46 protein-coding genes (1 of these 46 running past the window's edge) are annotated in these 57,671 nt (G+C 66.9%); 26 read left to right on the top strand and 20 right to left on the bottom strand.

The features are described from left to right. The first annotated feature begins 546 nt into the window (after positions 1–546). The 6 genes from AC27VL_RS13475 to AC27VL_RS13500 all read left to right on the top strand — a co-directional run bounded on the left by AC27VL_RS13475 (position 547) and on the right by AC27VL_RS13500 (position 10,458). On the top strand, positions 547–3,021 hold the full coding sequence (locus tag AC27VL_RS13475) for a GH92 family glycosyl hydrolase (protein WP_488766893.1): 2,475 nt from the start codon (positions 547–549) through the stop codon (positions 3,019–3,021). Between the two features lie 96 nt (positions 3,022–3,117). Then, complete coding sequence (locus AC27VL_RS13480) at positions 3,118–4,167, top strand: LacI family DNA-binding transcriptional regulator (RefSeq protein ID WP_488766895.1); 1,050 nt, start codon at positions 3,118–3,120, stop codon at positions 4,165–4,167. A 70-nt stretch (positions 4,168–4,237) separates the two neighbouring features. Next, positions 4,238–5,551, top strand: a complete 1,314-nt coding sequence (fucP, locus tag AC27VL_RS13485; protein ID WP_100552416.1) for an L-fucose:H+ symporter permease — start codon at positions 4,238–4,240, stop codon at positions 5,549–5,551. Between the two features lie 7 nt (positions 5,552–5,558). Continuing rightward, positions 5,559–6,554: a carbohydrate kinase family protein gene (locus tag AC27VL_RS13490; protein ID WP_346559590.1), complete on the top strand. Its 996-nt coding sequence runs from the start codon at positions 5,559–5,561 to the stop codon at positions 6,552–6,554. Then, positions 6,551–7,777, top strand: coding sequence for an AGE family epimerase/isomerase (locus tag AC27VL_RS13495; protein ID WP_488766898.1), 1,227 nt, complete (start codon positions 6,551–6,553; stop codon positions 7,775–7,777). The genes AC27VL_RS13490 and AC27VL_RS13495 overlap by 4 nt, the downstream gene beginning before the upstream one ends. Positions 7,778–7,836: 59 nt before the next feature. Further along, positions 7,837–10,458: a beta-mannosidase gene (locus tag AC27VL_RS13500; protein ID WP_488766900.1), complete on the top strand. Its 2,622-nt coding sequence runs from the start codon at positions 7,837–7,839 to the stop codon at positions 10,456–10,458. Positions 10,459–10,538: 80 nt separating this feature from the next. Here the strand turns inward: AC27VL_RS13500 and mtnC are convergent, their stop codons facing one another. From mtnC to AC27VL_RS13525, 5 genes are all read right to left on the bottom strand, one after another. Continuing rightward, positions 10,539–11,234: an acireductone synthase gene (mtnC, locus tag AC27VL_RS13505; protein WP_488766902.1), complete on the bottom strand. Its 696-nt coding sequence runs from the start codon at positions 11,232–11,234 to the stop codon at positions 10,539–10,541. 3 nt (positions 11,235–11,237) lie between these two features. After that, positions 11,238–11,795, bottom strand: coding sequence for a 1,2-dihydroxy-3-keto-5-methylthiopentene dioxygenase (locus AC27VL_RS13510; protein ID WP_025874787.1), 558 nt, complete (start codon positions 11,793–11,795; stop codon positions 11,238–11,240). Between the two features lie 91 nt (positions 11,796–11,886). After that, positions 11,887–12,528 carry a methylthioribulose 1-phosphate dehydratase gene (locus tag AC27VL_RS13515; protein ID WP_059064090.1) on the bottom strand — a complete coding sequence of 214 codons (642 nt, stop codon included), beginning with the start codon at positions 12,526–12,528 and terminating at the stop codon, positions 11,887–11,889. Positions 12,529–13,077: 549 nt separating this feature from the next. Then, positions 13,078–14,505, bottom strand: coding sequence for an amino acid permease (locus tag AC27VL_RS13520; RefSeq protein WP_100552419.1), 1,428 nt, complete (start codon positions 14,503–14,505; stop codon positions 13,078–13,080). Positions 14,506–14,602: 97 nt separating this feature from the next. Next, the gene (locus tag AC27VL_RS13525; protein ID WP_089240873.1) at positions 14,603–16,078 is read right to left on the bottom strand and encodes an amino acid permease; all 1,476 of its coding nucleotides are present in this window, start codon (positions 16,076–16,078) and stop codon (positions 14,603–14,605) included. Between the two features lie 176 nt (positions 16,079–16,254). On the opposite strand from AC27VL_RS13525, the gene AC27VL_RS13530 reads away from it, so the two are divergent. Beyond that, a complete protein-coding gene (locus AC27VL_RS13530) occupies positions 16,255–16,824 on the top strand; it encodes an NUDIX hydrolase (protein WP_180166947.1) in 570 nt (189 codons plus the stop codon). Between the two features lie 273 nt (positions 16,825–17,097). On the opposite strand, the gene serA is transcribed toward AC27VL_RS13530, so the two are convergent. Continuing rightward, a complete protein-coding gene (serA, locus tag AC27VL_RS13535; RefSeq protein ID WP_488766905.1) occupies positions 17,098–18,339 on the bottom strand; it encodes a phosphoglycerate dehydrogenase in 1,242 nt (413 codons plus the stop codon). 169 nt (positions 18,340–18,508) lie between these two features. On the opposite strand from serA, the gene AC27VL_RS13540 reads away from it, so the two are divergent. The 3 genes from AC27VL_RS13540 (at position 18,509) to AC27VL_RS13550 (ending at position 22,099) form a co-directional block, all read left to right on the top strand. Continuing rightward, entirely contained in the window at positions 18,509–19,897 is a 1,389-nt protein-coding gene (locus AC27VL_RS13540) for an FAD-binding oxidoreductase (RefSeq protein WP_100465227.1), read from the top strand. Positions 19,898–19,959: 62 nt separating this feature from the next. Further along, the gene (locus AC27VL_RS13545) at positions 19,960–20,259 is read left to right on the top strand and encodes a DUF2388 domain-containing protein (protein WP_488766906.1); all 300 of its coding nucleotides are present in this window, start codon (positions 19,960–19,962) and stop codon (positions 20,257–20,259) included. 40 nt (positions 20,260–20,299) lie between these two features. After that, complete coding sequence (locus AC27VL_RS13550) at positions 20,300–22,099, top strand: DUF7844 domain-containing protein (RefSeq protein ID WP_488766907.1); 1,800 nt, start codon at positions 20,300–20,302, stop codon at positions 22,097–22,099. On the opposite strand, the gene AC27VL_RS13555 is transcribed toward AC27VL_RS13550, so the two are convergent. Both AC27VL_RS13555 and AC27VL_RS13560 read right to left on the bottom strand, forming a co-directional pair. Continuing rightward, complete coding sequence (locus AC27VL_RS13555) at positions 22,077–23,144, bottom strand: ATP-binding protein (RefSeq protein ID WP_100465229.1); 1,068 nt, start codon at positions 23,142–23,144, stop codon at positions 22,077–22,079. The genes AC27VL_RS13550 and AC27VL_RS13555 overlap by 23 nt on opposite strands. Continuing rightward, positions 23,144–23,860 carry a response regulator gene (locus AC27VL_RS13560; protein WP_089240884.1) on the bottom strand — a complete coding sequence of 239 codons (717 nt, stop codon included), beginning with the start codon at positions 23,858–23,860 and terminating at the stop codon, positions 23,144–23,146. Before AC27VL_RS13560 ends, AC27VL_RS13555 begins: the two co-directional genes overlap by 1 nt. 130 nt (positions 23,861–23,990) lie before the next feature. Here AC27VL_RS13560 and AC27VL_RS13565 point away from each other — a divergent pair, with 130 nt between their 5' ends. From AC27VL_RS13565 to AC27VL_RS13580, 4 genes are all read left to right on the top strand, one after another. Then, complete coding sequence (locus AC27VL_RS13565) at positions 23,991–25,145, top strand: efflux RND transporter periplasmic adaptor subunit (protein ID WP_488766909.1); 1,155 nt, start codon at positions 23,991–23,993, stop codon at positions 25,143–25,145. A gap of 21 nt (positions 25,146–25,166) precedes the next feature. Next, complete coding sequence (locus tag AC27VL_RS13570; RefSeq protein ID WP_191077768.1) at positions 25,167–28,331, top strand: multidrug efflux RND transporter permease subunit; 3,165 nt, start codon at positions 25,167–25,169, stop codon at positions 28,329–28,331. Then, on the top strand, positions 28,312–28,704 hold the full coding sequence (locus AC27VL_RS13575; RefSeq protein WP_191077767.1) for a nuclear transport factor 2 family protein: 393 nt from the start codon (positions 28,312–28,314) through the stop codon (positions 28,702–28,704). The genes AC27VL_RS13570 and AC27VL_RS13575 overlap by 20 nt, the downstream gene beginning before the upstream one ends. 83 nt (positions 28,705–28,787) lie before the next feature. Continuing rightward, the gene (locus AC27VL_RS13580) at positions 28,788–29,486 is read left to right on the top strand and encodes an MliC family protein (RefSeq protein ID WP_191077766.1); all 699 of its coding nucleotides are present in this window, start codon (positions 28,788–28,790) and stop codon (positions 29,484–29,486) included. A 72-nt stretch (positions 29,487–29,558) separates the two neighbouring features. Here AC27VL_RS13580 and AC27VL_RS13585 read toward each other — a convergent pair whose 3' ends face one another. From AC27VL_RS13585 to AC27VL_RS13615, 7 genes are all read right to left on the bottom strand, one after another. Beyond that, positions 29,559–30,107 carry a hypothetical protein gene (locus tag AC27VL_RS13585; RefSeq protein WP_100554110.1) on the bottom strand — a complete coding sequence of 183 codons (549 nt, stop codon included), beginning with the start codon at positions 30,105–30,107 and terminating at the stop codon, positions 29,559–29,561. Further along, the gene (gene yeiP / locus AC27VL_RS13590; RefSeq protein ID WP_089240894.1) at positions 30,097–30,663 is read right to left on the bottom strand and encodes an elongation factor P-like protein YeiP; all 567 of its coding nucleotides are present in this window, start codon (positions 30,661–30,663) and stop codon (positions 30,097–30,099) included. The genes AC27VL_RS13585 and yeiP overlap by 11 nt, the downstream gene beginning before the upstream one ends. 49 nt (positions 30,664–30,712) lie before the next feature. After that, positions 30,713–31,483 (bottom strand): SDR family NAD(P)-dependent oxidoreductase, encoded by a 771-nt coding sequence (locus tag AC27VL_RS13595; protein ID WP_488766912.1) that lies wholly within the window; start codon positions 31,481–31,483, stop codon positions 30,713–30,715. A 79-nt stretch (positions 31,484–31,562) separates the two neighbouring features. Next, on the bottom strand, positions 31,563–34,136 hold the full coding sequence (locus AC27VL_RS13600; protein WP_488766913.1) for a sensor domain-containing protein: 2,574 nt from the start codon (positions 34,134–34,136) through the stop codon (positions 31,563–31,565). Further along, on the bottom strand, positions 34,133–35,026 hold the full coding sequence (locus AC27VL_RS13605; protein WP_080148851.1) for a hydroxymethylglutaryl-CoA lyase: 894 nt from the start codon (positions 35,024–35,026) through the stop codon (positions 34,133–34,135). The genes AC27VL_RS13600 and AC27VL_RS13605 overlap by 4 nt, the downstream gene beginning before the upstream one ends. Positions 35,027–35,197: 171 nt before the next feature. Continuing rightward, positions 35,198–35,584 (bottom strand): VOC family protein, encoded by a 387-nt coding sequence (locus tag AC27VL_RS13610; protein ID WP_108267325.1) that lies wholly within the window; start codon positions 35,582–35,584, stop codon positions 35,198–35,200. A 1-nt stretch (position 35,585) separates the two neighbouring features. Continuing rightward, positions 35,586–36,374, bottom strand: a complete 789-nt coding sequence (locus AC27VL_RS13615; protein WP_099818343.1) for an enoyl-CoA hydratase-related protein — start codon at positions 36,372–36,374, stop codon at positions 35,586–35,588. Positions 36,375–36,493: 119 nt separating this feature from the next. On the opposite strand from AC27VL_RS13615, the gene AC27VL_RS13620 reads away from it, so the two are divergent. From AC27VL_RS13620 to AC27VL_RS13630, 3 genes are read left to right on the top strand one after another with little or no spacing between them, the layout of a single operon-like run. After that, positions 36,494–36,748 (top strand): FeoA family protein, encoded by a 255-nt coding sequence (locus AC27VL_RS13620; RefSeq protein ID WP_100552433.1) that lies wholly within the window; start codon positions 36,494–36,496, stop codon positions 36,746–36,748. Further along, positions 36,745–38,607: a ferrous iron transport protein B gene (feoB, locus tag AC27VL_RS13625; RefSeq protein ID WP_488766917.1), complete on the top strand. Its 1,863-nt coding sequence runs from the start codon at positions 36,745–36,747 to the stop codon at positions 38,605–38,607. Before AC27VL_RS13620 ends, feoB begins: the two co-directional genes overlap by 4 nt. Then, positions 38,607–38,861, top strand: a complete 255-nt coding sequence (locus tag AC27VL_RS13630) for a DUF6587 family protein (protein WP_089240910.1) — start codon at positions 38,607–38,609, stop codon at positions 38,859–38,861. The genes feoB and AC27VL_RS13630 overlap by 1 nt, the downstream gene beginning before the upstream one ends. 78 nt (positions 38,862–38,939) lie before the next feature. On the opposite strand, the gene AC27VL_RS13635 is transcribed toward AC27VL_RS13630, so the two are convergent. After that, on the bottom strand, positions 38,940–39,701 hold the full coding sequence (locus AC27VL_RS13635) for a 3-oxoacyl-ACP reductase (protein WP_488766919.1): 762 nt from the start codon (positions 39,699–39,701) through the stop codon (positions 38,940–38,942). A gap of 88 nt (positions 39,702–39,789) precedes the next feature. Here AC27VL_RS13635 and dapB point away from each other — a divergent pair, with 88 nt between their 5' ends. The 5 genes from dapB (at position 39,790) to AC27VL_RS13660 (ending at position 46,737) form a co-directional block, all read left to right on the top strand. Continuing rightward, entirely contained in the window at positions 39,790–40,509 is a 720-nt protein-coding gene (gene dapB / locus AC27VL_RS13640) for a 4-hydroxy-tetrahydrodipicolinate reductase (RefSeq protein ID WP_488766921.1), read from the top strand. 308 nt (positions 40,510–40,817) lie between these two features. Next, positions 40,818–41,948 carry a glutamine-hydrolyzing carbamoyl-phosphate synthase small subunit gene (gene carA, locus AC27VL_RS13645; RefSeq protein ID WP_089240920.1) on the top strand — a complete coding sequence of 377 codons (1,131 nt, stop codon included), beginning with the start codon at positions 40,818–40,820 and terminating at the stop codon, positions 41,946–41,948. Positions 41,949–42,097: 149 nt separating this feature from the next. Then, positions 42,098–45,340 carry a carbamoyl-phosphate synthase large subunit gene (gene carB, locus AC27VL_RS13650; RefSeq protein WP_488766922.1) on the top strand — a complete coding sequence of 1,081 codons (3,243 nt, stop codon included), beginning with the start codon at positions 42,098–42,100 and terminating at the stop codon, positions 45,338–45,340. Positions 45,341–45,348: 8 nt separating this feature from the next. Next, positions 45,349–45,813: a transcription elongation factor GreA gene (greA, locus tag AC27VL_RS13655; RefSeq protein WP_176022519.1), complete on the top strand. Its 465-nt coding sequence runs from the start codon at positions 45,349–45,351 to the stop codon at positions 45,811–45,813. A gap of 3 nt (positions 45,814–45,816) precedes the next feature. Then, positions 45,817–46,737, top strand: a complete 921-nt coding sequence (locus tag AC27VL_RS13660) for a phosphoglycerate mutase (protein WP_488766924.1) — start codon at positions 45,817–45,819, stop codon at positions 46,735–46,737. A 38-nt stretch (positions 46,738–46,775) separates the two neighbouring features. Here the strand turns inward: AC27VL_RS13660 and AC27VL_RS13665 are convergent, their stop codons facing one another. After that, entirely contained in the window at positions 46,776–47,834 is a 1,059-nt protein-coding gene (locus AC27VL_RS13665; RefSeq protein ID WP_488766926.1) for a DUF1176 domain-containing protein, read from the bottom strand. Then, a complete protein-coding gene (locus AC27VL_RS13670; RefSeq protein WP_488766928.1) occupies positions 47,835–48,878 on the bottom strand; it encodes a DUF1176 domain-containing protein in 1,044 nt (347 codons plus the stop codon). Between the two features lie 122 nt (positions 48,879–49,000). Here AC27VL_RS13670 and recJ point away from each other — a divergent pair, with 122 nt between their 5' ends. After that, positions 49,001–50,758, top strand: a complete 1,758-nt coding sequence (recJ, locus tag AC27VL_RS13675) for a single-stranded-DNA-specific exonuclease RecJ (RefSeq protein WP_488766929.1) — start codon at positions 49,001–49,003, stop codon at positions 50,756–50,758. Between the two features lie 84 nt (positions 50,759–50,842). On the opposite strand, the gene AC27VL_RS13680 is transcribed toward recJ, so the two are convergent. After that, the gene (locus AC27VL_RS13680; RefSeq protein ID WP_488766931.1) at positions 50,843–51,892 is read right to left on the bottom strand and encodes a DUF1176 domain-containing protein; all 1,050 of its coding nucleotides are present in this window, start codon (positions 51,890–51,892) and stop codon (positions 50,843–50,845) included. A 133-nt stretch (positions 51,893–52,025) separates the two neighbouring features. Here AC27VL_RS13680 and AC27VL_RS13685 point away from each other — a divergent pair, with 133 nt between their 5' ends. Next, entirely contained in the window at positions 52,026–54,941 is a 2,916-nt protein-coding gene (locus tag AC27VL_RS13685; protein WP_488766933.1) for a DUF2135 domain-containing protein, read from the top strand. A gap of 102 nt (positions 54,942–55,043) precedes the next feature. Here AC27VL_RS13685 and AC27VL_RS13690 read toward each other — a convergent pair whose 3' ends face one another. Further along, positions 55,044–56,255, bottom strand: coding sequence for an acyltransferase family protein (locus tag AC27VL_RS13690; protein ID WP_488766935.1), 1,212 nt, complete (start codon positions 56,253–56,255; stop codon positions 55,044–55,046). Positions 56,256–56,452: 197 nt separating this feature from the next. Between AC27VL_RS13690 and AC27VL_RS13695 the strand changes: the two genes are divergently transcribed. Next, positions 56,453–57,295, top strand: a complete 843-nt coding sequence (locus tag AC27VL_RS13695) for a LytTR family DNA-binding domain-containing protein (RefSeq protein WP_100554112.1) — start codon at positions 56,453–56,455, stop codon at positions 57,293–57,295. Positions 57,296–57,385: 90 nt separating this feature from the next. Beyond that, a protein-coding gene (gene prfB, locus AC27VL_RS13700; protein ID WP_099818762.1) for a peptide chain release factor 2 occupies positions 57,386–57,671 on the top strand; the annotation gives its coding sequence in 2 pieces (ribosomal slippage) (positions 57,386–57,460 and positions 57,462–57,671; 1,125 coding nt in all) (it continues 840 nt past the right edge of the window).

Below are 57,671 nucleotides of genomic sequence, written 5' to 3' on the forward strand. Positions count from 1 at the left end.
GCTCGGTCGCGCCATCCATGGCGCTCACGCCCCCGCAACCGGACCCACCCCGCCTTCGACAGATTCCCGATGCCGTTGGTAGATGTCGACCTTGGTCGACACCTGGATCCACGCCATGCGTGGATGAAAGCCAATTCCATTCGATGATTTCGAAATCGGTAGGAACTTCCATCCATGCACGGCGTGGATGTGCCAGATCTCGGGAAACTGTCAGAGGTGGGGCGGTATGGGCAGGCAGGACCGTTGGCGCCATGGATGGCGCCATCGAGCCCCCATGGATGGGTTTACGGCGTGTCCTGCCTGCCCATACCGCCCCGCCCAGCTCGGGAGCCTGCTTCTGCCCTTGCTCCGGCCTCTGCGGGTGCCGGGCGCAGCCCGGCCGAAGCCCACCCTTCATGCTGCGCCGCAGAATGCATTGGGAGAAATTCCCATGGTCTACTTGAATCGATCTAAATCCGCCGGGGTGCGGATTTGTACCGATGGAAACGAGGGCTCGGCCTGTGCCGCCGGTCTTCGCTGCCGCCCTGCCGCCAAGGAGTCCTGCCCGTGACCAGGTTGTCCCACCGTCGTCCCGACCGCCGCCTGTCGGCACTGTCCCATCGGCCCTTCGCCCGCATCGCCTGCCTGTTGGCCCTCGCGGTGACGCCCTGGCTGCAGGCCGCGCCGGCCGCGCTGGAGCGCGAGGTCAACACCTTCATCGGCAGCAAGGATGACGGCAACACCTTCCCCGGTGCCTCGGCGCCGTTCGGCCTGATCCAGGTCAGCCCGATCGGCAGCCACTATTCGGGCTGGCGCTACGACGACGACAAGATCCGCGGCTTCGGCCACTCCTTCCTGTCCGGCGCCGGTTGCTGGGAGCAGGGTGGGCAGGTCTCGGTGCTGCCGGTGACGGGCAGCATCGGTCCCGGCGGCGACTTCGATACCGCCAACCCCAAGCAGTTCGACCACAAGGCGTATGCCTCGGCCTATACCCATGACGGCGAAATCGGCCAGGCCGGCTACTACAAGGTGCGTCTGACCAGCTACGGCGGCATTGATGCGGAAGCGACGGCGCGTACCCGCGCGGCTGCCGAGCGTTACACCTTCAGCCAGGGCAAGGGCGATGGTCACGTGCTGGTCAATGTCGGTCAGGCCAACGAGCGCCACTCGGTGATCGGCAGCGTGGTCGACGTGGTGGGTGACCGCGTGGTCGAAGGCAAGCTGGTCACCAAGAGCTTCTGTGGTGGCCATCAGTACACCACCTGGTTCCGTATCGAATTCGACCGTCCGTTCAAGGCGCATGGCACCTGGGGCGAGGGCGGTGGCCTGCCGGGCGCGCGCCACAGCATGGAAGGCGAGCAGAAGCCGAATGGCGCGTGGCTCAGCTTCGACCTGGGCAAGGGCAAGTCGGTTACTGCCGTCAGCGCGATTTCGCATGTGGACGCCGAAGGTGCGCGCAACAACCTGCGCGCCGAGGGCATGCAGGGCGGGGCGCTGCTCGGCTTCGAACGCATGCGCGCGCTGTCGCAGCAATCGTGGCGTGAGCAGCTGGCACGCGTGCGTGTGCAGGGCGGCACTGCCGACGATCGCACCGTGTTCTACAGCGCGGTCTATCACGCACTGCTGCAGCCGATGACCGGCAACGATGCCGATGGCCGCTACCGTGGCTATGACGATGGCATCCATCGCGCCGATGGCTGGACCTACTACGAGTACTTCTCGCTGTGGGATACCTACCGTGCGCAGAACCAGTGGCTGGCACTGACCCGTCCGGACGTGGCGCGCGACATCGGCCGTACTCTGCTGGCGATCGACGAGCAGGGTGGCTGGTTGCCGCGCTGGGGCTATGCCAACTTCGAGACCAACATCATGACCGGTGATCCGGTCACCCCGTTCATGGTCGACCTGTGGCGCTTCGGTGCGCTCAAAGGCCGTGAATCGCAGGCATGGGACGCGCTGCGCCGCAATGCCTTCGGCACGCCGCCGCTGAACTCGCGCATGGCCGGCCGTTCCGGCAATCCAACCTATCTGGACAAGGGCTACGTGGTCTACGACCGCGCGTTCCCGTCCAAGGGCATGGACGTTGATCCGCACCACGGTGGTTCGGCTACCTTGGAATACGCGCTGGCCGACTGTGCGCTTTCGCAGATGGCCGATGGCCTCGGCCATGCGCAGGACGCGGCAACGCTGCGTGAGCGCGGTCGCAACTGGCGCAAGGTGTGGGACCCGCAGGTGCGTGATGCCGAGACCGGCTTCACCGGTTTCCCGCGTCCGCGTACCGAGGATGGCCAGTGGTACACCCCGGCCGATGGCCACTACAGCCCGCGCTCGCACCATGGTTTCCATGAAGGCACGGCTTGGCAGTACCAGTGGCTGGCGCAGCAGGACGTGCCGGGCCTGGTCGAAGCGATGGACGGCCGCGAACAGGCCGGCCGCCGCCTCGATGCCTTCTTCGCGATGGATGCGCTGCAGGCCGACCCGCTCAATGCCGCCCGCAAGGAATGGGTGGTCGGCCCGTACAGCTACTACAACCAGTTCCGCTACAACCCCAACAACGAGCCCGACCTGCATTCGCCGTGGCTGTATACGCTGATCGGCCAGCCGTGGAAGACCGCCGCGGTGGTGCGTGCGGCGCAGCAGCTGTTCACCAATGCACCCAACGGTGTGACCGGCAACGACGACCTCGGCACGATGTCGGCCTGGTACCTGTTCAGTGCGATCGGCGTGTACCCGGCGGTGCCGGGCAGCGGCGAGTTCCTGCTGCACACGCCGCGCTTTGCCAAGGTCGAGGTCGAGCTGGGCAATGGCCGCACCCTGCGCATCGAGGCGCCAGGCGCCGATGGCCGCCGCCTGCAGTACGTGCAGGGCGTGCAGGTTGATGGCCAGGCACATGCGCCGGTATGGCTGGGCTGGAACCAGCTGCAGCAGGGCCCGAAGCTGCGCTTCGCGCTTGACGGCACGGCGCCGACGCAGGGCTGGGGCACGGCGGTGAAGGATCTGCCGGTGTCCTGGTGTGCGGCACCAGGCAGCCAACTGCACTGAGCCGGGCTGTGCCGTTCGAGGCAACCCAGCGAACGGCACGGCACGACAGGGCCGCGATCCATTAGGCTTGAGCATCCATCGGAGTGCGGGAAGACGATGAACGACAACGGCGACAGTTCCAGCAAGCGTTCCGGCAAGGCGGTGACGGTGACCGACATCGCCCGTGCCATCGGCGTTTCGCGCGCGACCGTGTCGCTGGTGCTGCGCGGCAGCCCGCTGGTCAACGTCGATACCCGCGCCCGGGTAGAGGCCGAGCTGCGGCGCCAGCGCTATGTCTACAACCGCGCGGCTGCGAACCTGCGGCGACGCACATCGTCCAGCATCGCGCTGGTGATCAACGATCTGTCCAACCCGTTCTTCGCCGAATTCGCCTCCGGTGTGGACGAAGCGCTGGGCGGGCGTGGCTACGTGACCCTGCTCGGCAGTACCGGCGAGTCACCCGAGCGCCAGCAGGCGGTGCTGTCCACGTTGATGGAGCACACGCCTGCAGGCCTGATCCTGTCGCCGGCCGAAGGCAGCGATGCCACGCTGCTGCGGCAGGCGCTGGGTGCCAATGCCAACGTATTGCTGTTCAACCGCGAACTGGAAGGCGCCGAGTGGGACTTCCTGACCCTGGACAATCAGCATGGCGCCTACCTGGCCACCCGCCACCTGATCGAGCGCGGTCATCGCCAGATCGCGTTCTTCGGTGGCCACGCCGCATCGAGTTCCTGCCACCAGCGTCGCGCGGGTTTCCAGCAGGCACTGGCCGAAGCCGGGCTGGCGCTGCCGCCGGGCTGGATGATCGAATCGGCACCCAACCGCCTGGAAGCGGCCGCGCGCACCGACGAACTGTTCGTCGACGGCCATCGGCCGAGCGCGGCGGTCTGCTACAACGACACCGTCGCGCTGGGGCTGATGCTGGGCCTGAACTCACGCGGCATCCGTCCTGGCGGTGACTTCGCGGTGACCGGCTTCGATGATATTTCCGAAGCGTCGGTCGCCGTGCCGCCGCTGACCACCTTGACCGCCGATCCTCGCGAGCGCGGCCGGCAGGCGGCGTCCCTGCTGCTGCTGCGGCTGGAGGAACCGGATGCGCCACCACGGCGCACGGTCGCCCCGGTACAGTTGCGCATCCGCGAAAGCAGTGCCGCACGTCCGAACTGATGCTCTGCTGCTGAACTGATTGCACCCTTCCACGCACCAACGACCTTTCGCGCATCGAGGCGCGTACCGCATGCCGATCTCCGCAACGCCCCGCCCATCGGGTTCCCCGGGCAACCAGCCTGCCGTCACCAACGGCAAGGCGCTGGCCGTGGTCACCACCATCTTCTTCATGTGGGGCTTCCTGACCTGCCTCAACGACATCCTGATTCCGCATCTGAAGGCGGTGTTCGAACTGAACTACGCCAAGGCGATGCTGGTGCAGTTCACCTTCTTCGGCACCTATTTCCTGATGTCGCTGCCGGCCGGGCGGCTGGTGGCGGCGCTGGGCTACAAGAAGGGCATCGTGGCCGGCCTGGTGATCGCCGGCATCGGCGCGCTGGGTTTCTGGCCCGCGGCCGAGCTGCGCGTCTATGGCGCCTTCCTTGGTGCGCTGTTCGTACTGGCCACCGGCATCACGGTGCTGCAGGTAGCGGCCAATCCGTATGTCGCGCTGCTTGGCCCGGAGCAGACCAGCTCCAGCCGCCTGACCCTGGCACAGGCGTTGAACTCGCTGGGTACGGCCATCGCGCCGATCTTCGGCGGCATGCTGATCCTGTCCAACACGGCCATGAGCGGTGAGCAGATTGCTGCACTGCCGGCCGCCGAACAGCTGGCCTACCGTACCGCCGAGGCGCACGCAGTGCAGGGCCCCTACGTGGGCCTGGCCATTGCGCTGGTGCTGCTGGCCCTGTTCGTATTCCTGTTCCGCCTGCCGGCGCTGAACGACACCACCGAGCAGGCTGACGAGGGTCATCAGCACAGCTACCTGGACGCGCTGCGCAAGCGCCATCTGCTGCTGGGTGTGCTCGGCATCTTCTTCTACGTCGGCGCTGAAGTATCGATCGGCAGCTTCCTGGTCAACTACCTGTCGATGCCCACCATCGGCGGCTTCAGCGAGCAGGAAGCCACCCACTATGTGTCGGCCTACTGGACGATGGCGATGATTGGTCGCTTCGCCGGTTCGGCGCTGCTGGCGCGCTTCTCGCCGAGCCGACTGCTGGCGATCTTCGCGCTGGTCAATGTCGGCCTGCTGACGCTGACCATGATGACCTCCGGCAATGTCGCGCTGTACTCGGTGGTGGCGATCGGCCTGTTCAATTCGATCATGTTCCCGACCATCTTCGCGCTCAGCATCGAGCGCCTGGGCCCGCTGACCAGCAAGGGATCGAGCCTGCTGATCATGGCCATCGTCGGTGGTGCCGTGGTGCCTTACCTGCAGGGCGTTCTGGCTGACCACGTCGGCGTGCAGGCCAGCTTCATCCTGCCGCTGCTGTGCTACGGCTACATCATTTTCTACGGACTGGTCGGCGCCCGCGCGCCGGCTGCCGGCACGCAGGGAGGCTGAGTCGAAAATGGGTTCCATCGTCTGCTTCGGCGAAATTTTGATCGATCTACTAGCGCAGCCGCCGGCCTCGGCCGATACCCCGCGCGCGTTCCTGCAGTACGCCGGCGGTGCACCGGCCAACGTCGCGGTGGCCGCCGCACGGCTGGGGGCGAAGACCCAGTTCGTCGGCATGCTCGGCCGTGACATGTTCGGCGACTTTCTGGCGGAGAGCCTGAGCGAACACGGCGTCGGCACCGACTACATCGTGCGTACCGACGCAGCCAAGACCGCGCTGGCCTTCGTTGCACTGGACGCCGGCGGCGAACGCAGCTTCAGCTTCTACCGTCCGCCTGCCGCCGACCTGCTGTTCCGTGACAGCGACTTCCAGGCAGGCTGCTTCGATGGCGCGCAGTGCTTCCATGTCTGTTCCAACAGCCTGACCGAAGCAGACATCGCCGACGCGACGTTCGCCGGCATGGACCGCGCGCGCACGGCCGGTGCGGTGGTCAGTCTGGATCTCAACCTGCGTCCGGCGCTATGGCCGGCCGATGTCGACCCGACACCGCGGTTGTGGCAGGCGCTGGAACGCGCCGACCTGGTCAAGCTGTCGCGGGAAGAACTGGAGTACCTGGCGGCACCGCTCGGCGATGACGGCGAGGCACTGGTGCTGCGGCGCCTGCTGGCTGCCCAGGCACGCTGGGTGATCATCACCGACGGCGCCGCCACGCTGCATTGGTATACCCGTGAAACGCAGGGCAAGGTCACCAGCTTCCGCGTGCCCACCGTGGACACCACCGCAGCCGGTGATGCCTTCGTTGGCGGCGTGCTGGTCGGGCTGCTGGAGCGGGGTGGGGCGGGTGCGGGCTTTGCCGCGTTCTGCCAGGACCCGCAGGCGATCGCCGCCACGCTGCGCTTCGGCGCCGCCGTTGGCGCACTGGCGGTGACACGCAAGGGCGCGTTCGCTGCGATGCCCTCGTTCGATGAAGTGCAGCAATTGCTGCAGGCACAGGATCTTCCCGCATGAGCACCTCGCCCGATTTCCGTTCCCCGGCTTTCCTGCGCGCGCACATCGCCGACACCATGGCGTTCTACCACCCGCGCTGCATCGACCCGAAGGGCGGCTTCTTCCACTACTTCCGTGACTACGGCAGCATCTACGATGCCAGCCATCGCCACCTGGTGAGCAGCACCCGTTTCGTCTTCAACTACGCCATGGCCTACCGCGAATTCGGCAATGCCGAGTATCGCGATGCGGTCGAGCACGGCGTGCGCTACCTGCGCGAGGTGCATCGCAACCCGGCTACCGGCGGCTACGCCTGGACCCTGCGCGAGGGCGTGGTCGAGGACGACATGAACCACTGCTACGGCGTGGCGTTCGTGCTGTTGGCCTACAGTTGTGCATTGAAGGCGGGTATCGAAGAAGCCCGCACGTGGATGGACGAGACCTGGCAGCTGTTGGAAGCACGTTTCTGGGAAGCGGAGCACGGCCTGTACAGGGACGAGGCCGACGGCCAGTGGAACTTCACCGGTTACCGTGGCCAGAACGCCAACATGCACATGTGCGAGGCGATGCTGGCTGCATTCGAGGCCAGTGGCGAGCAGCGCTATGTCGAGCGCGCGCTGCAGCTGGCCGACAACATGACCCGCCGCCAGGCGGCCAAGGCCGGCGGTCTGGTCTGGGAGCACTACGACGTCAACTGGAACATCGACTGGGACTACAACCTGGACGATCCCAAGCATCTGTTCCGGCCATGGGGCTTCCAGCCCGGCCATCAGACCGAGTGGGCCAAGCTGCTGCTGATCCTGGACCGCCACGTGCAGGCCGACTGGCTGCTGCCGACCGCGCAGCATCTGTTCGATGTGGCCGTGGAGCGCAGCTGGGACGAGGCGCGCGGCGGCCTGTACTACGGCTTCGCACCGGAGTCGCGCCGCCAGCCCGGCATGGACGGCGCGCCGATCGGCGGCGACAGCTTCGTCTGCGACGAAGACAAGTACTTCTGGGTGCAGGCCGAGACCCTCGCCACCGCTGCACTGATGGCCAAGCGCACCGGCGATGAGCGCTATTGGCAGTGGTACGACCGTATCTGGGCGTACTCGTGGGAGCACTTCGTCGACCATCGGTACGGCGCGTGGTTCCGTATCCTCGACGCAGACAACCGCAAGTACAGCGACGAGAAGAGCCCGGCTGGCAAGGTCGATTACCACACCATGGGCGCCTGCTACGAAGTGCTGAACGTCGTTCGTTGAACATCGTCCGAATGCAGTAGTGCCAGGCCATGCCTGGCAAAAACAACAGGAGTCCGCACGTGCATCGCCTTCCCCTCGTTGTCCGTCTTCTCCTGCTGTTGATCGCGGCGACCACATTCCCTGCAACCGCCGCACCGCTGCAGGCGCAATGGGAATTCCGCCTGCTGCCCGGCGACGCGCAGGGCGCGGCGCATCCGGGCCTGCAGCAGTGGCGCGCGGCCACGGTGCCGGGCAGCGTGCATACCCATCTGCTGGCGCACGAGCTGATCCGCGATCCCTACGTCGGCGCGCCCGAAGCCGAGCTGCAGTGGATCGGCCTGGCTGACTGGGAGTACCGCGCCCGTTTCGATGTGGACGCCGTCACCTTGGCCAGGCCCAACGCCGAGCTGCGCTTCGATGGCCTGGATACCTATGCCGAGGTGAAGCTCAACGGCAAGCCGCTGCTGCGTGCCGACAATGCCCACCGCACCTGGCGCGCCCGCGTCGAAGGTCGCCTGCGAGCGAAGGGCAATGAGCTGCAGATCGTGTTCCGTTCGCCGATCCGCACGCTGCTGCCGGGCGTGCAGGCGATGCCGCACAAAATCGCAGGCAATTATCCTTCGCCGTACGGCGATGAACCCAAGGACGCGATGGTCGGCAACTTCGCGCGCAAGCCGGCCTACCACTTCGGCTGGGACTGGGGCCCGCGCTACGTTACGGCTGGTGTCTGGCGCGGCGTTGACCTGCAGGCATGGGGCGCGCATCGGTTGACCGACCTGGCCGTACGCACCGATGCGCTTGATGCAGACAAGGCGACGCTGGCCGTGGTGCTGCAGATGGAGCAGGGCGCGGTTGCCGATCCGGTGGCGGTGGACGTTGAGGTGCGTGATCCAGACGGCCGCAGCGTCGCACGCGTGCAGCGCACGGTCGAGCTGAAGCCCGGCCAGAACAGCGTGGAGGTGCCGGTTGAACTGGCCAAGCCGCGGCGCTGGTGGCCGGTCGGTCATGGTGCGCAGGATCGTTACACCGTGCTGGCATCGCTCGACCGTGGTGTCGATCCCACGTTGAAGCGCGAGCAGCGTATCGGTCTGCGCACGGTCGAGCTGCGCCGTGAGCAGGACGACAAGGGAGGGCAGGGCTTCGCCTTCGTGATCAATGGTGTGCCGATCTTCGCCAAGGGCGCGAACGTGATCCCATTCGATGCCTTCCCTGCGCGCGTTGATGCTGCGCGACTGCGCCAGGTGCTGGTCGCCGCGCGCGATGCCAACATGAACATGCTGCGCAACTGGGGTGGTGGTTACTACGAAGACGATGCGTTCTTCGATATCGCCGACGAACTGGGCCTGCTGGTCTGGCAGGATTTCATGTTTGGCGGTGGCATGCAGCCGGGTTACGACCCGGCATTCCGCGCCAGCGTGGTCGCCGAGGCGCGCGACAACGTGCGCCGCCTGCGCCACCATCCCAGCATCGTGCTGTGGTGTGGCAACAACGAAGAAGAAACAGCGTGGAAGGATTGGGGCCACGGCCGCGACCTGAAGTCCGCCGATCCGGCGTTCGCAGCGAAGGTCTGGCAGGGTTACGTTGACCTGTTCGGCAACGACCTGCGCCAGGTGGTGAGCGAAGACGGGCTGGGCGTGCCGTACTGGTCCAGCTCGCCGAGCAACGATCTGGACGAGAAGGCCAACGACTCCACCCGCGGTGACAAGCACTACTGGCAGGTGTGGGGCAATCCGGCATTGCCGGTGCAGGCCTATCTGCGCGAGACCCCGCGCTTCATGTCCGAGTACGGCCTGCAGGCCTGGCCTGCAGTGGCGACGGTGGACCAGATCGCTACCCGTGCGGAGCAGCGCATCGACAGTCCGGTGATCCGCGCGCACCAGAAATTCATGGCCGGCGAGGGCAATACACGCCTGCTGCACTACATCGAGCTGGGCTACGGCACGCCGAAGGACTTCGAGGACTTCGTCTATCTGAGCCAGGTGATGCAGGCCGATGGCATCGCCCTGGCGGCGTTGCACCATCGCGCTTCGCGGCCGTACACGATGGGCTCACTGTACTGGCAGCTCAACGACGTCTGGCCAGGTGCATCGTGGTCGAGCGTGGACTACTTCGGCCGCTGGAAGGCACTGCACTTTGCCGCGCGCCGCTTCTTCGCGCCGGTCACCGTGGCGGCGCTGCGCGATGAGGGCAGGACACGCGTGCGCGTGATCAATGACCAGGCCACGCCGTTGGATGCACGGTGGCGCCTGCGGGTGATGGACGTGGAGGGCAAGGTGCTGCGCCGTCGCGAGCAGGCGGTGACGCTGGTCGCTGCCGGGGTCACCGACATCGGCAACTACGCGGATGCCGAGCTGTTGGCGGGCGCCGATCCGGCGCGGACGGTGGCGGTGTTCGAGCTGCTGCAGGACGGCAGGGTGACGGCGCAGCAGGTCGTTGGGTTCGTCGAAGCCAAGGATCAGGTGCTGCCACGCCAGCAGCTGAAGTCAACGTTGGCGATCGACGGTGACCACTACCGCCTGCGGCTGCAGAGCGCAGCGCTGGTGCGCGCGACCTGGATCGATTTCGGCGCGCTCGACGTGCAGGTGGAAGACAATCTGCTGGACCTGCTGCCGGGCGAAACCCGCGACATCGCCGTGCGTGGCCCGGTGGATCTGACTGCGCTGCGCGAGGCGTTGAAGGTGCGCACCCTCAACGATCGTTGAGGGACACGCTTTGGTAGATGCCAACCTTGGTTGGCACACCAGGAGCATGCCAACCAAGGTTGGCATCTACCAGTTTTCGCTTACAGCTGGATCTGCTGGAAGTTCTCGACGCGGTCATGGCCGTTGGCGGCTGCGCCGATGCGCGGCATCGGGTAGTCCTCCAGGCGATCGATCAGGCGTGTCTGCAGGCCGGCTTCGCGGGCGGCGTCCAGTTCCTCGACTACGTCGGACAGGAACAGAACCTCGCCAGCGGGAACGCCGATGGCCTGCACGATGTGGCGATAGCTGTCGGCCTCGCGCTTGCCACCAACTTCGGTATCGAACCAGCCCGACACCAGCGGGCTGAGGTCACCGGCATCGCTGAAGCCGAAGAACAGCTTCTGCGCCGGCACCGAACCGGAGGAGTACACATACAGCGGCAGGCCCGAAGCGTGCCACCCCTTCAGCACCGGCGCCACTTCCGGGTAGAAGTGCGCGGTGTAGTCGCCACGACGGTAGCCCGCGTCCCAGATCAGCCCCTGCAGGGCCTTCAGCGCGGTGTGCTTGCGGTCCTGGTCGATCCAGCCCTGCAGCGTCTCGGCCACCAGGCTGTCCTGGCAGGCGCCGCCGATCTCGGTGGCGACGGCGTCCAGCCAGCGACGCACCTCCGGCTGCTGGCCATGTTCGGCGACGAAGCCGGGCAGCGCCTGGCGTGCGTACGGGAACAGCACGTTCTTGACGAACGAGATGCTGCTGGTGGTGCCTTCGATGTCGGTCAGGATGACGCGGGGCTGCATTGATCAGGACGCCTGGGTCGGAATGTAACGGGGGAATTTCTGCGCGATGTCGGTGCCGGTGAAGTGACCGACCCAGCCATCCGGCTCGGTGAAGAAGCGGATCGCCACGAAGCTCGGCTCATCGCCCATGTCGAACCAGTGGGTGGTGCCGTCGGGCACGGCGATCAGGTCATCCTTCACGCACTCGATCTCGTAGACCTTGTCGCCCACGTGCAGGGTGAACAGGCCCGAGCCGGCGACGAAGAAGCGCACTTCGTCTTCCTTGTGGAAGTGTTCGTCGAGGAACTTCTTCCTCAGCTCGGCGCGGTTCGGGTTGTCCGGCGCGATCGAGGCCACGTCCACGCTCTTGAAGCCGCGCTCGGCGACCAGGCGGTCGATGTCGGCGCGGTAGGCGGCAAACACCTCGTCCTGGCTTGCGCCCGGGGCGACCGGCGCGGTGGCCTGCCAGCGTTCAAAGGTGACGCCGATCTTCTGCAGTTCGGCAGCGATGATCGCGCCGTCCTGGGTATCCAGCAGCGGCGATTCGGGGTGGGTATCGTCGTAGATGCGCAGTCGGCTCATGGCGGCAGCTTGAACGTCTCGGGGGAGGACAGGGTAGCAGGGTGGCGTCGATGGCCAGATTCCAGATTGGCATCTGGCCTTACCGGAAACGTCAGCGGCGCAGCTTGCGCAGCTCCAGCTCACAATGCAGCAGGAACTCGAACGCTTCCATGTGCCGGCGCGCTTCGGCCATGTCGCGGCCCCAGGCGTACAGGCCGTGGCCGTCGATCAGGTAGCCCCACAGGGTCTGCGTGTCGAGCAGGGCGTCGACCTGGGCCGACAGCACGTCCATGTCCTGGGTGTTGGCAAACACGGGGATGTCGATGGCCATCTCGTGGGTGCTGTTGCCGGCGAAGGCCTTCAGCAGTTCGTAGCCTTCCACCCGGATATGGCCCTGCGGCGCATACAGGCGCGAGGCGATGGTCTGCACCGGAGAATGGGTATGCAGCACGCAGCCGATCTCCGGGAAACGGCGATACAGCTGGGTATGCAGCAGGGTTTCGGCGGAGGGCCGCAGCGGGCGGCCGACGGCCTTGCCATCGAAGTCCACCACCATGATGTCGTCTTCGATCAGCCGGCCCTTGTCCTTGCCGGACACGGTGATCGCGGCGTGGCGGTCATCCAGGCGGTGGGAGAAGTTGCTGCTGGTGGCCGGGGTCCAGCCGGCCTGGGCCAGTTCGCGGACGTTGTCGATCAGCAACTGGGCCAGTTCGCTCAGGCGCGCGGTGTCGTAGGGGAAGGTGGGGGTGTTCATGGGGGCGATTTTACTGGATTCGGCCAACGGCTGAGCCCCTCGTGGCTGGTCGCGTAGAGCGGTTCATGGGGTGGGCGGGGCGGGTGGGCCGTGCAGGGGACGCTGCAAGTACGTCCCTGTAAGCTCGATGGCGCCATCCATGGCGCCAACACCCCTGCACGGCCCACCGCCCCGCCCCTGACAGGTTCCTGCGGGCGGCCAGCCACGGAATGAAGAAGGAAAAGCGAAAGCGGGTCGCTTCGCTGCGCTTGCTCGGAGCGGAGCATGGCTCCGCTCTACAGCAGATTCGTTCCCGAACATTCATTTCCGGGAAAGTTTCATCCACGCATGGCGTGGATCTACCGACAGCTGCGTGGACCTGTCGAAGGCGGGGAGGGGTGAGATTGCGGGGGCGTGAGCCGCATGGATGCGGCGACCGAGCTTACAGGGACGTACTTGCAGCGTCCCCCGCAATCTCACCCCTCCCCGTCAAACCCTCAGACCCGCCGGTGCCGTTGCTCTGGCTTCAAAGGCAGGTGCAGGGCCGCAGGCCCTGCAATGCAGAAAACCTCACTTCCCCCGCAGGCGGCTGTGCTTGAACCCGTAGAAGAAGTAGATCACGAAGCCGACAAACGTCCACACGCCCATCAACATCCAGTTGTGCAGCGTCATCGCCGACAGCAGCGCCAGGCAGCTCAGCACGCCCAGGCTGCAGATCAACCACGCGCCCCGGATGCGGAACGGACGCGGCAGATCCGGCTGGGTGCGGCGCAGGATCAGTACACCGGCACAGACCGCGGCGAAGGCGATCAGCGTGCCCATCGAGGTCAGTTCACCGAGGATGTCCAACGGGAACAGCGCCGCCAGCAGGGCGATGCCGATGCCGGTGATGACCGTATTGATATGCGGCGTGCGGTACTTCGGGTGGATCTTGGTGAACACCGGCGGCAACAGGCCGTCGCGTCCCATGATCATGAAGATGCGCGGCTGGCCGATGATCATCACCAGCACCACCGAGGACAGGCCGATCAATGCGCCGATCTCCACCACCACCCGCAACCAGCCCAGCTGCGGATGCGCGGCCACGGCGGTCACCACCGGCTCATCGGTGCCCAGCAGCTGGTAGGGCACCAGGCCGGTCATGACCGCAGCCATCGCGATGTACAGCACGGTGCAGATCACCAGCGACAGCATCATGCCGATCGGCATGTCGCGCTGCGGCTTGTGTGATTCCTGCGCGGCCACCGATACCGCTTCGAAGCCGATATAGGCGAAGAACACCATCGCCGCACCGCGCAGCACGCCTTCCATGCCGTACTTGCCGGGGCCTTCGTTGGCGGGAATGAACGGGGTCCAGTTGCTGGTGTCCACGTACTTCCAGCCGACCACGATCACCAGCACGATCAGGCCGGTCTTGAGGATGACCATGGCCATGTTCATCGCCGACGACTTGCTGATGCCGACGTAGCACAGCCAGGTCAGCAGCAGCACCAGGATCGCGGCGGGGATGTTGGCGATGGCGCCGGTCGGACGCAGCTGCGCGTCCAATGGGGCGCTGACCAGCGCTGCCGGTAGATGGATGTCGAAATGGCTGAGCAGGCTGAGGAAATAGCCGGTCCAGCTGACCGCCACGGCCGAGGCGGAGACGCCGTACTCGAGCACCAGCATCCAGCCGATGAACCAGGCCGAGAGCTCGCCGAAGGTGGCGTAGGTATAGGTATAGGCGCTGCCGGAGACCGGCACCATCGCCGCGAACTCGGCATAGGCCAGGGCGCAGAAGGCGCAGCAGATCGCGGCCAGCACGAACGACAGCATGATGGCCGGGCCGGCGTGGTTGGCGGCGGCCTGGCCGGTGATGACGAAGATGCCGCCGCCGATCACCGCGCCGATGCCGAGTGCGGTCAGACCCCAGGGGCCGAGGTGGCGACGCAGGCTCAGGCCGTTGGCGTCTTCGTGGGCGGCGTGCGGGTGCTTGGTGGCCCACAGTTGCTTGAACATGTGTGGTGGTCTTGTGCGGTGCGCCCCGTGAACGGGCGCGGGCGGAAATGCTTGCGGATATCGACGGGCCGGCGCAGGGGCCAGCCCGTCGGGAGGATCAGGGCGACTTGGCCAGCTTGCTGTGGCGGATGCCGTAGCCGAAGTAGATCAGCAGGCCCAGCAAGGTCCAGCCCACGAACAGGTGCCAGTGCACCACGAACGCCTGCCAGAACAGGAACAGGCACGACAACGCGCCCAGCGGGCAGATCACCCACACCAGCGGCACGCGGAACGGGCGGTGCAGTTCCGGGCGGGTGTAGCGCAGGATCAGCACGCCCACGCAGACCGTGGCGAAGGCCAGCAGGGTGCCCATCGACACCAGCTCGCCCAGCACGTTCAGCGGCACCAGACCGGCCAGCGAGGCGGCGATCACGCCGACCACGATCGTGGCCCAGTACGGGGTGCGGAAGCGCTTGTGGACCTTGCCGAACACCTTCGGCAGCAGGCCGTCGCGCGAGATGGTATAGGCGATGCGGGTCTGGCCCATCATCATCACCAGTACCACCGAGGACAGGCCGGCAATCGCGCCGATTTCCACCGCGGTCTTCAGCCAGGACAGGCTCGGGTAGGCTTCCAGCGCGGTGGCCACCGGCTTGTCGGTGCCCAGCAGGTGGTACGGCAGCATGCCGGTCAGCACGGCGCAGACGATGATGTAGACGATGGTGCAGACCGCCAGCGAGCCGAGCAGGCCGATCGGCATGTTGCGCTGCGGGTCCTTGGTTTCACCGGCAGCGGTGGAGACCGCATCGAAGCCGATGTAGGCGAAGAACACGATGGTGGCCGCGCGGAACACGCCGCTCCAGCCGAACTCGCCGGACACGCCGGTGTTTTCCGGGATGAACGGGTGCCAGTTGGCCGGGTCCACGTGCGCCGCGCCGATGCCCACGAACAGGCAGATCACGAACACCTTGATGGCCACAATGATCGCGTTGACGAACGCGGACTGGGTCACGCCCACGTACAGCAGGCCGGTCACCGCCGCCACGATCAGTACCGCCGGCAGGTTGAACAGCTTGCCGGAGGCGGCGAACTCGTGCCCGTTCCAGGCGATCGGCGCCGCACTCAGCGCGTCCGGGAACGGCATGTGCAGCGTGGTGGTGATGAAGCTGATCAGGTACGCCGACCAGCCCACCGCGACCGAGGCCGAGGCGAACAGGTACTCCAGCACCAGGCACCAGCCGATGAACCAGGCCATGCCCTCGCCGAGGGTGGCGTAGGAGTAGGAGTAGGCGCTGCCGGAGACCGGCATCATTGCTGCGAACTCGGCGTAGCAAAGGCCCGCCAGCGCGCAGGCAATGCCGGCGAACACGAACGACAGCATCACCGCCGGGCCGGCGTGGTTGGCCGCGGCCTGGCCGGTGAGCACGAAAATACCTGCGCCGATCACCGCACCAATGCCAAGCATGATGAGGTGTTTCGCCGTGAGGGTCCGTTTCAACGTGGCTTCGCCGTCCAGGCTGCCTTCGATGGGTTCGCCGGCATCGACGTGCCCGGCCGGTTCGACCGGCTTGACCCTCAACAGAGCTTTCAGCATGCAGTACTTCCTGATGATCGGATTGGGAGGGCTGCCGGTACATTGCCAGCGGCCCGAATGGTGAAGGCCGCGCAAACGGCCCGCTGTACCTTAGCCAATGCTGAAGGCACCGCACAAGCGCAAACGCAACAATGAGCGGCGATAATGGCCGGTATTTTTCCGGGCACCCCGCATTCATGAGCGAAACCACCGAATCCCTTGCCGTGCTTGACGATCGCCTGCGCCGCCTGCTGCATGACTATGCGCGCAAAGAACCTGCCCACGACGCCCTCGCTGCCGAATTCGGCACATTGATCGACGATGCTGAGGATGCCTTCCGCCGCGAGCGGCTGGCAGGCCATTTCACCGCCAGCTGCTGGCTGGTCAGCGCAGACGGCCAGCGCCTGCTGCTGACCCACCATCGCAAGCTGCAGCGCTGGCTGCAGCTGGGCGGGCATGCCGACGGCGACCGCGACCTGGCCCGGGTGGCGCTGAAGGAGGCCGAAGAGGAGTCCGGCCTGACCGGGCTGGTGCTGGACGATCCGGCGATCTTCGACCTGGACAAGCATTGGATTCCGGAACGCAAAGACGTGCCGGGGCACTGGCACTACGACGTGCGTTTCGTGATCCGTGCGCTGGGCGGCGAGGATTTCGTGCTCAGCGAAGAGTCGCTGGAGCTGGCCTGGCGGCCGGTGGCCGAGGTCGCCCGCGATCCGCAGTCGGATGAATCGATGCAGCGCATGGCGCGCCGGTGGCTGGCACGCTGAAAAAAGCATCCACGCATGGCGTGGATCTACTGGTCGCGCGATCTCTTGGTAGATCCACGCCATGCGTGGATGGCGCAGTATCCAAACGGGCGCAATGCCAGTAGATCCACGCCATGCGTGGATGGCGCAGTATCCAAACGGCCGCAATGCCGGTAGATCCACGCCATGCATGGATGGCGCAGTATCCAAACGGGCGCAATGCCAGTAGATCCACGCCATGCGTGGATGGCGTGGTGCCGGATGCATTCCGCCGGGCATGGCCCGGCGCTACCATCAATACAGGATGCGCGTGCGCAACGTGCCCGGAATCGCCGCCAGCTCGTCACGCACCGCGCTGGCCTGTTCCTCGCTGGCGGTGATGTCGATCACCACGTAACCCACCTTCGGGTCGGTGCGCAGGAACTGGCCGTCGATGTTGACGTTGTGCCGCGAGAAGATCTCGTTGACCTTGGACAGCACGCCCGGCACGTTCTGGTGGATGTGCAGCAGGCGCAGGCTGTCGGCGTGCTCGGGCAGGGTCACTTCCGGGAAGTTGACCGCCGACAGGGTGCTGCCGTTGTCGCTGTAGCGCACCAGCTTGGCGGCCACTTCGATGCCGATGTTGTCCTGCGCTTCCAGCGTGCTGCCGCCGACGTGCGGGGTCAGGATTACGTTGTCGTGGCGGGTCAACGGCGATTCGAAGATATCGCCGTTGCCCTTCGGCTCGACCGGGAAGACGTCCAGCGCCGCGCCGCCGATGTGGCCGCTGGCCAGCGCAGCATCCAGCGCATCGATGTCGACCACGGTGCCGCGCGCAGCGTTGATCAGGTGCGCGCCACGGCGCATCTTCGCCAGCTCGGCGCTGCCGATCATCCACTGCGTGGAGGGCGTCTCCGGCACGTGCAGGGTGACGATGTCGGCGCGCGCCAGCAGGTCATCCAGGCTGGCCGCGGCACGGGCATTGCCCAGCGACAGCTTGGTTTCCACGTCGTGGAAGATCACCTGCATGCCCAGCGATTCGGCCAGTACGCCCACCTGGGTGCCGATATGCCCGTAGCCGATGATGCCCAGCACCTTGCCGCGCACCTCGTGGCTGCCGCTGGCCGACTTCGACCAGCCGCCGCGATGGCATTCGGCGTTCTTCTGCGGGATGCCACGGGTCAACATGATGGCTTCGGCGATTACCAGCTCGGCGACGCTGCGGGTATTGGAGTAGGGCGCGTTGAATACCGGAATACCGGCCAGCTCGGCCGCATCCAGGTCGACCTGGTTGGTGCCGATGCAGAAGCAGCCGACCGCGATCAGGCGCTTGGCCTCGGCCAGCACCTCGGCGCTGAGCTGGGTGCGCGAACGGATGCCGACGATGTGCGCCTCGGCGATCCGCGCTTTCAGTTCGTCCTCGGGCAGTGCCTTGGTGTGCGCCTCGATCTGGCTGTAGCCGGCGGCACTGAACACCTCCACGGCGGTCTGGCTGACCCCCTCCAACAACAGCACGCGGATATCCTGCTTCGGGAACGAGGTCTTCTTCGGCGACATGGGGCGGCACGGCCAGTGGGACAGGGGCTGACCACTATGCCAGATCGCAACGCCCATGGTGCAGTGCGCAATTGGTTGCAACTGCAGCTATTGAAGGCGCTGCAGGGCTGGACGCTGGGCCCGGCCACTGGCACGCTTGCCCGTTCTTCACGCCCCGCGCTGGACCGTCATGACCGATTCCCGAATCGCCTCGTTGCAGCAGGCCTGTCCCGGCCTGAAGCTGAAGACCGACCCTGCCGACCTGGAGCACTACGGGCGCGACTGGACCCGGCGCTGGACGCCGGCGCCGCTGGCGATCGCGTTGCCGGCCACGGTGGAAGAAGTGCAGGCGGTGATGCGCTGGAGCGCGGCCGAAGGCGTGGCAGTGGTTCCGTCCGGTGGTCGCACCGGCCTGTCCGGCGGCGCGGTGGCGGCCCATGGCGAGCTGGTGCTGAGCCTGGAACGGATGAACAAGGCGCTGGACTACGATGCCGTCGACCGTACCCTGGTGGTGCAGGCCGGCATGCCGTTGGAGGCGCTGCACAACGCCGCGCTGGAGCACGGCCTCATCTATCCGGTGGACTTCGCTGCACGCGGCTCGTGTTCGATCGGCGGCAACATCGCCACCAATGCCGGTGGCATCCGGGTGATCCGCTACGGCAATACCCGCGAATGGATCGCAGGACTGAAGGTGGTCACCGCCACGGGCGAACTGCTCGAGCTCAACAAGGGCCTGATCAAGAACTCCAGCGGCTACGATTTCCGCCAGCTGCTGATCGGCTCGGAAGGCACCCTGGGCGTGATCGTCGAGGCCACGGTGAAACTCACCGACCCGCCGCCGGCCAGCAACGTGATGCTGCTGGCGCTGCCCAGCTTCGACGTGCTGATGCAGGTGTTCGCCGCCTTCCGCGCGCGACTGCAGCTGCAGGCGTTCGAATTCTTCACCGACCGTGCGCTGGAGCACGTGCTGTCACACGGCGCGCAGGCACCGTTCGATGAAGTACACCCCTATTACGTGGTGACCGAATTCGCTGCCGGCGATGAAGCGCAGGAAGCTGCGGCAATGGCCGCCTTCGAAGACTGCATGGGCAATGGCTGGGTCAGCGACGGGGTGATCAGTGCCAGCGATGCCCAGGCGGCGCAGCTGTGGCGCCTGCGCGAGGGCATCACCGAGGCGCTGGCGCGCTACAAGCCCTACAAGAACGATGTCTCGGTGCGGATCTCGTCGATGCCGGCGTTCCTGGCCGAGACCCAGGCGCTGATCGGCGACGCCTACCCGCATTTCGATGTGGTCTGGTTCGGCCATATCGGTGACGGCAACCTGCACATCAATGTGCTCAAGCCGGATGACACCAGCGATGCCGACTTCGTGACCCAGTGCGAGCACGTGACCAAGCTGCTGGCGCAGGTGCTGGCGCGCTTCAATGGCAGCATTTCGGCCGAGCACGGCATCGGCCTGGTCAAGAAGGGCTACCTGGACAGCACCCGTGGCCCGGCCGAGATCGGGCTGATGAAGGCGGTCAAGCGCGCGTTCGATCCCGAAGGGCGGCTGAATCCCGGAAAATTGTTCGACCTTTGACACGGGCAAAGACTTCACCCAGCCGTTACGCTCCACCCACCCAATCGATGAACTCCCTGACCATGATCCGTCCGCTTCTGCTGGTTGCCCTGTTGTCCCTGCCGCTGGCCGGCTTCGCTTCGAGCTTTGCCGGCACCTCGGCCGGGTCGGCGACGGGCGCTTCTTCGGGTTCCTCGGGCAGCAGCTCGGGCGATGACAAGGTGGTGCTGGCTGCACGCGATGATGCGGCGGCGTTTGTCGCCAGCGATGGCCAGATCCGTGGCGCACGCCTGCAGGCGGCACTGGTGCACCTGCGCGAGCAGGATGCAGCTGCACGGCAGCAGAGCGACCTGCAGCTGGCGCGCGCGCTTCTGGCGCGTTGATTCAGCGCCCGGGTAGTGCCGGCCGCTGGCCGGCAACCTCATGACATCTGTTCGGAACGCAGCCACGCATGGCGTGGCTCTACTGCTGATCGCTCACGCTGCGCATGCGGCTGAGCGCCTGCAGCTGGACCCTACCGGGCTGAGCCCGGCGCAGCAGCAGGTGGCGACGCAGACACTGAGTGATGTGCAGTCGCTGCTGCCGGAAGGCCTGCTGCGGGCATTGCCCGCGCAGGTAAAGGTCGGCTGGCGTGACGACCTGCCCGCGAACGTACATGGCCGTGCCTTCGCCGGACGCATCGCGCTGCGTCGCGACCTGCTGGATGATGACGTGGCCGGTGCCCGCCGCGCGCGGCGTAGCGCGCTGGTGCATGAACTGACCCATGTCGCCGACCGCACTGGTGCGAACTGGTCGCGCAGCGCCCGCTGGCGTGACCTTGCAGGTTGGCAGCGCAAGCCATGGCACCTGGGCCGAGGTGACAATGCCTTCCGCGACCGCAGCCCCGATGCCTACGAACTGACCGACCCGGCCGAGTACCTGGCGGTGAACGCCGAACACTTCGTGCTGGATGCAGAGTTCGCGTGCCGACGCCCGGCATTGGCGCAGTGGTATCGCGCACACTTCGGTACGCCGCCATCGTTGCCTGCGCCGCACTGCGCGGACACGGTTCCGCTGTTGCAGGCCGGCGCGGAAGAGGGCGCCGCTTCGCTGCTGGCACTGGACCCTGCCCGGGTGTACGCCGTGGACTATCTGTTCGCCGAAGGCAGTGCGCAGCCGATGAGCCGCTGGGGTCACAGCATGCTTCGGCTGTTGATCTGCCGTCCCGGTCGCGCACCGGGACCGGACTGCAGGCTGGACTTGGAGCATCACCGGGTGCTGTCCTTCCGCGCCTTCGTCGGCGATGTGCAGATCTCCAACTGGCGCGGCCTGACCGGTGGCTATCCTTCGCGCCTGTTCGTGCTGCCGCTGCAGCAGGTGGTGGACGAGTACACCAAGGTCGAACTGCGCGGACTGGCCTCGCTGCCGCTGCAGCTGGACCGCAGTGAGATCGCCAGCCTGCTCGAGCGCACTGCACAGGTGCACTGGAGCTATGACGGCCGCTATTACTTCGTCAGCAACAACTGCGCGGTGGAGACGGCGAAGCTGCTGCAGGCAGGCGTTCCGCGTCTGGGCGAAGCCGGCCTTGCCCAGCTGAGCCCGCGTGGATTGCGGCGACGGCTGGCGCGGCTGCATGCCCTGGACGAGCAGGTGCTGGCCGATCCCGCGCAGGCACAGGCGCAGGGCTACTACTTTGCGTCCGCGCGCGATCACTACCAGCAGTTGTTTTCGGTTGCCGCAGCGCAGATGGCATTGCCGGCGCGCGATGTGCGCGCATGGCTGGCGCTGCCGGCGCAACAGCGCGCACCGTGGTTGCTGCGCGGTGATGTGCGCGCCAGTGCCGGCCTGCTGCTGCTGGAACAGGCGGCGCAGCGGCGCGCGGAACTGCGGTCACGCGATGCACTGAAGCGGCGGTTGCTTGCCGACCCGGACAGCGCGGCCACCCGTTCGCTGCGTGCGTTGCTGGAACAGAGCGGCCAGTGGTTGCGCCCGGGCCAGTTGCTGGCCGACGCTGGTTACGGCCTGCCGCAGGCGGAAGAACAGGCAGAGGTTGCACGCGCCGTGAACGTTGCCAGCGCACAGGCCATACCCGCCTGGCAGGCACTTCGCGTGCAGCTGCGCGCGCAGTTGCCACCATCGCAGCAGCGCGAGCTGGATGACATCGACCGCAATCTCGCTGCGTTGGGTGCGCGGGTGCGTGAGCAGGCCGCCGAAGTGCCACCTACTGGCGCGGCAGCTCGATGACGAAACGACTGCCTCCGGCCGTGCCCGGCGTGCAGTAGACCTGGCCGCCGTGCGCATCGGCGATGGCCTTGACCACCGCCAGGCCGAGGCCACTGCCACCGCCCAGGCGCGATCGTGAGCCGTCGCCGCGCATGAACGGATTGAAGATGTCCGCGTGCAGGGCCGGGTCGATACCGGGGCCTTCGTCCTCGATCGCCACCTGCACGTGGGCCACGGTGTCATGCACGGCGATGCGTACCTTGCCCGGGTTGGCATAGCGGCGCGCGTTCTCCAGCAAGGCCAGCAGCGCCTGCCGCAACCGCGTCGGGTCGCAATGGGCGGGGTGCTCTTCGCGGCTGGTTTCCAGCTCCAGCACGAAGCCGGCGCTGCGGAAGGCAGGATCGACCAGGGTCATCACCGAATGCACTTCGGCCACAACGTCGGTGCGGGCGCGGCGCACATCGAGGCGGGCATTGTCGGCCAGGCTCAGTACCCGCAGGTCCTCGATCAGCCGCGACAGGCCCTCGACCTGCGCCAGCAGGCTGCGGAACTGCGACTCATCAGGCTGGAACACGCCTTCGGCGAGGCCCTGCAGGCGGCCGCGCAGGATCGTCACCGGCGTGCGCAGTTCGTGGGCGATGGCCGCGTGCCACATTACCCGTTCGCTTTCCATGTGCTGCAGGCGGCGCGCCATCGCATTGAAGTCGTCCACCAGCGCTGCGACCTCGCCGGGGGAGTTGGCCTCGGCCGTGGCGCGCGCGCCGAGATCGCCGCCCGCCAGCGCACGTACGCTGTCCACCAGTGAATTGAGCGGCGACAGGATGCGGTGGGCCAGGCGGAACGAGGCGGCGATCGCCAGCGCCAGCCCGGTCAGGATCACCCCGACCATCCACGCCAGTTCAGGCCCAGTCGGCAGCCATCCTTCCGGCTCTTCGGCGCTGGCCGGGAAGAACTCGATCAGCACCGCATACAGCAGCCACGAAGAGAGGATCACCATCACGATGACGCCGACGACCATCAGCGACATCGACACGATGATGTGCCGGCTGAGCCCGGAGCGGCGCATCAGCGGTCTGCCATCAGGCGGTAGCCGACACCGCGCACGCTGGCCGGAATCTGGGTGAGGCCCACTTCGTCCAGTTTGCGCCGCAGCTTGCTGACATGGCTGTCCACGGTGCGTTCCAGTGCTTCGCTTTCCGGCAGGCATTCGTGCATCAGCTCGCTGCGGCTGAAGATCCGTGACGGCGCCAATGCCATGCAATGCAGCAGCTTGAACTCGGTCAGCGTCAACAGCAGCTCGTGGCTGTAGCCGTCGCCTTCCACATGCACCGCGTGGGTGGCGGTGTCGATCAGCAGCGGGCCGACGCGCAGGGCACTGGGCGCATCCGCCCGCGAACTGCGCAGCGTACGCCGCAGTACTGCGCGAACGCGTGCCGCCACCTCGGCGGGGTTGAACGGCTTGACTACATAGTCATCCGCGCCCATCCGCAGTGCGGTCAGCTTGTCCAGATCCTGGTCCAGCGCGGTCAGCATGATGACCGGCGTTTCGCCGCGCTGGCGCAGCTGGGTCAGCACGCTCCAGCCATCCAGCCGCGGCAGCTGCACGTCCAGCAGTACAAGGTCCGGGCGCATGCTGCGATGCATGTCCAATGCAATCTGGCCATCGGCCGCACGCAGGGTGCGCAGGCCCTCGCGTTCAAGGTAGGCGGCAAGAATGTCGGCGATCTCGGCTTCGTCCTCGACGATCAGGACCAGCGCCGCGAGGGCAGGGGAGGCATGCATGGCAAGGCGAGGCCGGAAGGTGCTTGCCCTCCATCGTATCTCCACAGTTCCTCCATCGAAACCCCATCATCGCCACGCACACTGCGCGCTTCATGATTCGTCAGCCGCGTCTGCGGCACTGTGCACAGCAATGAGAACCTTCAGGACTCCGGTCGCGCTGGTCGCGACCTTCGCCTTGGCCATGACGGCCTGCTCCCGCCCCGAACCCACCGTCGAAGCCGTGCCGCGTGTCAGCGTGGTTACGGTCGGCCCGCAGGTGGTGCAGCGTGATGATGAACTGCCCGGTCGGGTGGCGGCGGTGCGCACCGCGCAGATCCGTGCGCAGGTCGGCGGCATCGTGCAGCGCCGGATGTTCGAGCAGGGCGCGGAAGTACATGCCGGGGAGCCACTGTTCCAGATCGACCCGGCGGCGTTCCGCGCCGACGTCGATTCGGCGCTGGCGGCCCTGCAGCGCAGTGAGGCCGCCCTCGGCCGCAGCCGGGTGCAGTCACAGCGGCTGCAGGCACTGGCCGCCGCGCAGGCGGTAAGCCAGCAGCATCGCGACGATGCCAGCGCCGAGCACGAGCAGGCCCGCGCAGCGGTCAACGAAGCGCGGGCGATCCTGGCGCGACGCCAGCTCGACCTGCGCTACGCGACGGTCAGTGCACCGATCGATGGGCGCATCGACCAGGCATTGGTGACCGAAGGCGCGCTGGTCGGCGTCGCCGATGCCGAGCCGATGGCGGTGGTGCAGCAGATCGACCAGGTCTATGTGGACGTACGCCAGCCTGCATCACAGCTGCAGGCCCTGCGGCGCGGTGCGGTGGACGGCGAGCTGCCGGTGACGATCATCGGCGCGGCGGGTACGCCGCTGCCCGAGCGCGGCCGGCTGTTGTTCTCCGGTGTCAATGTCGATGCACGCACCGGTGATGTGATCCTGCGCATCCTGGTCGACAACCCTGAGCGGCAGCTGTTGCCGGGCATGTACGTTCGTGCCCGGGTGCCGCGCGGTGCGCCGGCCAGCGCGCTGCTGCTGCCTCAGCAGGCGGTGCTGCGCAGCGCCGGTGGCCAGGCCTATGCCTGGGTCATCGCCGCCGATGGCAAAGCAGTGATCCGCACGCTGGAGGTGGACGGCAGCGTCAACCGGCAATGGCTGGTGCGACATGGCCTGAAGGCGGGCGAGAAGGTCGTGGTGGAAGGCCAGGAGCGCCTGCAGGAGGGCGTGCTGGTCGATCCGCGCGACTGGCAGGTGCCGGTCGCCAGCGCCAACGCCAACGCAACGCCGACACCCGCAAGCCAGGGCTGAGCCCTTCCAGGAACCTACGACATGGCTCGTTTCTTCATCGATCGCCCGGTGTTTGCCTGGGTGCTGGCGATCTTCGTCATTCTGGCCGGCGTGCTGGCCATTCCGCGGCTGGCGGTTGAGCGCTATCCGGCGGTCGCACCTCCCAGTGTCAGCATCTATGCCAGCTATCCCGGCGCCAGCCCGCAGACGTTGAATGACGCGGTGGTCGGCCTGATCGAGCGTGAGCTGTCCAGCGTCAAACACCTGCTGTACTTCGAATCGTCGGTGGACACCTCCGGCGAAGCGTCGATCACCGCGACCTTCAAGCCCGGTACCGATCCCGAGCTGGCACAGGTGGACGTGCAGAACCGGATCAAGGCGATCGAGCCGCGCCTGCCACGCAGCGTGCGCCAGAACGGCCTGTTCGTGGAGGCTGCCGACTCGGGGTTCCTGATGCTTGTGGGCCTGCGCTCACCCGATGGCAGTGTCAGCGAAGCGGCGCTGGGCGATTTCATGGCGCGCAACATCATCGAAGAGCTGCGGCGCATCGACGGCGTCGGCCGCGTGCAGTTGTTCGGTGCCGAACAGGCGATGCGGATCTGGCTGGACCCGACCCGGCTGACCGGCTACGGCCTGACCATGGGCGATGTGGCCAGCGCGATCGAGCAGCAGAACCTGGAGATCGCGCCGGGTCGCATCGGCGATTCGCCCGGTGTTCCCGGCCAGCGCATCACCGTGCCCTTGAGTGCCGAAGGCCAGCTGTCCACGCCCGAGCAGTTCGCAGCGATCGTGCTGCGCGCCGGTGCCGATGGTTCGCGGGTGCTGCTGGGTGACGTCGCCCGGGTCGAGCTGGGTGCGCAGAGCTATGCCTGGGGCACGCGCGAAGACGGCTATCCGGCGACGGCCGCCGGCGTGCAGCTGCGCCCCGGTGCGAATGCGGTGCGCACCGCCACGGCTGTGCGCGAACGCATGGCCGACCTTCAGCCGCTGCTGCCGCACGGTGTTGAGTCCAGCATTCCGTTCGACACCGCGCCCTTCGTCAAGGTATCGATCCAGAAGGTGCTGCAGACCCTGGTCGAGGCGATGCTGCTGGTGTTTGCGGTGATGTACCTGTTCCTGCAGAACTGGCGCTATACGCTGATCCCCGCCCTGGTCGCGCCGATCGCGCTGTTGGGCACCTTTGCGGTGATGCTGGCACTGGGTTTCTCGATCAACGTATTGACCATGTTCGGCATGGTGCTGGCGATCGGCATCATTGTTGACGACGCTATCGTGGTGGTCGAGGGCGTGGAGCGGATCATGGCCGAAGAGGGCCTGCCGCCGCGCGAGGCCACGATCAAGGCGATGCGTGAGCTGACCGGTGCGGTGATCGGCATCACCCTGGTGCTGACCGCGGTATTCATCCCGATGGCGCTGGCCAGTGGCTCGGTCGGTGCGATCTACCGCCAGTTCAGTGTGGCGATGTCGGTGTCCATCCTGTTCTCGGCACTGCTGGCGCTGAGCCTGACCCCGGCGTTGTGCGCGACGCTGCTGCGCCAAGGCACGCGTGGTCACCATGGCCGCGGCGGTGTGTTCGGTGCGTTCAACCGTGGCTTCGAGCGGATGACCGGGCGTTACCGGCAGGGCGTGGCGGCGGTCCTTCGGCGCAGTGGCCGGGTGATGGGCCTGTTCGCTGCCTTGCTGGTGGCACTGCTGATCGGCCTGCATTGGTTGCCGGGTGCGTTCCTGCCTGAAGAGGACCAGGGCTATTTCATGACCTCCATCCAGCTGCCGGCCGAAGCAACCGCCGAACGCACGCTGGCGGTGGTCGAAGCCTACGAGCAGCACGTCGCCTCGCGGCCGGCGATCGCGTCCAACCAGGCCATCCTCGGCTACAGCTTCTCCGGTTCCGGCCCGAGCGCAGCACTGACCTACACCATGTTGAAGGACTGGGGTGAGCGCGGCGGCAGCACCGCAGCGGACGAAGTAAAGGCGGCGCAGCAGGCCATGGCGACTGTGCCGGAAGGTGAGGTGATGAGCGTGATGCCGCCGGCCATCGACAGTCTTGGCCGTTCCTCCGGGTTCTCGTTGGCGCTGCAGGCACGTACCGGGCAGGGCCAGGCCGAGCTGCGGGCCGCCCTGCAGCAGTTGCTGAAACTGGCAGAGGCCAGCCCGCTGCTGGCCGAAGTGCATGCCGATGGCATGCCGGCGGGCAGCAACGTGCGCCTGGACATCGATCGCGCCAAGGCCGAGGCGATGGGTGTGGCGTTCACCGACATCAGTGCAACGCTGTCGGCGGCGATGGGCTCGCAGTACGTCAACGATTTTCCCAATCGCGGACGCATGCAGCAGGTGATCGTGCAGGCCGATGCGCCGCACCGGATGCAGCTGGAGGACGTGTTGAAGCTGTATGTCCGCAACAGCGAGGGCGGCATGGTGGCGTTGTCCGAGCTGGTCACCGCGCACTGGACCGAGGCGCCGCTGCAGCTGCAGCGTTATCTGGGGTTCCCGGCATTGAACCTGTCCGGCGCACCCGCCAGCGGGGTCTCCACCGGTCAGGCGATGATCGAGATGGAGCGCCTTGCACAGCAGCTGCCAGCGGGCTTCGCCCTGCAGTGGACCAGCCAGTCGCTGCAGGAGCGTGAGTCTGGTGCACAGGCGCCGTGGTTGCTGCTGCTGTCGATGCTGGTGGTGTTCCTGGTGCTGGCGGCGTTGTACGAGAGCTGGTCGATTCCGCTGGCGGTGATGCTGGTGGTGCCGTTGGGCCTGCTCGGCGCCGTTGCTGCAGTGCTGCTGCGCGGGATGCCCAATGATGTGTTCTTCAAGGTCGGCATGATCACGGTGATCGGGCTTTCGGCGAAGAACGCGATCCTGATCGTCGAGTTCGCCCGCCAGCTGCAACAGCAGGGACGCGGCCTGGTCGAGGCGACCATCGAAGCGGCACGCCTGCGGCTGCGGCCGATCGTCATGACCTCGCTGGCGTTCGCGCTGGGTGTGGTGCCGCTGATGCTGGCGCAGGGTGCTTCAAAGGAAACGCAACAGGCCATCGGTACCGGCGTGTTCGGCGGCATGGTCAGCGCGACCGTGCTGGCCGTGTTCTTCGTGCCGGTGTTCTATGTGGTGGTGCAGGGCGCGCAGCATTGGCTTGCGCAGCGCCTGCGCCGACGCCGGCCGACGCCGGGAGGAAGCGTGGATGGAAAGCAGGTGGATGGAAAGCAGGAGCCCTGAGGGCCTGTACGAGGCGCAGCTGCGCGTGCTGGAGCAGCAGCTGCGGGATGCGCTGCTGGACGGCGACCATGGCGCAGCCACTGCGCTGCTGTCACCGGTGTTGTTCATGATGGACGGACAGGGCGGTCGGATGCTCGACCTGCCCTGGCTGAGGGACTGGCGGCAAGGACGCCTGCAGATTCTTGCGCTGCAGGTGCATGCAGTTGAAACGTTGCTGTGTGGACGCCTGGCATTGTTATCCGGCGATGTTCAGCTGCATGTGCATTGGCTGGGACGCGAACACGTGCAGCGCTTTCGCCTGTTGCGCGTCTGGACAAGCGCTTCCAGTGCCAGCGGCGCGCAGCTGCTGTCGATGGCGGTGCTGGCAGGCTGAACACGGTCATGCAGCTTTCAGGCCCCGTTTGCGCGCAGATGGTAGGGTCCAAGGTCTCTGTAGTTTCGACAAGGAGTCGAGCCATGCGTGTAGTTTCCAGTCTGTTGGCTGCCTCCCTCGGCCTTGCGCTGAGCGCCTGTCAGCCGGCGCAGACGCCGGCCGCCAGTGGCGCAGGCGATGCGGTCGCAACGCCGACACCGGCACCTGTGGCTGCCGCTGTTGATGGCGGCGGCAACGAAACCCTCTATCGCTGCGGCGACCTCGATGTGCGCGCGACCTTCAACGGTGAGGACGCAGCGATGGTTGTGATCGGCGGGCGCAGTTTCGCGATGTCCTCCGAACGCGCGGCCTCCGGTGCGAAGTATGCCGACGGCAAGGGCAACAGCTTCTGGACCCGCGGCAGCGATGAAGCGCTGCTCAGCCTGAAGGGCGAAGCGGATCGTGAGTGTGCAGCGGTGGAAGCGACCGAGGGCGATGGCAGTGCCGGCAACGCGGCGTTCCGTGCCACTGGCAACGAGCCGGGTTGGCTGGCCGTCGTCGATGGTGATGCACCGGGCCTGCAGGTGGACGTCGACTACGGCGAGCGCCGCTTCACCGTCGCAAAGCCGACCGAGGGCGCAGATGGCTGGGTCGGCAAGGCGGCCGACGGCACCGACATCAAGCTGAGCTTCCAGCGCACCACCTGCCAGGACGACATGAGTGGTGAGGCGTTCGAGGCCAAGGCGATGTTGACCGTGGGCACGCGCCAATACCACGGCTGCGGCAACTTCGGCGGCAAGTAAGAAAAAGGGGACGGAGGGGATTAAGTCGTTTGTGCCATGAACGACTTAATCCCCTCCGTCCCCTTTTTTGCTTCAGCCCTCGCAGGGCTTGATGTCCAGCTCAAACGCAAGGTCGTAGCGACCATTGATGCCGATCAGTGCTTTGCGGATCGCGCAGTCGTTCTGGTGGCGGGCCACCAGGTCGGCGAAGATCTTCTCGCGACCCTCGCAGTACGTCGCGCTGGCCTCTTCGAGTTCCCGACGGCGCTCGTCGTCGTAGGGCTCTTCGCCGGCGAAATGCTGGCAGGTGTTTTCGCGCGCGAGAAACGCCTGCACGTCGTCGGGCATCTGACAGTAGATGCGTATGTCTTCGATGTCGTACACGTCGTTGGAGACCGCACAGCCAGCGGCAGCACGGGCCTGTTCCAGTTCCTCGTAACTCGAGGGCAGGCTGGTAGCGGAGGGCTCCTCGGCGGGTTCCTGCAGGGCCGCGGGCGACGCCGCTGCCGGTGCGATGGGAGCCACCGGATCGATCGCTACGGCCTCTGGCGTGGCACCACCTGCACCGTTGTCCGCTGCCTGCGGCGAGCACGCCGCAAGCAGGGACAGGCAGGCGATCAGCGCAGCGCGGTTAATCGGCACGGCCAGCAAATTCGCCGGTGCTGGTATTCACCAGCACACGCTCACCGTTGACGATGTATTCCGGCACCATGATTTCGATGCCGGTGTTGAGCTTGGCCGGCTTCGGGCGCTTGGTGGCGGTGCCACCCTTCAGTTCCGGTGGGGTCTCGACCACTTCCAGCACCACCGAGGCCGGCAACTGGATCGCCACCGGCAGGTCGTCGATCACCTGCACGTAGATGCCGGTCAGGCCGTCGGTGATGTAACCAGCGTCATCGCCGATCACGTCCGCGTCCAGGGTGTAGGGGGTGTAGTCCTCGTCGTCCAGGAACACGAACGCATCGCCGTCCTTGTACGAGTAGGTGGACTGGCGGCGCAGCAGTTCGACTTCGACCAGGTTGTCGTCGGCATCGAAGCTGGCATCGAGCTTGTTGCCGCCCGGCACGCTGTACATGATGAAGCGGAAGCGGACGTTGCCGCCGCGACCCTGCGGCGAGCTGCGCTCGATGTCGCGGATCTGGTAGACGCCGTTGTTGAACTCGACGACGTTGCCCTTCTTGATGTCGTTGGCTTTCATGATGATGTTGGTCGTTGGGGGAGGGCGCCGTCCCGGCGCCCGGGGGGAATCACTTCGGAGCGAGCCGGGTGGCGCCGTCCAGGCGGATGGTCTCGCCGTTGATATAGGTGTTGCCGAGGATGTGGCCGACCAGGCTGGCGAAGTCTTCCGGCTTGCCCAGGCGCGATGGGAACGGGATCGACGCGGCCAGCGATTCCTGCACGGCTTCGGGCATGCCATCGACCATCGGCGTCCAGAACACGCCCGGCGCGATGGTGTTGACGCGGATGCCGAAGCGCGACAGCTCGCGGGCCATCGGCAGGGTCATTGCCACCACGCCACCTTTGGAAGCGGAGTAGGCGGCCTGGCCGATCTGGCCTTCGTAGGCGGCAACGCTGGCGGTGTTGATGATGACGCCGCGCTCGCCGTCCACCCCGACCTCGTTGTGCTGCATGCGATTGGCGGCGGCCTTGGCGACGTTGAAGCTGCCGACCAGGTTGACCATCACCGTGCCCTGGAACCCGGCCAGCGGCATCGGGCCTTCCCTGCCCAGCACGCGGCCAGCGCCGAGGATGCCGGCGCAGTTCATGGCGACATTCAGGCCGCCGAGGAAATCGAAGGCCTGGTCGATGGCAGCCGACACGGACGCTTCATCACTGACGTTGACATTGAAATAGCGGGCGTTGTCCTGCCCCAGCCCGGCAACAGCGGCCGCGCCCTTGGCGTCGTTGAGGTCGAACAGGGCGACCTTGCCGCCCTGGGCAACCAGGTGCTGGGCCACGGCCAGGCCGAGGCCGGAGACGCCGCCAGTGATCACGGCACGTACGGAAGACAGCTGCATTGCACGGTCCTGCAGGTTCAAGAACCGCCGATTCTAACGGAAGCGACGGCAGCCGCCGTTGTGCACTGCGCCGCCGGCCTCAGCCCAGTTCGCGGGCGCGCCGCAGGCGACGCTCGAAGTCGGCGGCGGGCAGTCCGTGGGCGAACAGGAAGCCCTGGCCGACGGTCACCCCCAGGTCGAGCAGGCATTGCCGTTGTGGTTCGGTTTCCACACCTTCGGCGACCACGCCCAGGCCGAGGCTGCGGGCAATCGCGCAGACCGCCTCGCAGACCGCCACATCCGAGCGGTTGCGGGGGATGCCTTCAACGAACAGCTGGCTCAGTTTCAGCCCATGGATGGGCAGCCGGCGCAGATAGTTCAGCGCGCTGTAGCCTTCGCCGAAGTCGTCGATGGTCAGCATCACCCCCATCTCGCGCAGGCGGGCGAAAGTGCGCAGGGTGTCCGGCGCATCTTCGATCAGCACCCGCTCGGTGAACTCCAGCTCCAGCACGCTGCCGGGCAGGCCGAACTCATCCAGCACCTGCCGCACCCAGCGGGCAAGATCCTCACCGACGAACTGCCGCCAGGACACGTTGACCGCCACCCGCACCAGGCCGAGCCCATCGTCCTGCCATTGCCGGACCTGCCGGCAGGCTTCGCGCAGCGCCCATTGACCGATGCGCACGATGTCGCCGGTGTGCTCGGCGTGGCGGATGAACAGGTCCGGGCGCATCTGCCCCAGCTGCGTGTTGTGCCAGCGCATCAACGCCTCGCAGGCGATGGTGGCGCCGCTGCGCAGGTTGACCTGTGGCTGGTAGACCAGGTGGAACTCGTCGCCATCCAGGGCCTTGTGCAGCCGGCTCTCGATCTGCAGGCGGTCATGCTGGCGCTGTGCCAGTTCCGGGGAGAACACCTGCCAGCCGTTGCGGGTGCGTCGCTTGCACTCGTACATCGCGGTGTCGGCGTTCTGGATCAGCTGCTGCGGCCGGTTGCCATCGCGCGGTGCACGGGCGATGCCGATGCTGGCGGTGACCGGGAACTCGTCGCTGCCCAGCTGGAACGGCGCCGAAAAGGCCGCAGTGATGCGCTCGGCCAGTTGTTCGGCCTGGTCCGGCTGGTCGCGCAGGTCACAGATCACCAGGAACTCGTCGCCGCCAAAGCGTGCAAGCAGGCCTTCGGTGCCGATCGCGGTGGCGATGCGCCGGGTCGCTTCGATCAACAGTTCATCCCCGGCGTTGTGGCCAAGCAGGTCGTTGACCACCTTGAAGCGGTCCAGGTCGATATACAGCACCGCCACGCGGTCGTGGCCGGGGCTGTGCATGCGCACGCCGAGGTCGCTCAGCACCGCATCGCGGTTCATGATTCCGGTCAACGGGTCGGTGCGGGCCTGCACGCGCAGGGTTTCCTCGGCCTGCTTGCGCTCGGTGATGTCCTGCACGGTGCCGGTGATGCGCGCGGCATCGACATCACCGGCCGAGACCTCGCCGATCATCCGGATCCAGAACGAGTGGCCATCGCGACGCTGGCCCTGCAGCTCCAGGCCGAAGCTGCTGCGGTGCTCGATGGTGTCGGCCAGCGCCTGCTGCAGGGCGGCGCGGTCGTCGCTGCGCAGGCAGTCCAGCAGGTCCGGCATGTCTTCCAGGTCGGCTGGCTGGCCGACGATGCGCCGCGCCTCATCGGTGAGGTACAGGCGCTGCAGGCCACGATCCCACTCCCAGCCGCCGATGTGGGCCAGTGACTGCGCGCGCGCGAACAGGGTGTTGTTGCGCTTCAGTTCGGTGATGTCACTGAACATCGCATAGACATGGTCGGCCTGGTCGCAGCCGTTGCCGAACACCGGCACGTTGGTGGTGGACAACCACAGCATGCGTCCGCGTGGGCGGTGGTACAGGCCGATGATGGTGCTGCGGATCATCCGCCCGGCCTGGAAGCAGCGGCTGGTCGGCCACTGTGACTGGGTCAGCGGATGGCCGTGTTCGTCGACGATGATCCAGGCTTCGGGATCGAGCATCGAATTCAAGCCCACGCCACCACCGGTGAGGCCGAGGATGCGGTGCGCTGCGGGATTGGCGGACAGAACGCGCAGATCACGGTCGAACAGGATCACGCCCTTGTCGATCGATTCCATCAACAGGCGATAGCGCGACTCGGCGCGCCAGCGCCCGCTCAGGTCGCGGGCGACGGCGACGATGCAGGGTTGGCCGCGGTCCTGGAAGCCGGCCGAGTGCACCTCCACCGGAAAACGGCTGCCATCACCGCGCATGTTGGTCACTTCGATGACGTAGGTGTCGCCGCGGTTCAGCGCTTCCCACACCGGTTGCAGGTGGTCGCTGGGCAGGTCCGGGTTGAGCAGTTCGATCGGCTGGCCGACGATGTCTTCGCGCGGGCGGTCGTAGGCGACGATGCCGGCACGGTTGACGTCCAGCACCACGCCTTCGGCGCTGAGGATGCTGACCGGGTCGGGCACGGCGTCGAACAGCGCGGCATAGCGGGCCTGGGTATCCAGTTCGCGCTGTTGTGCATCGGCCAAGGCCTGCCGCGCCTGGTGCAGCAGCCTTGCCCGGGCTGGTGGCGGTGAAGCAGCCAGCGCCGCGTCCAGAGCGGCCAGCGCGTCGTCGGTTGCGGCGGAAGCATCGCCGATGGCCGGACGGTCGCGCGGGCCGCTGTCGTTCATGTCGCCGCCAGCGCCTGCCCGACGCGGCTGGCGGTGGCACGGCCGAGCAGCCCGGCCAGCCAACGGCCGGTCTCGGCCAGCGAAGGCAGGTCCACGCCGCACTCCAGGCCAAGGCCCTGCAGCAGGTACACCACGTCCTCGCTGGCCACGTTGCCGCTGGCGCCCTTGGCGTACGGGCAGCCGCCGGCGCCGGACACGGCGCTGTCGACCACGCGCACGCCTTCTTCCAGGCAGGCCGCGATGTTGGCGATGGCCTGGCCATAGGTGTCGTGGAAGTGCACGGCCAATGCGCTCATCGGGATCTCGGCAGCCACTGCCTGCAGCATCGCGCGGGCCTTGCGCGGCGTACCGACGCCGATGGTGTCGCCCAGCGAGATTTCGTAACACCCCATTTGATGCAGGGCACGCGCCACACGCACAACGTCGGCCAGCGGCACCTCGCCCTGGTACGGGCAGCCGAGCACAGTGGAGACGTAGCCACGTACGCGCACACCATCAGCCGCCGCACGGCGCAGGATCGGCTCGAAACGGGCCAGCGATTCATCGATGCCGGCGTTGGTGTTGGTGCGGTTGAAGGCTTCCGATGCGGCGGTGAAGACCGCAATTTCCTGCACGCCGACGGCGCGCGCACGGTCGTAGCCCTGTTCGTTCGGCACCAGTACCGGATAGGCGATGCCCGGGCGGCGCTGGATGCCGGCATAGACCTCGGCCGCGTCGGCCAGCTGCGGGACCCAGCGCGGGCTGACGAAGCTGGTCGCCTCGATGGTACGCAGGCCGGTGGCCGACAGGCGATCGATCAGGGCGATCTTGTCGGCGGTGGCCACGGCCTGCTTTTCGTTCTGCAGCCCATCGCGGGGGCCGACTTCGACGATGCGGACGAAATCGCTCATCGCAGCACCCCTACGGCAGGCGAGGCGGGACGGGCGGGGCGGATGGGATCGACTGGGGTCACGGCGGTTCCTGGGAAACGGGGGCGGCCCGGTCTTCGCCAGGCTGCCAGATGAGATACGCAGGCGGGTCGCACAAGCGGCCACGCCTGCGCCTGGTTGTGGCGGAAGGGTCTACCCGGGCAGGTGGCAGACCGCCTCGATGTTGTTGCCATCGGGGTCGATCACGAAGGCGGCGTAATAGTCCGGGTGGTACCACGGGCGCAGGCCGGGCGCCCCGTTGTCGCGGCCACCCGCGGCCAGGGCGGCGGCATGGAACGCATCAACCTGGGCGCGTTCGCCGCAGACGAAGGCCACGTGCACGCCCTGGCTGAGGGGCGCCGCATTGCCCAGCCAGAAGAAGGGCTTGCCGTGGTTGCCGAAACCCACGTGGTCGTGGGCGCCGGTCTGTTCGGCACTGACCTCCATCACCAGGCCGATCTGCAGCGGTGCCAACGCCTGCAGGAAGAAGGCCTTGCTGCGCGGCAGGTCGCCGCTGTTCAAACCGATATGATCCAGCATGTCAGGCCTCCGTGACCCAGTGCGGCGCGCGCTTGTCGAGGAACGCGCCCAGGCCTTCCTGGCCTTCGGCCGACACCCGCAGGCGGGCGATCAGGGCGGCATTGTCACGGTCCAGGCTGTCGCGATCATCGGCGTCGCGAACCTGCCGGACCAGCAGCTTGGCCGAGGCCGAGGCGATCGGCCCGGCCTTGTCGAGCAGGGCCAGCTGCCGCTGTACCGCTTCGTCCAGGCGTTCGGGCTCCACCAGATGGTGGATCAGGCCGATACGCAGGGCGGTGTCGGCGTCGAAGTGCTCGCCGGTGGCGAACCAGCGACGGGCCTGGCGGCTGCCGATGGCCTCGATCACATAGGGCGAGATCACCGCCGGCAGCAGGCCCAGCCGGCTTTCGGTCAGGCCGAAGCGGGCGGCGCTGGTGGCGATGGCGATATCGCAGCAGGCCACCAGGCCGACCCCGCCACCGAAGGCGGCGCCGTGGACCCGGGCCAGGGTCGGCTTGGGCAGTTCGTCCAGCGTGCGCATCAGCCGGGCCAGGGCCAGGGCGTCCTCGCGGTTGTCGGCCTCGCTGGCCGTGGCCATGCCGCGCATCCACTGCATGTCCGCACCTGCGGAGAAGGAGGCGCCGTGGCCGGCCACCACCACCGTGCGCACGGTGTCATCGCGGCCGGCCGCTTCCAGGGCGGCGGTCAGCCGGGCGATCAAGCCGGCATCGAAGGCGTTGTGCAGCTCCGGCCGGTTCAGCCAGAGGGTCAGGACAGCGCCATTGCGCTCGATCTGCAAAGCATCGTTCATGGGATTCCGGGGTTGCTCCATACCTGTATGGATCATAGCGGGCCATTGGTCATGGGCCATGACGCGACGCGGGAATGTTAGAATCGAGAACCATTTACATCCAGCAGAGAACACGCTAGATGACGCTGTCCGAACTGCCCCTGCACACCTCGGCCGTGGTCGATTCCGTGCAGGACCTGCATGCCAACGATGCCATCGCCCGGCGCCTGCGCGAGCTGGGCTTCGTCAAGGGTGAGGAAGTGCGCCTGGTGGCGCGGGGCCCGGTCGGCGGCGAGCCGCTGCTGGTGCAGGTCGGGTTCACCCGTTTCGCGCTGCGTATCAGTGAGGCACGGCGCGTGGTCATCGACCCGGCCACCCAGGAGCGACGCGCATGAGCGCCACCGCAACCACCGCCCCGCTGCGCATCGCGCTGGTCGGCAATCCCAACAGCGGCAAGACCGCCCTGTTCAACCAGCTGACCGGCAGCCGGCAGAAGGTCGCCAATTACACCGGCGTCACCGTCGAGCGCAAGGAAGGCCGCCTGCGTGCGCCGTCCGGCCGCGAGTTCGCGGTGCTTGACCTGCCGGGCGCCTACAGCCTGCATCCGGCCAGCCTCGACGAGGCGATCACCCGCGACCTGTGCCGGGGCTTCTACCCGGGTGAGGCCGCGCCGGACGTTCTTCTGTGCGTGATCGACGCCACCAACCTGCGTCTGCACCTGCGTTTCGCGCTGGAACTGCGTGAGCTGGGCAAGCCGATGATCATCGCCCTGAACATGGTCGATGCCGCGCAGCGACGCGGCATCCAGATCGATGTTGCCGCGCTGGAACGCGAGATCGGTGTGCCGGTGGTGGAAACCGTGGCGGTGCGCAAGCAGGGCGCGCGTGCGCTGGTGGAACGCCTGGACACGATGGTGCCGCATCTGGATGCGCCGCTGGCCGGTGTTGAGAGTGGCGCGGACTACCACGCGCAGGTGCGCGCGATCCTGGCCGCCGCCGTGCGCATGCCGGCGCGGACCGCGAAGATCGACGACACGCTCGACCGCTGGCTGCTGCATCCGGTGTTCGGCCTGATCACCCTGGTCGTGGTGATGTTCCTGATCTTCCAGGCGGTGTTCGCCTGGGCGACGCCGCTGATGGATGGCATCGAGGCCGGCTTTGCCTGGCTGGGTGAACTGGCCGCCAGCGTGTTGCCGGCAGGGCCGCTGACCAGCCTGCTGACCGACGGCATCATCGCCGGCCTGGGTGGCGTGGTGGTGTTCCTGCCGCAGATCCTGATCCTGTTCGCCTTCATCCTGGCACTGGAGGAGTCCGGTTACCTGCCGCGCGCTGCGTTCCTGCTGGATCGCATGATGGCGGCGGCGGGCTTGTCCGGTCGTTCGTTCATCCCGCTGCTGTCCAGCTTCGCCTGCGCGGTGCCGGGCATCATGGCCACCCGCAGCATCCAGGACCCGCGTGACCGCTTGGCCACGATCCTGGTGGCACCGCTGATGACCTGCTCGGCGCGCCTGCCGGTTTATGCCCTGCTGATCGGCGCGTTCATCCCCGCCGGCAAGATCGGCATCTTCAACCAGCAGGGCCTGGTGCTGTTTGGCCTGTACGTGGCCGGCATCCTCAGCGCGCTGGTGATGTCGTGGGTGATGAAGAAGTGGCGCCGCGACAAGAGCGAGCACCCGCTGATGCTGGAGCTGCCGTCGTACCGCATTCCGCACCCGCGCGACCTCGCCGTCGGCCTGTACGAGCGCGGCATGATCTTCCTCAGGCGCGTCGGCGGCATCATCCTGGCGCTGACCATCCTGCTGTGGTTCCTGCTGTCGTTCCCGGGCGCGCCCGCCGATGCGACGATGCCGGCCATCGACTACAGCTATGCCGGCCAGATCGGCCATGCGATGACGGCGATCTTCGCGCCGCTGGGCTTCAACTGGCAGATCTGCATCGCGCTGATTCCGGGCCTTGCCGCGCGCGAAGTGGCGGTGTCCTCGCTGGCGACGGTATACGCGCTGTCGGCCGCCGATGACGATGCGGCGATCTCCGCGCTGTCGCCGGTGGTGGCTGATGGCTGGTCGCTGGCCACCGGCCTGGCCCTGCTGGTGTGGTTCATCTACGCGCCGATGTGCATTTCGACGCTGGCCACCATCAAGCGCGAGACCAACTCGTGGAAGACGATGGGCTTCTCGGCGTTCTACCTGTTTGCTGCGGCCTATTTCGCGGCGCTGATCACCTACCAGGTGACCGTGGCGCTGGGGGGCGGCTGATGGACGCCGGCCTGCTGATCCAGTACCTGATCATCGCGGTGGCCGTGCTGGTCAGTGCCTGGGTGGTGCTGAAGAAGCAGGCGCCCGGCACCGTGCGCAAGCTGCGTGGCGCGCTGGCACTGGCGCTGCTGAAGCCCGGTCGCGCGGCCTGGTTGCAGGCGTTGGGCCGGAAGATCGCGCCGCCGGCCACTGGCGGTGGCGGCGCGTGTGGCGGCTGTGACAGCTGCGGACCGACGCCGCCGAAGCAGCACTGAGCCTGCCTTTTCCGCTTTGATGGGTGCGAACCTTGGTTCGCACACCCTTGGTCTTCATCCACGCATGGCGTGGATCTACTAGTCCCTGACCAGTCCGCCATCCACCACCAGATTCTGGCCGGTGACCGCGCGCGACCACGGGCTGGCGAAGAACAGCACGGCATCGGCGAACTCGGCCGGGGTGGTGACGCTGCGCAGCGGCGTGTTGGCGGCAATGTAGTCGAATACGGCTTCCGGCGTGGCGGCGCTGGCGTCGGTCGTGCGCAGCAGACCGCCGGACAGCATGTTGACGGTGATGCTGTGCGGGCCGAGGTCGCCGGCCAGGGTGCGGGTGAGCGACAGCAGCGCGGCCTTGGCGGCGGTGTAGTCGTGGTAGGGCACCACCGGGTTCTGGAACAGGTTGGTGCCGATGTTGATGACCCGGCCGAAGCGCCGCGCCTGCATGCCCGGCAGGGCAGCCTGCACGGTGTTGAGGGCGCCGCGCACGCTGCCTTCGAACTGCGCCTGGAAGGCCGGCCAGGCGATGTCGGCGGCGCTGTCGCGGGCTTCGCCATTGAACGAGAACGGGGCCAAGGCATTGTTGACCACGGTGGTCACGCCCTGGCCGAAGTGCGCCAGGGCCTGCTGCAGCAGGTTGTCGACCTGGGCGCGGTCGGTGACGTCGGCCTGCAGGGCGATGGCCTGGCCACCCAGTTCACTGGCCAGAGCGCGTGCGGCCGCTTCGCTGCGGTGATAGTTGATGACAACCCGCGCGCCCTGCGCGGCGAATGCGCGGGCGATGTGCTGGCCGAGGCCGCGACCGGCGCCGGTGAGCAGTACCAGCTGTTCGCTGATCTGCATGATGGTCAGGCAATCCATGGCAAAAGGGCACGCAGCGTAGCAGCGACAGTGCTTGCCGGACCATGTGTGCTGCCGCTAGCCTGCGTGCATGAACCAGACTCCCCTGCGATTGCTTATTCACGGCGCCTCCGGGCGCATGGGCCAGGCCCTGTTGCGGTTGGCCGCCGAACACCCTGATTCCCTGCAGATCGTCGCTGCGGTGACCGGCCGCGCGCCGGCCCAGCGGGTGATCGATGGTGTGCCGTTCTTCGCCGCCAGCGAGTTGCCGGGGGCGCCGGTGTTCGACGTGGCGATCGATTTCAGCCTTCCAGAGGGCTTCGACGCACTGCTGGCACTGTGCGTGGAGCGCGGCGCAGGCCTGGTGTCGGGCACCACCGGCATTTCCACTGCGCAGCGGCAGGCGCTGGAGGCGGCGGCGGTGAAGATCCCGCTGGTGTGGGCGTCGAACTTCAGCCTGGGCGTGGCGGTACTGGATGAGCTGGTGGAGCGCGCTGCGCAGGCGCTGGCGGGCTGGAACTGCGACATCGTCGAATCCCACCATACGCAGAAGAAGGACGCGCCCTCGGGCACGGCGCTGACCCTGGGCGCCGCGGCGCAGCGGGGCGGGGCTGAGCCGCAGTACGCCAGCCTGCGCGCCGGTGACATCGTCGGCGAGCATCTGGTGCAGTTCACCGGCCTGGGCGAGCGCATCGAGCTGGTGCACCGGGCCACCAACCGCGACATCTTCGCCCGTGGGGCGCTGTTTGCCGCTCGCCAGCTGCAGGGCCGGGCGGCGGGCAGCTACCGGGTACGCGACCTGCTGGAATAAGACAGGTAGTGCCGGCCGCTGGCCGGCATTCCCCTTGCCGTCGGGCACCCCGTGGTTGCCGGCCAGCGGCCGGCACTACCGGGCGCAGGGCCTGCATACGGCCCCGGATTGAAATGAATGCGCAATCGCCTGTTCATGAATGGCGATAACCGCTGGCGCGCGGGCCCCGGCACCGCTACAATTCGCACTCGCCGAATCACGAAAGCCGGACCGGTCCCAGACCGTACGTCCGCGCTTTTTTGCAACCGGATTTCCGTGAAGCGCAGGCGTGACTTCGGCACCCCCTCGGTAGCCAAAGTGAGAATTCCGTGACCCAAGCCGCAATCCTCGTCCTCGAAGACGGCACCGTATTCGAGGGCGAATCCGTAGGCGCGCCCGGCCTGTCCGTCGGTGAGGTGGTGTTCAACACCGCCATGACCGGCTACCAGGAAGTGTTGACCGACCCGTCCTACGCCCGGCAGATGGTCACGCTGACCTATCCGCACATTGGCAACACCGGCATGACCGACCAGGACAATGAAGCGTCCAAGGTGTGGTCGGCCGGCCTGATCGTGCGCGACGTACCGCGCCGCCCGAGCAACTGGCGCAGCCAGGTGTCGCTGCAGGACTGGCTGATCCAGCGTGGCGTGGTCGCCATCGCCGGCATCGACACCCGCAAGCTGACCCGCATCCTGCGCGAGAAGGGCGCCCAGAACGGCGCGCTGATGGCCGGCGACGGCATCGATGTGGAAAAGGCACTGGAAGCGGCCCGCAAGTTCCCGGGTCTGAAGGGCATGGATCTGGCCAAGGTCGTGACTACCGACAAGACCTACGTCTGGACCGAGGGCCAGCTGGACCTGGATGCCAATGCCTTCGTCAGCGTGCCGGCCAAGTACAAGGTCGTGGCGTACGACTTCGGCGTGAAGACCAACATCCTGCGCATGCTGGCCGAGCGAGGCTGCGAGGTCACCGTGGTGCCGGCGCAGACCCCGGCTGCTGAAGTGCTGGCGCTGAAGCCGGACGGCGTGTTCCTGTCCAACGGCCCGGGCGACCCGGAGCCGTGCGACTACGCGATCGCCGCGATCAAGACCTTCATCGACGTGAAGATCCCGACCTTCGGCATCTGCCTGGGCCATCAGCTGCTGGGCCTGGCCTCGGGCGCGAAGACCATCAAGATGGGCCATGGCCACCACGGTGCGAACCATCCGGTGCAGGACCTGGACAGCGGCCGGGTGATGATCACCTCGCAGAACCACGGCTTCGCAGTGGATGAAGCGACCCTGCCGGCCACCCTGCGGGTGACCCACCGTTCGCTGTTCGACGGCACCAACCAGGGCATCGCCCGCACCGACGTGCCGGCCTTCTCGTTCCAGGGCCATCCGGAAGCGTCGCCGGGCCCGACCGATGTGGGCCCGTTGTTCGACCGTTTCGTGGCGCTGATGGAACAGGCCAAGGCGTGATCAGTACGCCGCCGGTTCGCCGGTGGCGTCGCGATGGACCGTAAGCCTCCGCATCGCGGCTGCCCCTGGCGCGGCGCTGCGGATCAAGATTCCTGATCGACAGCGTGCGATCACCCCCCTTGTCACGCTGTACTGACTTAGAGAAGAAAATGCCCAAGCGCACTGACCTCAAGACCATCCTCATCATCGGTGCCGGCCCGATCGTCATCGGCCAGGCCTGTGAGTTCGATTACTCCGGCGCCCAGGCCTGCAAGGCCCTGCGTGACGAGGGCTACCGCGTGGTGCTGGTCAACAGCAACCCGGCCACGATCATGACCGACCCGGAGATGGCCGACGCCGTCTACATCGAGCCGATCAACTGGCAGACGGTCGAGAAGATCATCGCCAAGGAAAAGCCCGATGCGCTGCTGCCGACGATGGGTGGCCAGACCGCGCTGAACTGCGCGCTGGACCTGGCCGACAACGGCGTGCTGGAGAAGTACAACGTCGAGCTGATCGGCGCCAAGCGCGCAGCGATCATGATGGCCGAAGACCGCGAACTGTTCCGCGTGGCGATGGGCGAGATCGGCCTGGAGTGCCCGACCGCCGCCGTTGCCCACACCCTGGACGAAGCGCTGGAGATCCAGACCCGCGTCGGCTATCCGACCATCATCCGCCCCAGCTTCACCCTGGGCGGCAGTGGCGGCGGCATCGCCTACAACCGCGAAGAGCTGATCGAGATCGTCAACCGTGGCCTGGAACTGTCGCCGACCTCCGAAGTGCTGGTCGAAGAGTCGGTGCTGGGCTGGAAGGAATTCGAGATGGAAGTGGTCCGCGATACGGCGGACAACTGCATCATCGTCTGCTCGATCGAGAACCTGGACCCGATGGGCGTGCACACCGGTGACTCGATCACGGTGGCCCCGGCGCAGACCCTGACCGACAAGGAATACCAGCGCCTGCGCGATGCCTCCATCGCCGTGCTGCGCAAGATCGGCGTGGATACCGGTGGTTCGAACGTGCAGTTCGGCATCAACCCGGACACCGGCCGCGTGGTGGTGATCGAGATGAATCCGCGCGTGTCGCGCTCCTCGGCGCTGGCCTCCAAGGCCACCGGCTTCCCGATCGCCAAGGTCGCCGCCAAGCTGGCCGTGGGCTACACCCTGGACGAACTGAAGAACGAGATCACCGGCGGCCTGACCCCGGCCTCGTTCGAGCCGTCCATCGACTACGTCGTCACCAAGATTCCGCGCTTCGCATTCGAGAAGTTCCCGGCCGCCGATGCACGCCTGACCACCCAGATGAAGTCGGTGGGCGAGGTGATGGCGATGGGCCGCACCTTCCAGGAGTCGATGCAGAAGGCCCTGCGTGGCCTGGAAACCGGCAAGGTCGGCTTCGACCCGACCGGCCTGGACCTGACCAGTGAAGATGATCTGCAGACCCTGCGTCGTGAGCTGAAGGCACCGGGTCCGGAACGCCTGTTCTTCGTGGGCGATGCGTTCCGCGCCGGCATGAGCGTGGAGGACATCTTCAAGCTGTCCTACATCGATCCGTGGTTCCTGGACCAGATCGAAGAAATCATCGCCGCTGAGACCCAGGTCGCGGCCGATGGCATCGACGCACTGGATGCGGCGCGCCTGCGCAAGCTCAAGCGTGCCGGTTTCTCCGACGCCCGCCTGGCCCAGCTGACCGGCACCAATGAAGCGGCCGTGCGCGCGCTGCGCCGTGCCCACAAGGTGCGTCCGGTGTACAAGCGCGTGGACTCCTGCGCAGGTGAATTCTCCACCGGCACCGCCTACCTGTACTCGACCTACGAGGACGAGTGCGAAGCCGCGCCGAGCAACCGCGACAAGATCATGATCCTCGGCGGTGGCCCGAACCGCATCGGCCAGGGCATCGAGTTCGACTACTGCTGCGTGCACGCGGCACTGGCGCTGCGCGAGGATGGCTATGAAACCATCATGGTCAACTGCAACCCGGAAACCGTGTCGACCGACTACGACACTTCCGACCGCCTGTACTTCGAACCGCTGACCCTGGAAGACGTGCTGGAAATCGTCGAGCTGGAGCAGCCCAAGGGCGTGATCGTGCAGTACGGCGGCCAGACCCCGCTGAAGCTGGCACGCGCGCTGGAAGCCAACGGCGTGCCGGTGATCGGCACCAGCCCGGACTCGATCGACCTGGCCGAAGACCGCGAGCGCTTCCAGCAGCTGGTGGACCAGCTGGGCCTGAAGCAGCCGCCGAACCGCATCGCCCGCAACGATCAGGAAGCGCTGCTGCTGGCCCGCGAGATCGGCTACCCGCTGGTGGTGCGCCCGAGCTACGTGCTGGGTGGCCGCGCCATGGAAATCGTCTACGGCGAATCCGATCTGGCCCGCTACGTGCGTGACGCGGTGAAGGTGTCCAACGATTCGCCGGTGCTGCTGGACCGCTTCCTGGACAACGCCGTCGAGTGCGACGTGGACATCATCGCCGACGCCCAGGGCAACGTCCTGATCGGTGGCGTGATGGAGCACATCGAAGAGGCTGGCGTGCACTCGGGCGATTCCTCCTGCTCGCTGCCGCCGTACTCGCTGTCGGTTGAAACCCAGGCAGAGCTGCGTCGCCAGGTGGTCGAGCTGGCCAAGGCCCTGAACGTGGTGGGCCTGATGAACACCCAGTTCGCGATCCAGACCGACGAGGAAGGCAACGACACCATCTTCCTGCTGGAAGTGAACCCGCGTGCCTCGCGCACCGTGCCGTTCGTGTCCAAGGCCACCGGCATGCCGCTGGCCAAGATCGCGGCCCGCTGCATGGCGGGCAAGACCCTGGAAGAGCAGGGCGCCACCAAGGAAATCGTGCCGGACTACTACTCGGTGAAGGAAGCGATCTTCCCGTTCGCCAAGTTCCAGGGCGTCGACCCGATCCTTGGGCCGGAGATGCGCTCCACCGGTGAAGTGATGGGCGTGGGCCGCAGCTTCAATGCCGCCTTCGCGCGCGCGCAGGAAGCCGGTGGCATCAAGGCGCCGCCGGTGGGCAAGGCCTTCGTGTCGGTGCGCGACCCGGACAAGAAGCGCGTACTGCCGGTGGCCAAGGCCCTGCTGGCACGTGGCTACAGCCTGGTCGCCACCCGTGGTACCGCAGCGTGGCTGCAGCAGCACGGCATGGACTGCGAGATCATCAACAAGGTGGTCGAGGGTCGCCCGCACATCGTCGATTCGATCAAGAACGGCGAGATCGTCTATATCGTCAACACGACCGAAGGCCGTGCAGCGATCAACGACTCGTTCTCGATCCGTCGCGAGGCGCTGCAGCACCGCGTCACTTATTCGACCACCATTGCCGGTGCCAAGGCGCTGGTGGATTCACTGGAATTCCGCGGTACCGGCCCGGTCTGGTCGCTGCAGGAACTGCACAAGGAGTTGAACGCATGAGAGCCCCCATCACGATGAAAGGCGCGCAGCGACTGCGCGATGAACTGGATCACCTGAAGTCGGTCAAGCGGCCGAAGGTGATCGCCGCGATCGCCGAAGCGCGCGAGCATGGCGACCTGAAGGAAAATGCCGAGTACCACGCCGCGCGCGAGGAACAGGGCTTCATCGAAGGCCGCATCAAGCAGCTGGAAGGCGAGCTGTCGCACGCCGAGATCATCGATGTGAGCAAGCTCAATGCAGGCTCCAAGGTGGTGTTCGGAGCCAGCGTGACCCTGGCCGACGTGGAATCGGACGAAGAGAAGAAATACCAGATCGTTGGCGATCTGGAAGCGGACATCAAACTGGGCCTGATCGCCATTTCCTCGCCGGTTGCCCGCGCGATGATCGGCAAGCTGGAAGGTGACTCGATCGTGATCGATGCGCCGGCCGGCCAGCGCGAGTACGAGATCGTCAGCGTCAGCTACCAGGACTGATCCGTGGCGACGGCGACCCTGCTGTTGCCGGCACGCAGCCGCTTTGCGGTGGCTGCATTGCCGGACGACGTGGCGCGTGCCCTGGGCCGCGCCACCACCTCGCAGGGCGACGCCGGTGAACGGGCACAGCTGCTGCGTCACTTCACGGTCGCCGCGCCGCAATGGCCGGTGGCCGCGTTGACCCGCCAGCGTGACGTCGGCGATGCCGCCGGCGCCTGCTGGCTGCGTGCAGATCCGGCCTGCATGGTGCCGGACATGCATGGCGCACGGATGATGGGCCATGGCGAAACGCTGCGGCCCAGCCTGGCCGATACGTTGGCCCTGCTGCCTGTGTTGCAGCCGCTGTTTGCGGATGCAGGCTTCGTGCTGGATGCACCCGATCCTTCGCGTTGGTACCTGCGGCTGCCGATCGGTACCGAACTGCCGGAGTTCGACGGTCCGGACGAGGTGCTGGGTGATGATCTGTTCTCGCACCTGCCACCGGGCGAGGCGGGCCGCCGCTGGCGCGCATTGATGACGGAAGCGCAGGTGCTGCTGCATACCCATTCGTGGAACCAGCAGCGCGCTGCACAGGGGCAGCAGCCGATCAATTCGCTGTGGTTCTGGGGCGGTGGCGTGATGCCGGTATCGGTGGCCACGCCGCATGCGCAGGTGCGAAGCCGCGATGCGCTGCTGCAGGGTCTGGCCCAGGCCGCAGGCGTAGCGGTGGATGGCGAGCAATCGGTCGATGCACTGGTTGATCTGCGCCAGCTGCGCTCGTTGCAGCAGCTGGGCAATGATGCGATCCGCCCGCTGTTGGCCGCGCTCAAGCGTGGTGAACTGCAGCGTCTGGTGCTGGATTTCGAGGATGGCCTGCAGTTCCAGCTGGACCGCGGCCAGCGCTGGCAGTTCTGGAAGAAGCCTCGGCAACTGCACGACGGTTGAGGCAAGGCGGTAGCGCCGGGCCATGCCCGGCGGATGTGCTATTGAACATCGGTGACGTAGGTCGGCAACTGCCAGTGCCTGCGGCTCGGGCCGGTGCAGTAGTGACCGACAAACTCCGCGCTCAGGCTCAGACGGGTTCCATCCCACGCCCAATGCCGGCTCGTACCGCAGGCATCCGTACCGGCCACGAACCCTTCTTCAAGGAACACGGCGTGCGGGTAGAGCGGAAACAGCGTGGTCCGGGCGATCAGCGTGGGTGCGAAGGGGGGACGGTCGCGGATCAGCCAGGTGCCCGCTGACACGATGTGGTGGTCGGTTGCACAGCTCAACAGGGCAAGGACATGGGTAGCATCCACCCGTTCGATGCGTAGTTGGCGCGACGACATCTGTTCGCAGGCGTTCCGCGCGGCGGCCACCGGCTGCAGTTGCTGAAGCAGGTCTGTCCGCTTAGCCAGCTGCCCATCGTCGTCATGTGCTTCGACCAGCAGGGGCGGCGCCTTCAGTGGTGGCGCGGCTACCGCGGCCGGCACCTTCGATTCCGGCTGTGCGCCCTTGCGCGCCAGTGCGCCTGGGGTGTCCAACCGACCCTGTGCTTCGTCCATCTTCAGCAGCAACGTGCGGATGCCACGATCCGACAGCGGCCAGGCGTGACCCGAGGCATCGCTCATCTCGATGCGTTTGCCATTCACCAGTGCATCGATCATCGCTGCCACGTAGCGCGAGGGTAGTTCCAGGCCAAGGTCGAGCGCTTCGCTGTGGCCGATGTCACCGATGTCCCTTCCATCCACGCGCAGTCGCAATGCCCCTTCGGGTGCCACCGCCACAGGGGTACGAGGCGCGTCCTCGGCGCCCTCGGCCATTGACAGCCGTGCGGTGACCGCGGTCTGCGGCCCGCCGACACGTTCGAGCAGCACGCTCAGCATCAGCGGTGCCAGCGGGCCGTAGGCTGCCAGCCGGCAGGTGCGGGTGTTGTCGCAGGCCATCACGCCGTCGCCCTCGACGAACGATGTGCCGAGCGATTCAGTGGCCGAGGCAATCGGCGCCAGAGTGAGGGAGGCCAGCAGCAGGGGTGTCCGCAATAGTGAGGATGCACGCATTCAACGAACCTCGCTGACCAGCGTCGGCAGGGTCCAGTGTCCGCCCGGCATGCCACGACACAGACCGGTGCTGAAAGCGCTGGCGGGCTGGAATCCGCGGCCGTCCCATGCCCAGTCCGAGCCGGAAATACAGTCGCCGATGCCGCGGCCCTTGTAGCGTGCGTACAGCGTGCGCTCGACGCGCGAGAAGCCCTCAGCCTCCAGCGTGACCGTCTGCGGGGCGAAAGGGGGCTGGTCGCGCGCGATCCAGAAGCCATTGCTGTAGTTGTACGCACCCATCTGGCACAGCGCCTGCACCAGCACATGGCGCTCGTCCAGCCGCTCGATCACCATTTCCGGGGTTCCCTTGTACTCGATCAGGCGCGGGCAGTCGTCGCTGTCGCCGAGCGTGGCAATCAACGCGTCGCGCAGCGCTTCGCTGCTGCCCAATGCGCTGTCTTCGGAGCGTGGGGCCGTCAGTGCCGCGCTCACGATCACCGGCTTGGCGTGGGCAGCCGGCACGCTCGCTTCGGCACGCGTGCCACGCCGTACCAGGGCGCCGGGCGTGCCCACTCGCCCTTGTGCCTCGTCCATTTTCAACAGCACTGCAGCGGCACCACGATCGGAAATCGGCCAGCGCGTGCCCCTGCTGTCGATCACCTCGATGCGGGCCTGGCCGGGCAGGGCGGCCAGCAGGGCTGCAACCTGCGCTGGTCGCAGCGTCACTGCGTCGTCGGGCCCGGTGTCCTGCACGGGACCCAGATCACGTCCGTTCACCTGCAGGCGCATCGATCCTTCAGGCATTGTGCTTTCGCCATCCTCACCGACCCGCAGCCGCGCCTTCACTGCCGTGCCGGGGCCGCCGGCACGTTCCAGCATCAGGCCCAGCAGGCTGTCAGCCTGTTCCGGGCCATAGCCGGCGGCACGGCAGGTGCCGGTGTTGTCGCAGGCCAGGAACCAGTCGTGGTGCACGAACTCGATACCGGGTTCCAACGGTGTGTTTCCAGCGTCGGAAACAAGTGGCAGCAGGAGGCTGGCCAGCAGTACGGACAGCGGGCGGTACATGGCGAATTCCGTTTCAGAAGCGAACAAGCATGGGCGATCAGCACGCCTGCGCCAAGCCCGCGGAGAGCCTGGCAAGCCGAGCGGGGTATCATGCGCGGGTCTTCCGTAACCCGGCGATGCCGATGTCCCTTGCCGCCGACGCTGTGCCGCCGTCTTCAGATACCCCGACGATCCGCCGCCGCGATGTCGCCGTACCCGGCGCCTGGCCGGACGGCACGCTGCCATTGTTGGCCCGCCTGTACGCCGCACGCGGAGCGCAGACGCCGGAGCTGGCGTTGCCCAAGCTGGGCAACCTGCACGCGCCGGAGCTGCTGACCGGCATCGATGCGGCCGTGGACCTGCTGGTCGAAGCCATCGCCGCCGACAAGCGCATCCTGGTGGTGGGTGATTTCGACTGCGACGGCGCAACCGCGTGCGCGGTCGGCGTGCGCGGTCTGCGCATGCTCGGCGCGCAGCATGTCTTCCACGCGGTGCCCAACCGCATGGTGCATGGTTACGGTCTGTCGCCGTCGCTGGTGGACGAGCTGGCTGCGCTGCAGCCGGATCTTCTGGTCACCGTCGATCACGGCATCGCCTGCCATGCCGGCGTGACCGCAGCCAAAGCGCGGGGCTGGCAGGTGCTGGTGACCGATCACCATCTGCCCGGTCCGCAGCTGCCACCGGCCGATGTCATCGTCGACCCCAATCTGGACGGCGACGCCTTCCCCAGCAAGTCGCTGGCCGGTGTCGGCGTGATCTTCTACGTGCTGATGGCGCTGCGTCGGCAGATGCGCGAAGCGGGTGTATTTGCCGATGGCAAAGGTCCGGACCTGACCACGCTGCTGGATCTGGTGGCCGTGGGCACCGTGGCCGATCTGGTAGTGCTGGATGCCAACAACCGCGCCCTGGTCAGTGCTGGTCTGCGGCGGCTGCGCAACGGCCAGGGCTGCGTCGGCCTGAAGGCATTGATCGAGGCCAGTGGCCGCGACGCCGCGCGACTGACCGCCACCGACATCGGCTTCGGGCTCGGCCCGCGCTTGAATGCGGCCGGTCGGCTGGAAGACATGGCGCTGGGAATCGCGCTGCTGCTCACCGAAGATCCGCGGCAGGCCCGCGACATCGCGCAGACTCTGGAGCAGATCAACGCCGAGCGGCGTGCGGTGCAGCAGTCGATGACCGATGACGCCGAACAGGCGCTGTCGCGGGTGGTGCTCGATACCGCAGGTCAGCGACCAGTGGCGGCCTGCCTGTTTGATGCGGATTGGCACCCTGGCGTGGTGGGCCTGGTCGCGTCGAAGATGAAGGATCGTCTGCATCGTCCGGTGATCGCGTTCGCGCCGGCCGAGCCGGGCGCTGACACCCTGCGTGGCTCAGCGCGTTCGATTGCCGGCCTGCATATCCGTGATGCGCTGGCCCTGGTCGATGCACGCCATCCCGGCTTGATCGAGCGCTTCGGCGGTCACGCAATGGCTGCCGGGTTGAGCATGCGACTGGATCATCTGGCCGACTTCGAAGCCGCGTTCGTCGCTACCGTGCTGGAAATGCTCGACCCGGCGGCACTGCAGCAGCAGGTGCTCAGTGATGGCGAACTGGCAGCGGACGAACTCGATCATCGCCACGCCGATGCGCTGCGCCTGGCGGGGCCATGGGGACAGGGTTTCCCCGAGCCTCTGTTCGACGGCCACTTCGAAGTGGCCAACTGGCGCGTATTGAAGGAACGGCATCTGAAGCTGGAACTGCGCCTGCCCGGCGTACCGGGCACGATCAACGCGATCCACTTCGGTGGCTGGCACGGCAACGCGCCCGGTAAGCATGTCCACCTGGCCTATCGCCTGGCCTGCGATGACTATCGCGGTGGCGCCGCGATCCAGCTGATCGTCGAGCACTGCCTGCCCGCATGAAAAAAGGGGACGGAGGGGATTAAGTCGCTTGTGCCTTGTTTGCCGTTTGCGACCTGATCCCCTCCGTCCCCTTTTTCTGTGAGGTCAGCGGACCTCGGTCACCCGCGTCGGCAGTTCCCAGGTTCCACCGGGAACGCCGCGGCACAGGCCGCCGCTGATCGCCGAGGTCGCGATGAAGCGCGTGCCATCCCAGGTCCACGCTTCATCCGACACGCAGTCGGCCAGGCCGCGGCCCTTGTGCGAGGCGACGATCTGCCCGTCGCCGTAGTCGATCGCATCGCTGGTCACCCACTGCGGCTGGAAAGGCGCTTTCTCACCGATGACCCAGTAACCATCGCCGGTGTTGTAGGCCGCGCGCCAGCAGGGAACGTTGACCAGCAGGTGCTTGGCATCCAGACGTTGGATCTGCAGTGGCGAATTGCTGATCGGAAGATCCGGGTCGGCGTCGAGCAGGCCTTCGCAGCTGGGCTCTTTCAGGGTGGCGCGCAGCGCTGCACGCAGCGCCGGTGACGCGGCCAGCTTGGCGAATGCCGGGTCGTCCGGCGGCGTAGACATGGTCGCTGCCTTGCGCACCACGGGTTTGGCAACGGCGGCAGGTACGCTGCTTTCGGCAGCAGTACCCTTGCGCATCACCGCGCCCGGCGTCCCCACGCGGCCCTGGAACTCGTCGGCCTTCAGCAATACAGCCGCTGCGCCCTTGTCCGACAGCGGCCACGCATGGCCGGCGGTATCGACAACGGTGATGCCGCCATCGCGCACCAGCGCGGACAGCACTGCGGTGGTCTGCGTCGGGCTCAGCGCATAGGTGCCTGTGTCCTTGGCCGGCGTCAGCACACCGAGATCACGCTGCTGGATGCGCAGGTGCAGTGCGCCCTTCGGCTGCGGCTGGTCATCGATCGGCTGCAACGACACCCGGCCGTTGATGGCTTGATCGGGGCCACCCTGCCGCGTCAACAGCACGCTCAGGGTGCTGTCATCACCGCTGGCGTAGCCGGCCGCGCGGCAGGTGCGGGTGTTGTCGCAGGCCACGACCCAGTCGTGATGCTGGAAATACAGCCCTGCAGGCGCATCGACGGCGCCGGCGGCCATTGGCCAGCACAGCGCCAGCAGGGTGGGAAGCAGGGGAGAACGCATGGGCATCCTTGCGCGGGATCGGGAAGTCACACATGGTGCGCCCAGGGGCGGCGAAGAGCCAGCATCGAATCGCGTTAACCCCATCCACCCGTTTGGTGCGTTCAAGCAATCACGATCCCACTGGAGTCCTGTCATGGTCTTCGCCCGATGCTGCACCGTACTGCTGTTGGCCCTGGCAACCTGGCCGGCATTGCCCCAAGCGTCGCGTCGTCCGGCACCGCCGATCGCCTCCACGCCGCTGCTGATCGCACCCGCAGCAGAACAGCCCGTGCAGCTGCGGCAGGCGCGTATCGAGGGCGAGGTGCAGGCCGGCATCGCCCAGACCCGGATCACCCTGGAGTTCCACAATCCCAATCAGCGCGTGCTGGAAGGCGAACTGCAGTTCCCGCTGGGCGAGGGCCAGCAGATCACTGGCTTTGCTCTGGACATCAATGGCGAACTGCGCGAGGCGGTGCCGGTGCCCAAGGACCGCGGTCGCCAGGTGTTCGAGGAGATCGCCCGTCGGGGCGTCGATCCGGGCCTGTTGGAGCAGACCGCGGGCAACCAGTTCCGGCTGCGTGTGTATCCGCTGCCGGCCGGCGGCAGCCGCCGCGTGCAGCTGGTCGTGCGCGAGCCGCTGGCATATGCCGGGCAGGGCTGGCGTTGGACATTGCCGCTGCAGTTCGTCGCCGGCGCCGCCGCCGTTGAACTGGACGTGCAGGCGCCGAAGGGTGCTGTCACCGGCAGCGCACCGTTCCGCATCGCCGATGGCCGCCTGCACTGGCAAGGGCGCGGCGCACAGTTGCCGGCCCAGCTGCAATGGACGCTGCCGGCCGAGCGCAAGGCACAGGTGCAGGTTGCACGCTGGCAGGACGGTCATTACCTGCTGGCACAGCTGCCGGTGCCGACGTCAGCCGCGCCGCGCCGTGTGCCGTCGGAAGTGGGGCTGCTGTGGGACGGTTCCGGTTCCGCTGGCCAGCGCGACCGCACTCGCGAGTTGGCGTTGCTTGATCGCTACTTCGCGGCGATGGGCGAGGGCAACGTCGCACTGACCGTGCTGCGTGATCGTGCGGAGCCTGTGCGTCGGTTCCGTATCCGCAGCGGCGACTGGAGTGAACTGCGCCGGGCGTTGATGGCGGTACAGCCGGATGGTGCCAGTGCACTGGCGCAGTGGCAGCCCCAGGCCGAGGTGAAGGAATACCTGATGGTCAGCGATGGCCTGCTGACCTACGGGCCGGAAGCACTGCCGGCGTTGGCTGCCGACCAGCGGCTGTTCGCGATCAGCAGTGCTGGTGCACGCACCGATGCCAGCCGCCTGCGCGGCTGGAGCGAGGCGCATGGCGGCAGTTTCGTGGCACTCGGCAGCGATGTCGATGCCGCCGCACGGGAACTGCTGTCGGTACCGCTGGATGTCCAGATCGATGCCGGCCGTGGCGTGCAGGATGTGGTGATCGATCGCCGCAGCCAGGCCCAGGGCTGGCTGTGGTTGCATGCGCGGTTGGCGGCCGAAGGTGTTCCGATGCGGGTACGCGTGGCCGGCGGCGAGTGGCAGGCACTGCCCGCGACGCAGAAGAGCGAAGACGGTGATCTGTTGGCCGGCCTGTGGGCACAGGCGCGTCTGCAGCAGTTGTCGACCGACCGACGCAGCAACCGCGAGGCGATGCAGTTGCTGTCGCAGCAGTTCAGCCTGGTGGGCCCGGACACCTCGCTGATCGTGCTGGAAACCCTGGACGATTACCTGCGCTATGCAATTCGACCGTCGGGCAAGCTGCGCGCCGAGTACGACCAGCGCTTCGCGCGCCAGGTTGCAGACCGCGATGCGGCCGACCGCCAGCGCCTGGACAAGGTGGTGACGCAGTGGCAGCAGCGCCAGCAGTGGTGGAACCGCAGCTGGCCGAAGGGCGCACCTCCGCAGGCGGACGCGAAGGCGCTGGAGGTGGCGTCTGCAGATTACGCAATGGATTCGGCGCCGGTAGCGATGCTTGCTGCGGCGTCCCCGGCGGCTCCGCCCGCCCCCGCGCCGGTGGCAGCGGCTGCCGAGCAGCGCATGGAAGCCAGCAGTGCGCGTGCACGTCGCTCAGCGCCTGCATCGAACAAGGCGCTGGATCTGATCACGCTCACCAGTGGCCTTGCTGCCCCTTCCTCTGCCGCCAACGACGGTCAGCTCGGCATCCGGCTGGCGGCATGGCAGCCAGACTCGGCCATCGCCCGGCGGCTGCGCCAGGGCCCGGCGTCGCAACTGTATGACCGCTATCTGGCCGAGCGCGATGCGCATGCCAACAGCAGCGCATTCTTCCTCGACGTGGCCGACCTGCTGATCGAACAGGGGCAGCGCGATCTTGCCCTGCGCGTGCTGTCCAACCTGGCCGAGATGGAGCTGGACAATCGCCATCTGCTGCGCGTGCTCGGCTACCGGTTGCTGCAGACCGACGCTCCGGCGCTGGCGGTGCCGGTGTTCGAGCAGGTGCTGGCGATGGGCAAGGAAGAACCGCAGAGCTTCCGCGACCTTGGCCTGGCACTGGCTGCAGCGGGCAAACCGCAGCAGGCGTTGGCGCCGCTGTACCAGGTGGTCGTGCGCCCTTGGGATTCCCGTTTCGACGGCATCGCGCTGATCGCCCTGGATGAGCTGACCAACCTGGTGGCCGGCAGCAAGCCGCGCCTGGACACCCGGGGCATCGACCCGCGCCTGCTGCAGGCGATGCCGCTGGACCTGCGCGTGGTGCTGGCCTGGGATGCCGACAACAGCGACATGGACCTGTGGGTGACCGACCCGAACGGCGAGCGCGCGTACTACGGCAACCGTCTGACCTACCAGGGCGGGCAGATGTCACAGGATTTCACCGGTGGCTATGGCCCGGAACAGTTCTCGCTGCGCAACGCCAAGCCCGGCAAGTACAAGGTGGAGGCGAACTACTTCGGCAGCCGCCAGCAGCTGGTGACCGGTGCGACGACGCTGATGCTGCGCCTGACTACTCATTGGGGCACGTCGAAGCAGAAGGACCAGATGGTGACGATGCGGCTGAAGGACCGTGCTGAGACCGTGCTGGTCGGCGAATTCGAGGTGCGTTGATCACTGGGACGCCCGTGTAGGGTCGAGCTTGCTCGACTGCTTCGCTGTAGAGCCGAGCCTGTGCTCGGCTCATGGCAGAAGCAGCCGAGCGTGGGCTCGGCTCTACAACCGTGCTGTTGCGGCGCGTGCGATCAGTGACTCTGGTGGATCGGCACGCAGCCCGAACAGCGGCCGCAGCCAGCGCACACGCCGCACCAGCAGTTCATGGATCAACAGGCAGCCACTGATGGTGCCGATGATCACCAGAACCGGCTCCAGCCAAGCGCCCAGTTGCAGCGGCCGCAGCCAGTGCAGCAGTACGATCAGCACGGTCTGGTGCAGGATGTACCAGCTGAAGACCGCCTCGCGGCAGTAGCCCAGGCCACGCCAGGGTCGCGCAAGCAGGACCTGCGCCCAGCCGAAGATGGCCAGCAGGGCGCACCAGGTGTACATCGCGCGGCCGACGCGCTCGGTCTGCGCCCATGGCAGCGACAGCACCCACTCCGGCAGATCGCCGACATCGGGCATCCGGGCCAGTGCGCGGATGCCCAGTTCGACAGTCAGCCCGATCACGGCCAATACCAGGGTCAACCGCCGGCCACGCACCAGCAGGTCCCATCCACGCTGCCAGCGCGCCGCAAGGAAGCCGCCGAAGAACAGGGGCAGCGATTCGGCGTGGACGTACAGGTCATCGACCAGCGCATGGGTTGGCGGGTGCGCGGGCAGGATGACCAGCAGTGCCCACGCCAGCCACAGCACCGGCAGCAGCAGGCCCAGCGTGGCGATCCAACGGTCGCCCAGAGGCAGATCCGGCAGGCGCTGGCGTAGCGGCCGCAACATGCTGGCCAACAGGATGGCCAGCAGCGTGTAGGGGATCAGGTATGCCAGGTACCACAGGTGGTTCCAGGTGAAGCCATAGGCTGCACCGCTGAAGCTGGCGCCCGGCCACGGCCGGAATTGCCAGTAGCGCAACAGGAATGCGCCGAGCCCCTGCGTGACGTCGCCCTTGTCCACCGCCTCGCAGTAGGCCTGCAGCGAGACGACCGTGACGATGCCGAAAAGCAGCGGCAACAACAGGCGCCAGCCGCGCCGCAACGCGAATCGCCACCGGCCGTGCGCGGGCAGGCACAGGCCCAACGCGATGCCGGAGATGGCGAACAGCAGCGGCATGCGCCAGCGATTCAACGCGATCATCGGCCACTGCAGCCACCCGGCCGTGTGAGCGCTCTTGAGGTGGAAGTCCCATCCGGCCACGTACGCCATGGCCACGTGGTAGAGGATCAACAGCCCGAAGGCGCCGATGCGCAGGGTGTCGAGGTCGTGGCGGCGGGTCATGGCGGCATCCGTGTTGGCGTTGTCGCAGAGTGGAAGGTCTTCCGGGGTGTCACCAGCAGGAGGGGGCGGCTGGATGCCCCGCAGGGCCCAATGGCGGGGCTGGGGGACGAATGGCGTACGTCACCGGGGCTGTGGTTGGCGATAATCCAGTGATGGACGAGCACAACCAGCAGGACCCGCAAGTGCGTGGCGAACCGATGGGCAGCAGCAGGCAAGGACGGCAGGTGGCCGTGTTCTGGGCCCTGTTGTTCCTGGGTACGGCGGCGGCCAACGTGCTGGCCAAGGTGATGATGGCGGCGCGTGACGGAGTGCCACCGCAGTGGATGGCGGTGACGATCGATGAATTCAGCAGTGCGCTGGTGTCGCTGCTGCTGTTGGTGTTGTTGATCCGTGCCGCCTCACGCTGGCCGCTGCATGCCGATACCTGGCGGCAGCGACTGATGCCGTACCTGCTGGGTGCGGTCGCGTGGTGGCTGCTGCACGTGAGTGGGATGGTGCTGCTGCGCAAGGCCGCGCACGCCTTGCTTGGCAGCCACTACACCTTCGGTGACTGGCCGGCGCAATGGTTCTATGAGTTCTTCAAGGACATCCAGACCTACGCGCTGCTGGTCTCGGCGGTACATGCCGTGGCCTGGTTCGGTCGGCGCAGGCAGGGCGAAGCGACCCTTCTGGCCGCCCCCGATGAGGGCCCGCCGGTCGAGCCGGTCGATCGTCCCGACCATTTCCTGGTGCGCAAGCTGGGCAAGGAGTTCCTGGTGGCCACGGCCGATGTCGAGTACGCCCAGGCCGCCGGCAACTACGTGAACCTGCGGGTGCGCGGCCATGACTACCCGCTGCGGATCACCATGGCGGTGCTGGAAGCGCGGCTGGACCCGGTCCTGTTCCTGCGCAGCCACCGCAGCTGGCTGGTCAATCGTGACCAGCTGCGCTCGATTGAGCCGCTGGATGGCGGCGAGGCCTTGCTGCACATGGCTGACGGGGCCCGGGTGCCGTGCAGCCGGCGCCAGCTGCCGCTGCTGCGGCAGGCACTGGGCGGGTAGGGCCGGGGCTGTACGAACCTGGCTTTTGCGCCGGTTCACTCCGGGCTGCGGTATCATTTGCAGTCATCTTTTGAATGCATAACCGCCGACATGATCGAACTGAATCCTGTCCGCCAGCGCATCGCCGATCTGACCGATCGCGTGTTGTCGCTCCGGGGGTATCTTTGACTACGACGCCAAGAAAGAGCGTCTTGAAGAAGTAACGCGGGAGCTGGAAAGCCCCGACGTCTGGAACAACGCCGAGTACGCCCAGAACCTGGGGCGCGAGCGCTCGACCCTGGAAAAGACCGTGGGCGGCATCGCCGCGGTGCTGGAAGGCCTGAGCGACGCCACCGAACTGCTGGAGCTGGCCGAGTCCGAACAGGACGAGGACACC

The organism is Stenotrophomonas sp. 14P6.2.3, assembly GCF_057799055.1.

Bases quoted from the DNA above. Each gene is read 5' to 3' on its own strand.
- AC27VL_RS13670 (WP_488766928.1), bottom strand. From the start codon at position 48,878: ATGTACCGCCCGCTGTCCGTACTGCTGGCCAGCCTCCTGCTGCCACTT.
- carB (WP_488766922.1), top strand. From the start codon at position 42,098: ATGCCCAAGCGCACTGACCTCAAGACCATCCTCATCATCGGTGCCGGC.
- AC27VL_RS13580 (WP_191077766.1), top strand. From the start codon at position 28,788: ATGCGTGTAGTTTCCAGTCTGTTGGCTGCCTCCCTCGGCCTTGCGCTG.
- AC27VL_RS13490 (WP_346559590.1), top strand. From the start codon at position 5,559: ATGGGTTCCATCGTCTGCTTCGGCGAAATTTTGATCGATCTACTAGCG.
- recJ (WP_488766929.1), top strand. From the start codon at position 49,001: ATGTCCCTTGCCGCCGACGCTGTGCCGCCGTCTTCAGATACCCCGACG.
- AC27VL_RS13620 (WP_100552433.1), top strand. From the start codon at position 36,494: ATGACGCTGTCCGAACTGCCCCTGCACACCTCGGCCGTGGTCGATTCC.
- AC27VL_RS13525 (WP_089240873.1), bottom strand. From the start codon at position 16,078: ATGCTGAAAGCTCTGTTGAGGGTCAAGCCGGTCGAACCGGCCGGGCAC.
- AC27VL_RS13515 (WP_059064090.1), bottom strand. From the start codon at position 12,528: ATGAACACCCCCACCTTCCCCTACGACACCGCGCGCCTGAGCGAACTG.
- AC27VL_RS13495 (WP_488766898.1), top strand. From the start codon at position 6,551: ATGAGCACCTCGCCCGATTTCCGTTCCCCGGCTTTCCTGCGCGCGCAC.
- AC27VL_RS13540 (WP_100465227.1), top strand. From the start codon at position 18,509: ATGACCGATTCCCGAATCGCCTCGTTGCAGCAGGCCTGTCCCGGCCTG.
- mtnC (WP_488766902.1), bottom strand. From the start codon at position 11,234: ATGCAGCCCCGCGTCATCCTGACCGACATCGAAGGCACCACCAGCAGC.
- AC27VL_RS13480 (WP_488766895.1), top strand. From the start codon at position 3,118: ATGAACGACAACGGCGACAGTTCCAGCAAGCGTTCCGGCAAGGCGGTG.
- AC27VL_RS13570 (WP_191077768.1), top strand. From the start codon at position 25,167: ATGGCTCGTTTCTTCATCGATCGCCCGGTGTTTGCCTGGGTGCTGGCG.
- AC27VL_RS13635 (WP_488766919.1), bottom strand. From the start codon at position 39,701: ATGCAGATCAGCGAACAGCTGGTACTGCTCACCGGCGCCGGTCGCGGC.
- AC27VL_RS13685 (WP_488766933.1), top strand. From the start codon at position 52,026: ATGGTCTTCGCCCGATGCTGCACCGTACTGCTGTTGGCCCTGGCAACC.
- AC27VL_RS13520 (WP_100552419.1), bottom strand. From the start codon at position 14,505: ATGTTCAAGCAACTGTGGGCCACCAAGCACCCGCACGCCGCCCACGAA.
- AC27VL_RS13575 (WP_191077767.1), top strand. From the start codon at position 28,312: ATGGAAAGCAGGAGCCCTGAGGGCCTGTACGAGGCGCAGCTGCGCGTG.
- AC27VL_RS13565 (WP_488766909.1), top strand. From the start codon at position 23,991: ATGAGAACCTTCAGGACTCCGGTCGCGCTGGTCGCGACCTTCGCCTTG.
- AC27VL_RS13555 (WP_100465229.1), bottom strand. From the start codon at position 23,144: ATGCGCCGCTCCGGGCTCAGCCGGCACATCATCGTGTCGATGTCGCTG.
- AC27VL_RS13665 (WP_488766926.1), bottom strand. From the start codon at position 47,834: ATGCGTGCATCCTCACTATTGCGGACACCCCTGCTGCTGGCCTCCCTC.
- yeiP (WP_089240894.1), bottom strand. From the start codon at position 30,663: ATGAAAGCCAACGACATCAAGAAGGGCAACGTCGTCGAGTTCAACAAC.
- AC27VL_RS13545 (WP_488766906.1), top strand. From the start codon at position 19,960: ATGATCCGTCCGCTTCTGCTGGTTGCCCTGTTGTCCCTGCCGCTGGCC.
- AC27VL_RS13695 (WP_100554112.1), top strand. From the start codon at position 56,453: ATGGGCAGCAGCAGGCAAGGACGGCAGGTGGCCGTGTTCTGGGCCCTG.
- AC27VL_RS13630 (WP_089240910.1), top strand. From the start codon at position 38,607: ATGGACGCCGGCCTGCTGATCCAGTACCTGATCATCGCGGTGGCCGTG.
- AC27VL_RS13530 (WP_180166947.1), top strand. From the start codon at position 16,255: ATGAGCGAAACCACCGAATCCCTTGCCGTGCTTGACGATCGCCTGCGC.
- AC27VL_RS13595 (WP_488766912.1), bottom strand. From the start codon at position 31,483: ATGCAGCTGTCTTCCGTACGTGCCGTGATCACTGGCGGCGTCTCCGGC.
- fucP (WP_100552416.1), top strand. From the start codon at position 4,238: ATGCCGATCTCCGCAACGCCCCGCCCATCGGGTTCCCCGGGCAACCAG.
- AC27VL_RS13605 (WP_080148851.1), bottom strand. From the start codon at position 35,026: ATGAGCGATTTCGTCCGCATCGTCGAAGTCGGCCCCCGCGATGGGCTG.
- AC27VL_RS13550 (WP_488766907.1), top strand. From the start codon at position 20,300: ATGACATCTGTTCGGAACGCAGCCACGCATGGCGTGGCTCTACTGCTG.
- feoB (WP_488766917.1), top strand. From the start codon at position 36,745: ATGAGCGCCACCGCAACCACCGCCCCGCTGCGCATCGCGCTGGTCGGC.
- AC27VL_RS13610 (WP_108267325.1), bottom strand. From the start codon at position 35,584: ATGCTGGATCATATCGGTTTGAACAGCGGCGACCTGCCGCGCAGCAAG.
- AC27VL_RS13560 (WP_089240884.1), bottom strand. From the start codon at position 23,860: ATGCATGCCTCCCCTGCCCTCGCGGCGCTGGTCCTGATCGTCGAGGAC.
- dapB (WP_488766921.1), top strand. From the start codon at position 39,790: ATGAACCAGACTCCCCTGCGATTGCTTATTCACGGCGCCTCCGGGCGC.
- AC27VL_RS13615 (WP_099818343.1), bottom strand. From the start codon at position 36,374: ATGAACGATGCTTTGCAGATCGAGCGCAATGGCGCTGTCCTGACCCTC.
- AC27VL_RS13690 (WP_488766935.1), bottom strand. From the start codon at position 56,255: ATGACCCGCCGCCACGACCTCGACACCCTGCGCATCGGCGCCTTCGGG.
- AC27VL_RS13600 (WP_488766913.1), bottom strand. From the start codon at position 34,136: ATGAACGACAGCGGCCCGCGCGACCGTCCGGCCATCGGCGATGCTTCC.
- AC27VL_RS13680 (WP_488766931.1), bottom strand. From the start codon at position 51,892: ATGCGTTCTCCCCTGCTTCCCACCCTGCTGGCGCTGTGCTGGCCAATG.
- AC27VL_RS13510 (WP_025874787.1), bottom strand. From the start codon at position 11,795: ATGAGCCGACTGCGCATCTACGACGATACCCACCCCGAATCGCCGCTG.
- serA (WP_488766905.1), bottom strand. From the start codon at position 18,339: ATGTCGCCGAAGAAGACCTCGTTCCCGAAGCAGGATATCCGCGTGCTG.